Genomic DNA, 56,277 nt, shown 5'->3' with positions numbered 1-56,277 from the left:
GAGCGAGTTCTCGATCAGCGCGGCCAGGACCTGGGCGACCGCGCCCGGGGTGCCGACCGCGCTCAGCCCCTGCTTGCCGGAGCAGACGATGGCGCGGCCCTCGTTTCGGTAGGCGGGGCGCCACTCCTCGATCTGCTGCTTGACGACCTCGTCCAGGTCGAAGACGACCGCGGAGCCCGTCCGGGGGTCGCGGGCGTTGGTCAGCAGCCGCTCCACCACGTCGGTGAGCCGCTCGACCTGGGTGAGGGCGATGTGCGCCTCCTCCTTCACGGTCTCCGGGTCGTCGGTGAGCGAGATCTCCTCGATCCGCATGGACAGGGCGGTGAGCGGCGTACGGAGCTGGTGGGAGGCGTCGGCGGCGAGCCGGCGCTCCGCGGTGAGCATCCGGGCGATCCGCTCGGCGGAGGCGTCGAGGACGTCCGCGACGCGGTCCAGCTCGGGCACCCCGTACCGCCGGTGGCGCGGGCGGGGGTCGCCGGAGCCCAGGCGCTCGGCGGTCTCGGCGAGGTCGGTGAGGGGCGAGGCCAGCCGGTTGGCCTGGCGTACGGCGAGCAGGACGGCCGAGACGATGGCGAGCAGCGCCACCGCCCCGATGATCATCAGCGTGCGGCCGACCTCGCGGGTGACGGCGGAGCGGGACTCCTCGATGGTGACCTTCTCGCCGTGCTCGCCCGTCTCCGTCGCGGTGATCACGCTGCCGCTGGGGCGCTCGCCGACCTCGATGGGGGCGCGGCCGTCCATCTTCACCAGGGCGTACCGATCGTCGTCGACCTGCTCGGCGAGCACCCCGGGGTTGATCCGCTCGGCGCCCAGGAGCCGGCTCTCGATGACGCTGATCAGCCGCAGCGCCTCGGAGTCGACGCTCTCCTGGGCGCTGTTGCTGATGGTGCGGGTCTCGACGATGACGAGGGAGACGCCGAAGACGGCGATCACCACGAGCACGACGGCGAGGGTGGAGTTGATCAGTCGTCGGCGCATGCCTGCTTCTGTACGTCAGCTCGTGCGGATGGCGTGGAGCGCGATCGCCCCGGCGCGTGTGTGTGTCAGCTCTTCTCGAAGCGGAAGCCGACGCCCCGGACCGTGTGTGTGTCAGCTCTTCTCGAAGCGGAAGCCGACGCCCCGGACCGTGGCGATGTAGCGCGGGTTGGCGGCGTCGTCGCCGAGTTTCTTGCGGAGCCAGGAGATGTGCATGTCGAGGGTCTTGGTCGAGGACCACCAGGTGGTGTCCCAGACCTCGCGCATCAACTGGTCGCGGGTGACGACCCGGCCCGCGTCGCGCACGAGGACCCGGAGCAGGTCGAACTCCTTGGCGGTGAGCTGCAGTTCCTCGTCGCCCATCCAGGCGCGGTGCGACTCGACGTCGATGCGCACGCCGTGGGTGGCGGGCTGCGGGGCGGGCTCGGTGGCGCCGCGCCGCAGCAGGGCCCGGACCCGGGCGAGGAGTTCGGCGAGGCGGAAGGGCTTGGTGACGTAGTCGTCGGCGCCCGCGTCGAGCCCGACGACCGTGTCCACCTCGTCGGCGCGGGCGGTCAGCACCAGGACCGGCACGGTGTGACCCTCGGCACGGAGCCTGCGAGCGACTTCGAGGCCGTCCATCCCGGGCAGCCCCAGGTCGAGCACGACCAGGTCGATGCCGCCCTGGAGGCCGGCGTCGAGAGCGGTCGGACCGTCTTCCCGCACCTCGACCTCGTAACCCTCCCGCCGAAGGGCGCGGGCCAGCGGCTCCGAGATGGATGCGTCGTCCTCGGCGAGCAGTACACGGGTCATGCACTGATGGTAGTCCGCGCGACGGACGGGGAGGGAGGTGATCCAAGAGCCCTGCGGGTCTGCGCCCCGTTACCGGGGGGACCTTCGAATGTGTGACTGTGGTTGCACCTGGACCTGTGATCCATCTCTCAAGTCCTTCCATATCGGGCTCTGTCGTGTCGTATGGTGTCTCGACGCCTGATGCACTACTCAAGGACCTTTGGGCAGCTCTGAGCGCCAAGGGTCTCTTTTGTGTGCGGGGCCGGTACCCGCCGGCCCGGAAGTTTCAGTGAATGACCTGTGGGCCGGGCCCGGACGCCGATGAAGGCGTCCCGGGCGTGGATCCCGTCGCGGTGGGCGTACCCGCGTCGGTGCCGGCCTCCCCCCACCGGGCGCGTACCGCCTCCTTGAGGCGTCGCGTCCCGAGCACACAAGGATCGATCATGGCGTCCAGCCTGACGAAGGACCCGTCGAGCACCGCTGGTGGCGAGAAGACCTTCTTCGGCCACCCCCGGGGCCTGGCCACGCTCTTCATGACCGAGATGTGGGAGCGCTACAGCTTCTACGGCATGAAGGCACTGCTCCCGCTGTACCTGATCGCGCCCGGCGGCATGCACATGAACGCCACCACGGCCACGACGATCTACTCGGCCTACATGGCGATGGTCTACCTGCTCGCCATGCCCGGCGGCTGGATGGCCGACCGCTTCTGGGGGCCGCGCAAGACGGTCGCCGTCGGCGGCGCCGTCGTCATCCTCGGCCACATCACGCTCGCGGTGCCCAACTCGGCTACCTTCTTCGCGGGTCTGGCCCTCGTCGCGCTCGGCTCGGGGCTGCTGAAGGCCAACATCTCCACGATGGTCGGCCACCTCTACAAGGGCCCCGAGGACCCGCGCCGGGACGGCGGCTTCACGCTCTTCTACATCGGCATCAACGTCGGCGCCTTCCTCGCCCCGCTGTCCATCGGCACCGTCGGCGAGAACGTCAACTGGCACTTCGGCTTCGCGCTGGCCGCGGTCGGCATGGCCCTGGGCCTCGCCCAGTTCCTGCTCGGCACCCGCCACCTGAGCCCGGAGAGCGACGTCGTCGCCACCCCGGCCACGGAGCAGGAGAAGAGCTCCGCCCTGCGCAAGGGCCTGATCTGGCTGATCGTCGCGGTCGCCTTCTACGGCCTGCTCGGCGTCACCGGCAACTTCGTCGACTGGGGCGTCCTGCCGATCACCCTGGCCGGACTGATCATCCCGGTCGCCGTCCTGGTCCGCATGAAGCGCGACAAGGAGCTGACGGGCACCGAGCAGTCCAAGCTGTCGGGCTACATCTGGTTCTTCGTGGTCGCCGCCGTCTTCTGGATGATCTACGACCAGAACGGCTCGACCCTGTCGATCTTCGGCGAGCACTCCACGACGAACACCCTGCTCGGGTTCCACTTCCCGACGTCCTGGTACCAGTCGCTGAACCCGATCTTCGTCATGGCACTGGCCCCCGTGCTCGCCTCGGGGTGGCTGTGGCTGAACAAGCGCGGCAAGGAGCCGAGCACCGCCGTCAAGTTCGCCTCCAGCCTCGTGCTGATCGGTGTCTCCTTCGCCGTGTTCCTGATCCCGCTGATCGACACCGCCGCCAACGGCGGCAAGGTCAGCCCGATGTGGCTGGTGGCGATCTACTTCATCCAGACGGTCGCCGAGCTCTGCCTCTCCCCGGTCGGCCTGTCGGTCACCACGAAGATGGCCCCGGCGAAGTACAGCTCCCAGATGATGGGTGTCTGGTTCCTCGCCGTCACCGCCGGCGACTCCGTGACCGGCCTCCTCACCTCCAAGCAGATCGGCATCGACCTGGACAACACCGGGTCCGTCGCCTTCGAGGTGGTCCTGGCCGTCATCGCCGGTGTCGGCATCTGGATGTACCGCAAGAAGGTCTCCCAGCACATGGGCGACGTGCACTGACCGCACAGCCGCGCGAAGGGCCGCCGCACCGTGGGAACGGTGCGGCGGCCCTTTCCGTGTGCCGTACGGGTCCGGCTCAGCGTCCGGCGCGCAGCCGGCGCCACGGGGTGAACGTGAACACCGCGCCGCCCAGCAGGATCGCCGTGCCGGCGACCAGGCCGAGCGCGCGCAGGGCGCCGTGGTCGTCGGCCCCGGTGGCCGCGAGCCCGCCGCCCGACGCCGTGCCGCCGGCCGCCGCCGCTCCGCCCGAGCCGGTGGAGCCACCGCCGGACGCGCCGCCCTCCTGGGCGGTGGTGTCGAGGGTGAGCGATGCCTTCGGCGTGCCCGTGACCGTGCACGGGATGTTGATCTTCGCGCCGCCGAGGGTGACGTCGATCGTCAGGGCGCCGGGGGTGAGCGTGGACGAGCCGGACGCGCCGGGCTTGTAGGTGCCCGTCATGTCCGGCAGGTCGACCGGCTTGCCCGTCTCCAGGGGCTTGGCGTTGCCCGGCCCGGTGACGGTCACGGAGCCCTTGTCGGCGCCGCCGACGACGATCTGCATGGACGGCTTGAGCGCGCCGGCGGGCAGGGCGGCCGGGCTGTCCATCACGCCCTTGGCCGTCTTGACCGTCAGCCCGTAGCTGCCTCCGTTCTTCTTGGCGTTGATCGTCACCTTGGAGGCGATGGAGGCGGGTCCGGGCGACTTGCAGGCGAAGTCGACGGCGACCTCCTTGCCGGGGAAGTCGGTGGTACCGCCGCTGCCGCCGGAAGTCGTACCACCTGAAGCGGTACTACCTGAAGTTGTACCCCCGGATGTTGAACCGCCGGACGTTGTGCCGCCGGACGTTGGACCGCCGGCGTCACCACCGGCGGTCGTCCCGCCCGCTGTCGTCGTACCACCGGCGGTCGTACCACCGGCGGTCGTGCCACCGGCCGTCGTGCCACCGGCCGTCGTGCCGCCCGTGGTCGTGCCCGTGCCGCCGTCCGTGACCTTGATCGTCGCGCCCGGCCGGACCGTCTCCTTGGGGGTGCATTTGGTGTCGGTGGAGATCGGCTTGGAGACGTTGATGCTGTACGCGTCCGGCGTCAGCGTCAGCTCGCCCGCCTTCTCCAGCTTCAGCGAGCCCTTCATGTCCGGCAGGATCATCGGACTGTTCTTGGGGATCGCCGGGTTCTGCCGGGGCCCTTCCATCTTCAGGTCGCCGGTGGCGGCCCCGCCCAGCTTGACGGTGCCGGTCGGCTTGACGGTGTCCTTGTCGAGATCGAGGACGCCGGGATTGCTGGAGGCGGCCTGGACCGTCTTCCACACGACCTCGACGGTGTCCCCGACCTTGGCCTCGGCGGGCGCGGTCAGCTGGACCTGCGTGGTGCCCTGTACGGCCGGCAGTCCGGAGATGGCCGGGGGTACGCACTCCGTCTTGTACGAGATGTCGGCGGCCTGGGCCGGGCTCGCGGCCAGCAGCATGCCCGCCCCGCCGATCATCATCGCGACTCCCGCCGCGACCGTCCTGCGTTGCGTACTCACGTATGTCCCTTCGTCGTCGGGCTGTGCTCTGACGGTGCGGATCCGGGGGTGAACCAGGGCAGCGCGGCCGTGCCGGAGGCGCGCGCCCCGGGGACCGGTTCGGTGGGTACGGGCGCGCGCCGCAGCCTCGGGAGCCTCGCGGTCGCTCCGGCGAGCGGGGAGGCGCGCCGGCCCCTGCGGGACGCGGTCTGCGCGGAGCGCGGCCGTACCCGGTCGACGACCGCCATGCCGATACGGAAGAGGGCGGCGGGCACCACGAGGCAGAGCAGGATCCAGAAGAGCGTGACGCCCCACGGGCGGCCGACGCCCCACGGCTGCTCGGCGAGCACCTTCGTCCCGTACTTCAGGGAGACCCGGTAGTCGCCGTGGGCGCCCGCCGCCAGCTCGACGGGCAGTTCGATACGGGCCTTGCGGCCGGGCTCGACGGTCCCGCGCCACTGCCGTTCCTCCCACTGCGGGGCGTAGACGCCGTGCGCGGTGCCGACCCGGAATACGGGGTTCTCGACCGGCGCCGAGCCCATGTTGCCGACCGTGAACACGAGGCGGCGGGCGGGCGGGGCGCCGAACCAGGTGAGGAGGGAGCCGTCCCCCTCCAGGCGGGTGGCGGCCAGCACGGCGAGCCTGCCCTGTCCCGTCTGCTTCGGCAGCGCGGCGACGGGGTGCCCGGCGACCACGAACACCGCGTCGGCCAGGGCCTCCTCCCCGGTGACCGTGGCGACGTGCACCACGCAGGGGCACGGCACGGGCGGCTCGGAGACGGGCAGCTTGGTGCTGAAGGCGCCCTTCGTGTCGGTGGTGACCGCCCTGCCGTCCGCGTTGGCGCAGGAGTTGGTGCCGCCGATCACGCCGCGTGCGGGGCTGGACTGCCCGCAGACGAGCAGCATGAGCAGCGCTCCGGACCGCCAGCCGCTGCCCTTGACGGTGATCGAACCGCCCTTGCCGGCCTCCTTGTCCGAGAGCGTGACGGCCGGTTCCGGGGCGGTCGCGCTCCGGCCGTCGGCGTGGGCGCCGGGGGCGGACAGGAGCAGTAGGGGCAGGAGCGCGGCCAGTACGGCGGCGAGGACGTGTCCGTGGAGTGCCGCCGTGCGCTCCCGGAGCGTCGCGGGTCCGGTCCTTCCCGTCACGTCTGCGCTCCCGCCTTCACCAAGTGCCTCTCGTCGGTGTGCTTCCGGGAATCCGGGGGCGGACCCCCGGGCGGCGGACCCGCCCGCCGCCTGCGCCGGAGGCCGTACGCCGACGCGGCGGCGGCCAGGAGCAGCAGGGCCGCGCCGGTGACGGGCGCCCAGGGGACGAAGACCGCCCTGGCCGTCGCCTCGTCGTGGGCGCCGCCCGCCGCCGTGACGCGCAGCCGCAGCGTGGCGGAGTCCAGCGCGGGAGCGTCCGGCCAGGGTTCGGTGAGGTGGGCCCGCTGCCCGGGCAGCAGTTCCACGGGCAGGGCGCGGGCGCCGCGCCGCAGGTGGGCGAAGAGCCCGTCCGCGCTGACGGCCAGGCGCGGTGCGAGGACGGTGTTGCCCCGGTTGACCAGCGTGTAGCGGATGGCGTGCCCGACGACGCCGACGTCCTCCACGCTGAGCGCGGCGAGCCTCGGTCCGCCGACCCGCAGCCGGACCTGGACGCCCGCCGAACGGCCGCCGCTCTCGGCGACGACCGCGCCGGGGTGGTCGCCGGGCAGGGCGTCGGCGGGCACGGTGAAGGTGACGGGGATGTCGGCCCGGGTACGGGCGGGCACGGTCACCTCGGTGCGCGCCGTCCGCAGCCAGGTCCCGGTGCCGGTGGAGCCGTGCGTACCGCGTACCGCGAAGGAGCCGTCGCCGGTGTTGTACGCGTCGGCGCCGCGCAGCCGTACGGTGACCGGCTTCGTACCCGGGTTGGTGACCGAGAGCCGGTCCTTCAGGACGCTGCCGGGCAGGCCCTCCAGATAGAAGTACGGCCGGGCTCCGGCCGGCCCGGAGCCGCGCGCCGAGGGGCTCGCCGTCCACGCGGGGACGGCGGGCTTCTCGGCGGCTCCGGCCGCCGCCGGGGCGGCGAGCAGCGGCAGGGCTGCGAACAGCGGCAGCAGCGGCTGGGCTAGTGCGCGTCGGGCGGTGCGACCGGTCGGCGGCGGCATGGGCGGCTCCCTGGGGCGTGGCGGCGGGGGGTGGTTCGCGCGGGTGGGGTCAGCCCGCCGTGCGCTGTCCGCGCCGGGTCAGCCACAGGACTCCGGCCGCGCCCGTGAGCAGGACCGTGCCGCCGAAGGTGCCGAGCGCGAGGGCGGAGTCCATCGGTCCGGTCTTGGGCAGCGCGTCCTGGGTGGACGGCTCGGTCGAGCCGTCCTGGGTGGACGGCTCGGTCCCCGTACCGCCGCCGCCCGCGGCCGTGACGTCGAGGGAGAGGGAGGGGCCCGGGCTGTTCGCGGGGGTGCAGGTCGTCGTCGTACCGAGGGCCTTGATGGTGAGGACGCCCGCGGTGAAAGTGACCTTTCCGCTCTTCTTCGGCGTGTACGTCCCGCTCAGGTCGCTGATCTTGATGGGGCTGTCGGCGGGGATGGCTGCCGTGTTGGCGGGCCCGGTGACGGTGAGCTGCCCGGGGTCGGCGCCGCCCACCTTGATGACCGCGCTGGGGTTCATCGCGCCCTTGCCCAGTTCGACCGGGCTGGAGGAGACGCCCTTCTGGAAGGACATCGTCAGCTTGTAGCCGCTGCCGCTCTTCACGCTCTTGATGTCGATGGGCGAGACGGCGGCCTTGTCGCCGATCGGGGTCTTGCACTTGTAGTCGACGTCGACGACCGTCGCGTGGGCGGCGGGCGCGGCCAGCAGCACCGCCGCGCCCGCGAGACCGGACGCCAGCGCGAGAGCTGTTCGTTTCTGGTTCGGCACCTCGAATTCCCCTCAGGCCGGGTCGCCGCGCGCCGCCGCGAGGCGGCACGAATAACTGACGACACATCAGATCGGGCGCTCAAGGTACGCCGGGGGCCGTGTGGAGGGAAGACAAAGAGCGCGCCGATCCGGCGCGCTCTTGGAGGGGGTACGGACGGGGGTGCCGGTTATGCCGGGGCGGCCAGCTCCGCCCAGACGGTCTTACCGGGCTCGCCCGGCACGCGGACGACCCCCCAGTCCGTGCAGAGCCGCTGCACGATGAACATGCCGTGCCCGCCGGGCCGCCCCGCCCGGTGCGGCGTACGCGGCGCGGGCTGGCCCGCCCCGCCGTCGGCGACCTCCACCCGCAGCACCTTCGGGCTGTGGGCGATGCGGATCTCGTCGGGGCCGTCCGCGTGCAGGCACGCGTTGGTGACGAGCTCGGACACGACCAGCAGGACGTCCTCCGCGGCCGCGCGGCGGTCGGCGCTGGACGCGGGGAGCCAGCCCCAGTCCTGGAGCGCCTGGCGGGCGAAATCACGGGCCGTCGGCACAATGCCGGCGGCCTCCCGCAACGACAGCGTGCGCCACTGCCGCTCGGCACCCTCGGCCGGCCGGACGGGCTCGGCGGAGGAAACGCCCGCGCCCTCCGGCTCGCGGCCGAGGCCGCCCGGCGGATGCTGCCGGGTGGTGCTCATCAGCGCTTCACCTCACCGATTCACCATGTCGCCCTGGTACGGATACGACCCATTGAACAGATACGAAAACGAATACCGATACGGACACTCATACAGGAACCGCACAGGCACGGGTGGCCGGACCGCCCGGGCTCGCCGGAAGATCTCCTGCCCGGCCGAATCGCGACGACACCCGTTTCGGCTACGCGGACCGCGTAACTCCCGCCACGAACGGGGCCGCCCGGGATGCCGGAACGCCTCCCGATCAGGGGGCCAGGGCCTCGTCGAGGGAGGCGTGGACGGTGAAAACCGCCTCGGCCCCCGTGATCTCGAAGACCCGCGCCACCACTGGCTGCATTGCGGCCAAATGAACCCCTCCCCCGGCTTCCTCCGCCTTCAGGCGGGCACCGAGCAGCACGTTCAGCCCGGTGGAATCACAGAAGTCGAGTCGCGAGCAGTCGACCACCAGACGCACGCGGCCCTGTTCGACCGCACTCTCCAGGGGCTCGCGCAGCAGATCCGCCGTGTGGTGGTCGAGCTCACCCACGGGCGTCACCACCTCGCTGCGCCCCTCGGTCCGGACCTCGACCTGAAGCCGACCCCGGTTCGTACTACCGACCGTCCCGCGGTCCATGCCCGTCCCTCTTCACCGCTCGTCACTGTCCGCATCCCCCTACCTGCAGATGCGTGGCAGCTGTCACTGATGTTCTTGGAACACTACGCGTTCCATCCGCCACGCGGTAGCCGGAGACCTCAACAAACCGGACATACATGGTCAATTGGCGGTTGTACCGACCCATGGCGACCGGGTAAGGGTAGAGGGACACCCAAACCACGACCGGCTTCGGAGGCGCCGCTTCACCGCAGGAACACGTATGGGCATCGGCAGCCATATGCCGAGAACGATGGAGGAGACCATGTCACCCCGGCTCGACGTACCGCGTACCCACTACGCGCCGTCGGCATGTCCTCAGGGACTGACCGAATCAGACTCCCCTGCTGCGACCGTCCCGGACGGGACGCGCACCGACAGCACCAGCAGTACCCGCAGTGACCGCTTCACCCGCAGTACCGCGTACCCGCACAGTGCCCCGTACACGCACAACGCCTCGTACCCGCACAGTGCCGCGTTCGACATCGACGGACTCGAAGGACTTCCCGAGATCCCGCCCTACACCGAAGTGGGGGCGCTGGACGCCAGGGCCCTGTCGAAGACGCTCTTCGCGCGGCTCGAATCCCTCGAAGAGGGCACGCCCGAGTACTCCTACGTACGCGACACGCTCGTCGAGCTGAACCTGGCCCTGGTCAAGTTCGCCGCCTCCCGGTTCCGCTCCCGCAGCGAGCCGATGGAGGACATCGTCCAGGTCGGCACCATCGGCCTGATCAAGGCGATCGACCGTTTCGAGCTCAGCCGGGGCGTCGAGTTCCCGACCTTCGCGATGCCGACCATCGTCGGCGAGATCAAGCGTTTCTTCCGCGACACCAGCTGGTCCGTGCGCGTCCCGCGCCGCCTGCAGGAGCTGCGGCTCGACCTGGCCAAGGCGGGCGACGAGCTCGCCCAGCAGCTCGACCGGGCGCCCACCGTGGGCGAGCTCGCCGACCGCCTCGGCCTCAGCCGCGACGAGGTCGTCGAGGGCATGGCCGCGAGCAACGCGTACACCGCCAGCTCGCTGGACGCCAAGCCCGAGGAGGACGAGCACGAGGGCGCGCTGACCGACCGGATCGGCTACGAGGACCACGGGCTCGAAGGCATCGAGTACGTCGAGTCCCTGAAGCCGCTGATCGCCGCGCTGCCGGGCCGTGACCGGAAGATCCTCTCGCTCCGCTTCGTCGCCAACATGACGCAGTCGGAGATCGGCGAGGAGCTGGGCATCTCCCAGATGCACGTGTCGAGGCTGCTCTCGCGCACGCTGGTGAAGCTGCGCAGGGGTCTGACGCTGGACGAGTAGCGCGCACCTCGCCGCACGCCCTCCCGGCCGTGCGCGCGAGGCCCGCCGGAGAAAGGACCTGCCCCGCCGGGGCAGGTCCTTCCGCGTTTTTTTACGGGGCTCCCCCGGTGGCGGGCGTCAGCCGCCGTGCGAGGCGCTGTACGGCGCCACGACGCGCTCACCGGCGCGCCAGACCTCGTGGACCAGCGGCACGCCCGGCCGGTAGGCGAGGTGGACGTGGCTGGGCGCGTCCAGGAGCACCAGGTCGGCGCGGGCGCCGGGGGTGAGGCGGCCGACGTCGTCGCGGCGCAGGGCCGCGGCGCCGCCCGCGGTGGCGGACCAGAGGGCCTCGTCCGGGGTCATGCCCATGTCGCGCACGGCCAGCGCGATGCAGAACGGCACGGACGAGGTGAACGAGGAGCCCGGGTTGCAGTCCGTCGAGAGGGCGACGGTCGCGCCCGCGTCCAGGAGGCGGCGGGCGTCCGGCCAGGCGGCGCGGGTGGAGAACTCGGCGCCCGGGAGCAGTGTGGCGACGGTGGCGGAATGGGCCAGGGCGTCGACGTCCGCGTCGGTCAGGTGGGTGCAGTGGTCGGCGGACGCGGCGTCGAGCTCCACGGCGAGCTGGACGCCGGGGCCGTGGCCGAGCTGGTTGGCGTGCACCCGGGGGTGCAGGCCCCTGGCGCGGCCCGCGGTGAGGATCGCCCGCGCCTGGTCGCCGTCGAAGGCGCCGCGTTCGCAGAAGACGTCGATCCAGCGGGCGTGCGGGGCGCAGGCGTCGAGCATCGGGCCGGTGACCAGGTCGACGTAGCCGGCCGGGTCGTCGGCGTAGTCGGGGGAGACGATGTGGGCGCCGAGGAAGGTGACCTCGTCGGTGTGGCGGGCGGCGATGCGCAGGGCGCGGGCCTCGTCCTCGACGGTGAGGCCGTAGCCGGACTTGGTCTCGAACGTGGTGGTGCCCTGGCGCAGCGCCTCGGCGAGGTAGCGGGCGACGTTGGCCGACAGCTCCTCGTCGGTGGCGGCGCGGGTGGCGGCGACGGTGGTGCGGATGCCGCCCGCGCTGTAGGCCCGGCCGGACATCCGGGCGTTGAACTCCTGGGTGCGGTCGCCCGCGAAGACCAGGTGGGAGTGGGAGTCCACGAAGCCCGGGATCACGGCCCGGCCGCCCGCGTCGACGGCGTTGTCAGTGGCGGGTGCTTTGCTTGATCCACCGGTCCAGACGACGCGGTCGCCCTCGATGACGACGGCCGCGTCCTGGATCAGTCCGAGGGGGGATTCGTCACCGAGGGAGGGGTCGTTGGTGACCAGGGCGGAGATGTGGGTGATGGCGGTCGTCGTCATCGGGGGACTGCTCTCCTTGCGTGGGGGCCGCCGGGGGTCGTCCCCCGGGCCGCTGCTCAGTGGCGCAGGGCCGCGATGGCCCGGGCGAGCGCTTCGGGGACGTCGTCGATCAGCGTGTGCCGTCCGTCGCGCACGAGGTGGCGCCCCGCGACGACCGTGTGGCGGACATCAGCGGCGGAGGCGGCGAATACGGCTGTCTCGGCCGCCAGCCGCGGCACAGGGCCCGCTGTCCTGACGGAGTCCAGGGCGATGGTCACCAGGTCGGCGGGCGCGCCCGGTTCGAGGCTGCCCGCGTCGGGCCGGCCGAGTGCGGCGTGGCCGTCTGCGGACGCGGCGCGCAGCAGGGCGGCGGCGGTCCAGTGGCCGCGCCTGCGGGTGCGCAGGCGCTCGTTCAGCTCCATCGCCCGGGCTTCCTCGAAGAGGTCGATCACGGCGTGGCTGTCGCTGCCGAGCGAGAGCGGGGAGCCGGCGTGCTGGAGGGCGGCCGCGGGGCCGATGCCGTCGGCGAGGTCGCGTTCGGTGGTCGGGCACATGCAGGTGCCGGTGGCCGAGGAGCCGAGGAGCGCGATGTCCTCCTCGGTGAGGTGGGTGTTGTGGACACCGGTGGTGCGGGGTCCGAGGACGCCGTGGTCGGCGAGGAGCCGGGTGGGGGTGCAGCCGTGGGCGGCGAGGCAGGCGTCGTTCTCGGCGGTCTGCTCGGAGAGGTGGACGTGCAGGGGCGCCCGCCGGTCCTCGGCCCACTGGGCGACGGTGGCGAGTTCACCGGCCGGGACGGCCCGTACGGAGTGCACGGCGGCGCCGATGAGCGCGTGGTCGTCGCCCTTGAGGAGCGAGGCGCGCTCGGCCCATGCCTCGGCGGTCGTGTCGCTGAAGCGCAGCTGGTGGCGGTCGGGCTCGCGGTGCCGGGCGGGTCCGGAGCCGAAGCCGGCCGAGAGGTAGGCGGTGTCCAGCAGGGTGATCCGGATGCCGGCTTCGCGGGCGGCCGCGATCAGGGCCTCGCCCATGGCGTTCGGGTTGTCGTATGGGGTGCCGCCGGGCCCGTGGTGCAGATAGTGGAATTCGCCGACCGCGGTGATGCCGGCGAGTGCCATCTCCGCGTACACCGCGCGGGCCAGCGCGTAGTACGTGTCGGGTGTGAGCCGGGACGCGACCTGGTACATGGTCTCGCGCCAGGTCCAGAAGGTGCCGGAGCCCACCTGCACGGCGGAGCGCAGGGCGCGGTGGAAGGCGTGCGAGTGGGTGTTGGCCAGGCCCGGCAGGGTGAGCCCGCGCAGCGCGGTCGCGCCGGGCGGCGGCGCCTCCACGCCGGTCCGTACGCCGGTGAGCCGCCCGCCGGACACCTCCAGGAGGACGTCCGGCTCGACATGGGTGCCGAGCCAGGCGTGGGACAGCCAGTACGTCTCGGTGGCGGGCTTGCCCGTCCCCTCCGTCGTCAGCGGCACGCGAGACCTTCCAGTACGTCGGCGAGTGCGGTCACCCCGGCCGCGCAGTCGTCCTCGGCGGCGTGTTCGGCCGGCGAGTGCGAGATCCCGGTCGGGTTCCGTACGAACAGCATGGCGGTCGGGACCGAAGCGGACAAAATACCCGCGTCGTGTCCGGCTCCGGTGGAGAGCACGGGGACGGCGCGGCCGGTGCCCCGGGCGGAGCCCTTGAGCAGGGTGCCCAGCTCGTCGCGCAGGGCGTGCTGGAACTCCACGACGGGCGTGAACGACTCGCGGACCACGTCGAGGTCGATGCCGGCCCGGTCGGCGTGCTCGCGGGCGGCCTGTTCGACGGCGGCGACGACGGTGTCCAGGGTGCCCTGGTCGGCGGCGCGCGAGTCGAGCCAGCCGCGCACGAGGGAGGGGATGGCGTTGACGCCGTTGGGCTCGACGGCGACCTTGCCGAAGGTGGCGAGGGCGCCGGCGAGTTCCGCCTCCCGGCGTGCGGCGAGCACGGTCTCGGCGTACGTGAGCATCGGGTCGCGCCGGTCGGCGAGGCGCGTGGTGCCGGCGTGGTTGGCCTCGCCCCGGAAGTCGAACCGCCAGCGCCCGTGCGGCCAGATCGCGGAGGCGATGCCGACGGGGTCGCCGGTGAGGTCGAGGGCGCGACCCTGCTCGACGTGGAGTTCGACGAACGCGCCGATCCGGGCGAGCCGTTCGGGGTCGGGCCCGATGGCGTCGGGGTCGTGTCCGGCGGCGGCCATGGCCTGCGGGAGCGTGACCCCGTCCGCGTCGCGCAGCCGGTGCGCGGCCTCGACGGTCAGCTGCCCGGCGGTGAGCCGGGAGCCGACGCAGGCGAGGCCGAAGCGGGCGCCCTCCTCGTCACCGAAGTTGGTGATGGCCAGCGGCCGGGTGAACTCGGCTCCCCTGCGGCGGAGTTCGTCGAGCGCGGCGAAGGAGGAGACGACCCCGAGCGGCCCGTCGAAGGCGCCGCCGTCGGGCACGGAGTCGAGGTGCGAGCCGGTGACGACGGCGTCCCCCGCGAGGGGGTCGCCGAGCCAGGCCCACTGGTTCCCGTTCCGGTCGGTCTCCAGGACCAGCCCCCGGGCCTCGGCCTGCGCCCGGAACCACGCCCGGCACTCGGCGTCGGCCCCGGTCCAGGCGTACCGCCGGTACCCGCCGCTGTCCGGGTGCCGCCCGATGGGCGCGAGCTGCGCCCACATGGCCTGGAACGATGACGGTTGCCCCCCGCCGCCGCCCGCCCCGCCCGCCCCGTCCGGCCGCGCGGCCGTCACGCCCCGTCCTCCCCCATCGGCACCCGCACGCCCTTGTCCGAGGCCACCGACTCCGCGATGTCGTACCCCGCGTCCACGTGCCGGATCACCCCCATGCCCGGGTCGTTCGTGAGCACCCGCCGGATCTTCTCGCCGGCCAGCGGCGTGCCGTCGGCGACCGTGACCTGGCCGGCGTGGATGGAGCGGCCCATGCCGACGCCGCCGCCGTGGTGGAGGGAGACCCAGGAGGCGCCCGACGCCACGTTGACCATGGCGTTCAGCAGCGGCCAGTCGGCGATGGCGTCGGAGCCGTCGAGCATGGCCTCGGTCTCGCGGTACGGGGAGGCCACGGAGCCGCAGTCCAGGTGGTCGCGCCCGATCGCGAGCGGCGCGGCGAGTTCACCGCTCGCCACCATGTCGTTGAACCGCTCGCCGGCGCGGTCCCGCTCGCCGTAGCCGAGCCAGCAGATGCGGGCGGGCAGGCCCTGGAAGTGGACGCGCTCGCCGGCCATCTTGATCCAGCGGTGCAGGGACTCGTTCTCCGGGAAGAGTTCGAGCAGCGCCTTGTCCGTCTTGTGGATGTCGGACGCCTCGCCGGACAGCGCCGCCCAGCGGAACGGGCCCTTGCCCTCGCAGAACAGCGGCCGGATGTAGGCGGGGACGAAGCCGGGGAAGTCGAAGGCCCGCTCGTACCCGGCGAGCCGGGCCTCGCCTCGGATCGAGTTGCCGTAGTCGAAGACCTCCGCGCCGGCGTCCATGAAGCCGACCATCGCCTCGACGTGCCGGGCCATGGACTCGCGGGCCCGCTGGGTGAAGTCGGCGGGCTTCTCGGCGGCGTAGGAGGCCATGTCGTCGAAGTCGACGCCGGCCGGCAGGTAGGCCAGCGGGTCGTGCGCGCTGGTCTGGTCGGTGACGATGTCGATGGGGGCGCCCTCGGCGAGCATCCGGGGCAGCAGCTCCGCCGCGTTGCCGAGGAGGCCGATGGAGAGCGGCCGGCGGGCGTCCCGGGCCTCGACGGCGAGCTGGAGCGCGTGCTCCAGGGAGTCGGCGCGCACGTCGAGGTAGCGGTGCTCGATGCGGCGTTCGATGGCGCGCGGGTCGCAGTCGACGCAGATCGCGACGCCGTCGTTCATGGTGACGGCGAGCGGCTGGGCGCCGCCCATCCCGCCGAGCCCGGCGGTCAGGGTGATCGTCCCGGCCAGCGAACCGTCGAACTTCTTCGCGGCGACGGCGGCGAACGTCTCGTAGGTGCCCTGGAGGATGCCCTGCGTGCCGATGTAGATCCACGATCCGGCGGTCATCTGGCCGTACATGGTGAGCCCGAGCGCCTCCAGGCGGCGGAACTCCTCCCAGTTCGCCCAGTCGCCGACCAGGTTGGAGTTGGCGATCAGGACCCTCGGCGCCCACTCGTGCGTCTGCATGACGCCGACCGGCCGCCCGGACTGGACGAGCATCGTCTCGTCCTGCTTGAGCGTGCGCAGCGTACGGACCATCGCGTCGAACGAACGCCAGTCGCGGGCCGCCTTGCCCGTGCCGCCGTAGACGACGAGCTTGTCGGGGTGCTCGGCGACCTCGGGGTCGAGGTTGTTCTGCAGCATGCGCAGGGCGGCTTCCTGCTGCCATCCCAGGGCGCTCAGTTCCGTACCGCGCGGCGCCCGTACGTGGCGGGGTCCTGACATGGCGGTGCCTCCTCGCGACTGTGAATTTTCTATTCACATCTTGAGCGGGTGAATAGCTCCAGTCAACAGCCCCGGCCGGGAGGCGCCGGAGACCCCCGAGAGGCCCCCGGGAGGCGTCCGGGAGGCGTCCGGTCCGCTTCGTGGTGCGGCATTCTCCGGCAGCCACCTGCATGTACCGATGGAAAATGCCAGAACCCCCACCTGGATCGAGCACGTTGCGTAACCTCTGGGTCACAGCCGAACGCCGTGTCGGAGGGGAATCCGCGTGCCCGGAATCGACGAGTGCCTGCTCGACGTCATGAGACTGCCCGGTGCCAGGGGCGCCGCCGTCGTCGACTGGACGAGCGGTCTCGCCCTCGGCACCATCGGCGAATCGCCCAACGGCGACCACGAGGCCACCGCCGCGGAAACCGCCGAAGTGGCCCGGATGGCGGCCGAACAGCCCGCCTTCGCCGCCGGATCACCGGACGCGCCCGCCGCCGGGGAGACGGCCCCGCCCCCGGTCGAGGACGTCATCGTCACCACCCGCGCCGGGTACCACATCCTGCGCTTCGTGGAGACGGACTTCGACAGCAGCGTCTTCCTCCACCTGTGGCTGGACCGCGCGGAGGGCAACCTGGCACTGGCCCGCATACGGCTGGGCGAGATCGCCGAGCGGCTGGTCCTCGCATGACCGCCGCCCTCGCGGATGAGTCCGCCCCCGCCCCGGTGCTCTCGCCCATGCTCCAGCGCCTCGCCGCCGAGCGGGCCACCGGTGCCCTGATGCGCGACCGGGGCACGCTGTACCTCGCCGACGGCAAGGTGGTGCACGCCGAGTCCCCGGCGACGCCCGGCATCGACGTCCTGCTCACCCGGGGCGGTGCGCTGGGCCGCGAGGGCTGGTGGGACGCGGTCGCCGAGGCGGGGGCCGGCCAGCGGGTCGGGCGGCACCTCGTGGACAGCGGCCGGGTGCCGGGCGGCGCGCTGGAGCTGTGCCACCTGGGCGCCCTGTACGACGCCGCGTTCTTCGCCCTCGCGCCGACCCGGACCCCGGCCCGCTTCCGTTACGGGGTCGCGCACTGGATCGGCCCCGTGCGCCCCGTCCCCGTGGCCGCCGTGCAGCGCGAGACGCTCCGGCGCCGCGAGCTGCTGGACCGGATCTGGCCGGACGCGGCGGGGGACACGGCCCCGCTCACGCGGACCGGCCGCCCGGCCGACTCGCCCGTGCCGCCGCGCCAGCGCCGGGTGCTGGAACGCGTGGACGGGGTGCGTACCGCCACCGACATCGCGCAGGAGCTCGGCAGGTCCGCGTTCCACATCCTGGTCGACCTGCGGCGCCTCGCGGCGGCCGGGCTGGTCGAGCCGGTCCCGCCGGTGCCCGCCGCCTCCGCCGCGGACCGGATCGCCCTCCCCGAGGTCACGGCCGACCCCGACGTCGCCCTGCTGCGCCGGCTCCGAGACGCATTGGAGGCCCTGTGATACGCGCGCTCAGACAGCGTGCCGGAAGGAGACAGCTCATGGTGCCCGAAGCCGAAGCCCAGGACCTCCTGGCCGAGCTCCAGCGGTTACGGGCACGCGTCCCGCTCCTGTCCGGTGCCCTGGCGGCCAGCACCGACGGCCTGGTCCTGGCCCACGACACGCCGGGGGTGGAGGCCGAGGGGGTCGCCGCGCTGACCGCGGCCGCGCTCGGCGTCGCGATCCGGATGACCGATGCGACCGGCCGGGGCGGCTTCCGCGAACTGCTCGTGCGCGGCGAGACGGGCTACATCGCGACGTACGCCGCGGGCTCGCAGGCCGTCCTGACCCTGCTCGCCGAGGACCGGATCAACGTCGGCCGGCTCCATCTGGAGGGCCGCCGCGCCGGCTCCCGCATCGGCGCGCTGGTCGACGGCGCCCTGGAGCGCGCCCCGCAGCCGGCCCCCGTACCCCGCCCCCAGCAACAGCCCGGTGCCCTGCCGCACCGGCCGGTCTGACGAGCCCCACAGGCATCACCGACCCACGCCCGAAGGAAACGGAACCGGCCGCAACGGCCGGTCAGGGAAAGGAAGCACCACTCATGGCGAACACCGAAGCGTCACTGAAGGAAGCGATGTCGTCCATCGAGGGCACCACCGGTGTCGCCCTCGTCGACTACACGAGCGGCATGGCGCTGGGCACCCTCGGCGGCGGCAAGGACTTCAACCTGGAGGTCGCGGCCGCCGGCAACACCGACGTCGTACGCGCCAAGCTCCGAACGATGGAGCACCTCGGCATCCAGGACGAGATCGAGGACATCCTGATCACCCTGGGCACCCAGTACCACCTGATCCGGCTCCTCAAGACCCGCGGCAACACGGGCCTCTTCCTCTACCTGGTGCTGGACGCCGGCCGGGCGAACCTGGCGATGGCGCGGCACCAGCTGAAGAAGATCGAGGCGGACCTGGAGGTCTGAGGGCCGCCTCGACCCGGTGGGCGGGGCGGGGGCCCACCGGACAGGGGCGCTCCCGAGCCCGTCCGGCGATTGAGGACGCAACCCCCGCCCCGGACCGGGGCGACCGCCTCACTCCACGAACAGCCCCCGCGTCACCGCCCCCGCGTCGAACTCCTCCAGGCGGGCCTGTGCGTCGGGCAGTCCGTCGCACATGGCCTCCAGCAGCACGCGCCCCAGGAGCATCGGGGCGCAGGCCGTGTCGAAGGCGAGTCCGGTGCCGACGGCGGCCGGGATCAGCAGGTCGCTGTGGCGGGCCACGGGCGCGAACGCCGAGTCCGCGACCGACACCACGGCGATGCCCTGGCCGCGCGCGTACGCGAGGGCGTCCACGACCTCGCGGGGGTGGCGCGGCAGCGCGAAGCAGATCAGCGCGGTGGCACCGGCGCGGCGGGCCGCGTCGATCCGGTCGTGCAGCATGCTGCCGCCCTCGTCGAGCACCCGGACGTCGGGGTGCACCTTGGCGGCGAAGTACCCGAACCCCCGGGCCTGCGAGGACGCGGCGCGCAGCCCCAGCACGGGAAGCGGCCGGGAGGCGGCGAGCAGCCGGCCGGCCCGTTCGACGGGCCCGGGGTCGGCGAGGAGTTCGGCGAGGTGGCGCAGGTTCTCGATCTCGCCGAGCACCGCCTGCTGGTACTCGTTGTACGTCTCCTCGCCCGCCTCCGCCCCGGCCGGGGCGACCTCGCGCAGGTGCTTGCGCAGGGCGGGGTAGCCGTCGAAGCCGAGGGCGACGGCGAACCGGGTGACGGAGGGCTGGCTGACCCCGGCCAGTTCGGCGAGTTCGACGCTGGAGAGGAACGGGGCGTCACCGGCCCTGCGCACCATCGAGTGCGCGATGCGGCGCTGCGTGGGCGTGAGCCGGTGCCCCTCGAACAGCTCCTGCAACCGTGCGGCCGGGCTGCTCCCGCTCATCTGGTCCCCTCGGTAGATCCGCCGTGCCGAGGTCCGGCGCCGACGAATCCATTCAGCCAGCCAGGCTCCTGCATGTCCATATGCAGCCGCCCGCGCCGACTACCCGGGCAGGCCCGCCCGCACGGCGAGGACGGCCAGGGTCTCGCGCAGCCCGGTCCTGACGGTGGCCCTGTGGCTGGACCGGCGGCCCGGAACGCCCGCCCTGCGGGCCGAACACGGGGGATAGCCCCACTGACCCGGCCGACCCCGCTTCGTACCGTGGCAACCATGGACGCATCCGACACCGGGCTCGACAGAGAGCTCAAGGCGACTTTGCAGGCCCGTGGCGAACTGGGGGCCGACTACGACTCCGCGCTCGTGGAGTCGTTCCTCGAAAAGGTGGAGCAGCGGCTCGACGCCACGCTCGACCGCAGGGTCAGGCGCCATCTCGCCGAGGAGCGGACCGCCGTCGCCCGGGGCGCGCGGGCACCGGGGCAGCCCGTGGGGCACTTCGGCGAGCGCTTCGGGTTCGGGATCATCTCGCTGGTCCTGGCCGTCCCGCTGTCCGCGATCGGCGCCGCGAACGCGGGCATCGGCGGGCTCATCGTGGCCTGGCTCGGGATCGTCGGCGTCAACGTATTCCAGGCGGGCCATGGCCGGCGCCTGTTCCGCGGGCGCGAGGAGCGGCGGGCGGCCTCCGACTGGGAGGAGTGAGCGCGCGGCTCACGCCTGACGGGTCGGCAGGACGACGACCTGGCGCAGGTTGATGTGGCGGGCGCGGCTGGTGGTGTACGCGATGAGGTCGGCGACCTCGTCGGCGGACAGCCCGCCGAGCGCGTCGAACATGCCGTCCAGCTCACCGCTCAGCTCCGCGTTGTCGACGTGTCCGGCCAGCTCCGAATCCGTGAGCCCCGGCTCGATGTTGGTGACCCGGACGTCGCGCGGGCCGAGTTCGGTGCGCAGCGAGGCCGACAGGTAGGTGAGCGCGGCCTTGGTGGCGCCGTAGACCGCGTAGTTGGGGAACGTGATGTGCGCGCCGATCGAGGAGATGTTGACCAGGTCGGCGGTGCGGCCCTCGGCGGCCGCCGCCACCAGGTCCGCGGTGAAGGCCCGGATGACGCGCAGGGCGCCCGCCACGTTGGTGTCGAGCATCCGCTGCCACTCGTCGGCGCGCCCCGCGTCCACCGGGTTCGGCAGCATCACACCGGCCGCGTTGACCACCAGGTCCACCGGGCCGAACCCCGCGTGCACCCGGTCGGCGGCCGCGTCCACGGACGCCTGGTCGGTGACGTCGGCCGCCACGGCGATGGCCTGCCCGCCGTCCGCGGCGATCTTCGCGGCCAGCTCCTCCAGCCGCTCCGCGCGGCGGGCCAGCAGCGCCACCCGTACGCCCTGGGCGGCGAGCAGCCGGGCGGTCGCCGCGCCCATGCCGCTGGCGGCTCCGGTGACGACGGCGGTGCGGCCTGCGAGCGTCTCGTACGACATGGGGTGCTCCTTGGTGTGGTGTCCGGGGGCGCCTTCCCGCCGGGAACCACGCTGGGCCGGGCCGCGCCCGGTACCCAGGAATGTGTCCTTCCCGGGTCTGCCGGTAACCGGGCCGGGCGGGCGCCGTTCTCCCTACGATCGGGGCCGTGGACGGCGAACTCCGAGATTTCGCGCGCTCACGGCGTGTCCGCGTCCGGCCCGAGAGCCAGAGGGCGTGCGGGGCCTTCGCGCGTAGAACCCAGAGGGCGTGCGGGGCCTTCGCGCGTAGAACCCAGGGGGCGTGCGGGGCCTTCGCGCGTAGAACCCAGAGGGCGTGCGCGGCCTCCGCACGTAGAACCCAGGGGGCGTGCGCGGCCTTCGCGCGTAGGACGGTGTGTCGCGGGGACCGCCTCACCCCCGGTTGCCCGGGGGGCGGGACGACGGCGGTCCCCGCGAAGGACGCGGCCGGGTCAGGGCCGGTGCGCGTCCGGGCGACGGTGGAGGTCCGGGAGCCGCTCCGTAGTCCGTGTCGCCGTACCGGTGCCGGCGGGCCTTCCCGCCGACACCCACCAATGTGCCCGAGCCGTGTTAAGCCGGTGCTGCGCCCACGTGACGCACACGTACCGTTTTCGCGAAACGCGCGCTCACCCTCCTTACGGCTTCGTGCCGGCCGACTTGTCCTTCGCCAGGTACGCCAGCAGGTCCTGGCGGCTGACCACGCCCTTCGGTTTGCCCTCCACCAGCACGACCGCCGCGTCCGCGGCCCCCGTACCGCCGAGCACCGCCATCAGGTCCTCGACCGGCTCGCCGGAGCCGACCTGCGGCAGCGGCGGGGACATGTGCTTCTCCAGCGGGTCGGTGAGCGAGGCGCGCTGGGCGAACAGCGCGTTCAGCAGCTCCCGCTCGACCACCGAGCCGATGACCTCGGCGGCCATCACGTCCGGGTGGCCCGCGCCCGGCTTCACGATCGGCATCTGTGAGACGCCGTACTCGCGCAGGACGTCGATGGCCTCGCCGACCGTCTCCTCCGGGTGCATGTGGACGAGGGTGGGGATCGGCCCCTCCTTGTGGTCCAGGACGTCCGCGACCCGGGCCGAGGGTCCGTTGTCCTCCAAGAAGCCGTAGTCGGCCATCCACTCGTCGTTGAAGATCTTCGAGAGGTAGCCGCGGCCGCTGTCGGGCAGCAGGACGACGACCACGTCCTCGGGTCCGAGCCGCTTGGCGACCTCCAGCGCGCCCACGACGGCCATGCCGCAGGAGCCGCCGACGAGCAGCCCCTCCTCCTTGGCGAGGCGGCGGGTCATCTGGAAGGAGTCCTTGTCGGACACGGCGACGATCTCGTCGGTGACCTCGCGGTCGTACGCGGAGGGCCAGAAGTCCTCGCCGACGCCCTCGACCAGGTACGGCCGGCCGGAGCCGCCCGAGTAGACCGAGCCCTCCGGGTCCGCGCCGACGACCTTGACCGCGCCGCCGCTGACCTCCTTCAGATAGCGGCCGGTGCCGCTGATCGTGCCGCCGGTGCCGACGCCCGCGACGAAGTGGGTGATCCTGCCCTCCGTCTGGTCCCACAGCTCGGGACCGGTGGTCTCGTAGTGGGAACGGGGGTTGTTCGGGTTGGAGTACTGGTCGGGCTTCCAGGCCCCCGGCGTCTCACGGACCAGCCGGTCGGAGACGTTGTAGTACGAGTCGGGGTGCTCGGGGTCGACGGCCGTGGGGCAGACGACGACCTCGGCACCGTAGGCGCGCAGCACGTTGATCTTGTCCGTGGACACCTTGTCCGGGCAGACGAAGACGCACTTGTACCCCTTCTGCTGCGCGACGATCGCCAGGCCGACGCCCGTGTTGCCGCTCGTCGGCTCGACGATCGTGCCGCCGGGCTTCAGCTCGCCGCTCTGTTCGGCGGCCTCGATCATGCGCAGGGCGATCCGGTCCTTGACCGACCCGCCGGGGTTGAAGTATTCGACCTTGGCCAGGACCGTCGCCTGGATGCCGGCCGTGACGCTGCGCAGCCTCACCAGCGGGGTGTTGCCTACGAGACTGATCATCGAATCGTGGAATTGCACCGTGTACTCCGGGGTCTCCGAGATGGTCCGGCAAGCGTATGCGTACGGGCACGAGATCGGGTGAAGCGATTGAACGACGGCCGGTAGCGGGCAGGTAGCTCTGTGTACGGCTGTACGGCGGTACGTGGGACGAGGAGGTGGACCGGACTGTGTCGACGGCAAGGGTGGCACGGCGGATCGCGGCGGGCGCGGCCTACGGCGGTGGCAGCATCGGGCTGCTGGGGGCCGCGGCGGTGGGTGTCCTGCTGGCGGAGGTCCAGCTGGCGAAGCGGCTGGTGGGCGGCGGCGTCGCCCCGGTCCCGCCGAGCGCGGACGGGCGGTACGGGGTGGCGTTCGCGGGGCCGGCGGAGCCGTTGCGCTTCGGGTTGCTAGGGGACTCCACGGCGGCCGGGCAGGGGGTGCGCAGGGCCGGGCAGACCCCGGGGGCGCTGCTGGCGTCGGGGCTGGCGGCGGTGTCGGAGCGGCCGGTGGACCTGCGCAATGTCGCGCTGCCGGGTGCGCGGTCGGACGATCTGGAGCGGCAGGTCTCGCTGCTGCTCTCGGACCCGTCCCGGACGCCGGACGTGTGCGTGATCATGATCGGCGCGAACGATGTGACGCACCGGATGCCCGCCACCCAGTCGGTGCGCTGCCTGACCGCGGCGGTGCGCAGGCTGCGGACGGCCGGGGCCGAGGTCGTCGTCGGGACCTGTCCGGACCTGGGCACGATCGAGCCGGTCTACCAGCCGCTGCGCTGGCTGGCCCGGCGGGTGAGCCGGCAGCTGGCGGCGGCCCAGACGATCGGCGCGGTGGAACAGGGCGGGCGCACGGTGTCGCTGGGCGACCTGCTGGGCCCGGAGTTCGAGGCGAACCCGAGGGAGCTGTTCGGCCCGGACAACTACCACCCCTCGGCCGAGGGGTACGCGACGGCGTCCATGGCGGTGCTGCCGACGCTCTGCGCGGTGCTGGGCCTGTGGCCGGAGTCGGACCGGCTGGACGGCGCCCGGCGCGAGGACATGCTGCCGGTGGCCAAGGCGGCCTCCCAGGCGGCCAAGGAGGCCGGTACGGAGGTCACCGGGGCCCGGGCGCCCTGGGCACTGCTCAAGCACCGCAGGCGGCGGCGCCTGCCCGCGTCCACCGAGCCGCACCCGCATCCGCACCCGGAGGCCGACGGCTCCACGCGGCTGGAGCGCCGCCCCGGAACGGACACGGACAGCTCGCCGAGGCGTGCGTGAGCGGGCGGGGGCACGCGGGACGGAGAGGGTGGGGGTGCGGGACGGGTGGGGCAGGCGGGGTGCGTGAGACAGTTGACTGAGCGGTTGCTTAGAAAAGAGGCCCGCATCACATGCCGCCTCGGGTGACCTCGGCAGTACGTCCGGGTAACTTCCAGAGCAGTCGTGCCAGACAGCCTTCCAGCCCTCATGGAGCCGCGTGATGCCCGAAGCCGTGATCGTCTCTGCCGCCCGTTCGCCCATCGGCCGGGCCTTCAAGGGGTCGCTGAAGGACCTGCGCGCGGACGACCTGACCGCCACGATCATCCAGACCGCGCTGGCCAAGGTCCCCGAGCTGGACCCGAAGGACATCGACGACCTGATGCTCGGCTGCGGCCTGCCCGGCGGCGAGCAGGGCAACAACCTGGGCCGCATCATCGCCGTGCAGATGGGGATGGACCACCTTCCCGGCTGTACGGTCACCCGCTACTGCTCGTCCTCCCTGCAGACCAGCCGCATGGCCCTGCACGCCGTCAAGGCCGGCGAGGGCGACGTCTTCATCTCGGCCGGCGTCGAGATGGTCTCCCGCTTCTCCAAGGGCAACTCCGACAGCCTGCCGGACACGCACAACCCGCTCTTCGCCGAGGCCGAGGCCCGCACCGCGGCCCGTGCCGCGGAGTCCGGGGCGAGCTGGCACGACCCGCGCGAGGACGGCCTGGTCCCGGACGCGTACATCGCGATGGGCCAGACCGCGGAGAACCTCGCCCGCCTCAAGGGCATCACCCGCCAGGACATGGACGAGTTCGGCGTACGGTCGCAGAACCTCGCCGAGGAGGCCCTGAAGAACGGCTTCTGGGAGCGCGAGATCACCCCGGTGACCACGCCGGACGGCACGGTCGTCGCCAAGGACGACGGTCCGCGCGCGGGCGTCACGCTGGAGGGCGTCCAGGGCCTGAAGCCGGTCTTCCGCCCGGACGGCCTGGTCACGGCCGCCAACTGTTGCCCGCTCAACGACGGCGCCGCCGCGCTCGTGATCATGTCCGACACCAAGGCGCGCGAACTCGGCCTGACCCCGCTGGCCCGGATCGTCTCCACCGGTGTCTCCGGCCTCTCCCCCGAGATCATGGGCTACGGCCCCGTCGAGGCGAGCAAGCAGGCGCTGAAGCGGGCCGGGCTGACCATCGACGACATCGACCTGGCCGAGATCAACGAGGCGTTCGCCGCGCAGGTCATCCCCTCCTACCGGGACCTCGGCCTGCCGCTGGAGAAGGTCAACGTCAACGGCGGCGCCATCGCCGTAGGCCACCCCTTCGGCATGACCGGCGCGCGGATCACCGGCACGCTGATCAACAGCCTGCAGTTCCACGACAAGCAGTTCGGCCTGGAGACCATGTGCGTCGGCGGCGGCCAGGGCATGGCGATGGTCATCGAGCGCCTGAGCTGAACGGCCCCGGCCTTCCGGCCCCGCACGGCCCGGTGGCCGGTTCCGAGCCCCGACCGTGACCGAATCTCCCCCAGGATGTGATCTATCTCCTGGGGGAGAGTCATTTCCGCAGGTCACACCCACATCAGGGGGGTGCCCCGGGCCCAAAGACCTGTCCATTTCGTGACGTAATGCACTGACACAGGGTGCCGTTGGGGCACAAGCTGATGTAGGAAGTCGGGGGATCGATTGAAACCGGGAGTATGTCAGTGAGCGCCATGCCTCTTGCCCTGTTGCTGACCACCGCCGCCGCCACGGCCGTGGGTGCCGCCGCTCTGCACGCTGCTCACGGGCTGCGCAGGCAGGTTTCGGCCCTCCGGAAGGAGCTGGCCGAAGGCCACGCCCGTACCACCGCCGTACCCGCGCAGAGTCGTCACGACACCACCTCCGCCGAAGAAATCCGCGCGGCCGTCGCCGAGGCGCTGGCCGAGGAGCGGGAGCGGGAGCTCGCCGAGGCCCGTGCGTTCTGGGCCTCGCAGGAGGCGCGGGACGCCGCCGACGCACCCTCACTGCTGGGCGGCCTGGCCGGCCTCGGCGAGGACGCGCCGTTCTTCATGCCCCGCCAGAGCGACTTCGCCGGTCTCGAATCGATGGACCTCGACTCCGCCGAGGCGCTGGACGAGCTGACCGAGCTCGCCGGGATGACGGAGCTGACCGACATGGCCGAGCTGCCCGAGACGGCCGAGTTCGCCGAGGACTCCCCCGAGCTGGCCGCGGCCCGCCGCCGCCACCCCTCGCACCCCGACTTCGTGCCGGTGCAGACGCCCGTCGTCACCGACCACGAGCGCACGGTGAACCGCCTGGAGGAGCTGGCCGACAGCCGCACCGAGCTCTCCGACGTGCGCCCCGGCCCGCTCGGCACGCTCGACGTCTACGTCTTCGCCGACGGCACCACGCTCTGTATGACCCCCGGCCACCGTGAGACGGCCGAGCGCCTGGCCGAATCCCTGCGGGCCGGCGAGCACCCGGTGCTGCTGGGCGGTTCCGGTGTCTCCGGTGCGTACGCGCTGACGTTCTCGTGCGGCCGGGAGAACGTCTACATACTCGCCGACCGCGTCATAGCGAGCTTCTAGCGCTGCGACCGGTCGCCGGCTCCACCCCCCACTCCCCCGGGAGCGGCACTCTCCGGCCGCTCCGCCCCGTACCGCCGCCCGGCCCCCCGGGCGAAGGCCCACGCGGCCGCCCTGCCTGTCAGGCGAAGGCCCGCGCGGCCGCTTCCTCGACGTATCGCACGGCCTCGTCCAGCTCGGCGGACGGGGCCGTTTCCAGTGCCACGGCCAGGTCGCGCCCCGCCACCATGAGCTGGTCGCCGACCGCGAACATCCCGGCGTCCGGCATGACCCTCGGCTCCCGCCCGGGCGACTCGGCGCGCTGCGCCCGCGCCGACAGTTCCCGGGCCGTCGCCAGCCCCTCGGCGGCCGCTCCCCGCTGCAACCTGCTCTGCGGGGCGGCGCGCAGCCGGTCGGCGAGTCGTTCCACGGCGGTGATCAGGGGAGTCGTATCGAGCACCCGTCGACCCTACCCGCATACGCGAAGCGGCCCGCAGACTCCGGACGGAGTCTGCGGGCCGCTTCGACGGTCCCGGGGCGATCAGTCGTCGCCGCTGAGGATGGAGAGCAGGCGCAGCATCTCCAGGTAGATCCACACCAGGGTCATGGTGAGGCCGAAGGCGGCCAGCCAGGACTCCTCGCGCGGGGCGCCGTACGCGATGCCGTCCTCGACCTGCTTGAAGTCGAGGGCCAGGAAGCAGGCGCCGAGCACGATGCCGATGACACCGAAGAGGATGCCGAGGCCGCCGCTGCGGAAGCCGAGGCCGTCACCGCCGCCGAAGGCGGCGAAGAGCAGGTTGACCACCATCAGGAGCAGGAAGCCCATGGCGGCGGCCATCACGAAGCCGTAGAACCGGCGGGTCACGCGGATCCAGCGCATCTTGTACGCGAGGAGCACACCGGCGAAGACACACATGGTGCCCATCACCGCCTGCATCACGACGCCCGGTCCGATGTAGGTGCTGACCGCGCTGGAGATGACCCCGAGGAACACGCCCTCGAAGGCGGCGTACGCGAGGATCAGCGCGGGTACGGGCTTGCGCTTGAAGGACTGGACGAGCGACAGCACGAACGCGATGAGCGCGGCGCCGATGGCGATGCCGTACGACTTGTTGAGGTTGGCCTCGTCGACCGGCAGCAGCGCCCAGGCGAGCGCGGCACCGAGGACGACCGTGCCCAGCGTCATCGCCGTACGGGTGACGACGTCGTCGATCGTCATCGCACCGGCACGCGCCGGCGCCTGCGGGACGCCGTCCGCGGGTGCGTAGGGGTTCGTGGCGTACGGGTTCGGGGCGGTGCCCTGCGCGTACGGGTTGGCACCCGCTGCGGGGGCCCCGGCCTGCGGTGCCGCGTTGAAGCCCGCGTAACCGTTGTCGCGGCTGAAGCCCCGTCGCGAGAAGACCGGGTTGCTGCTCCTCATCTCACTCCTCCATGGCCACCCAGCGTGGCCTTCCCACAAGAGTAATGGGTAGGCAAAGCATTGAGCCTAGTGCCAGAGGAGGATCTTTCCCCGGGCACCGGGCGGGCGCGCGGTCACTCCGTGAGCCGGGCAGCCGCTTCTCGGGCCGCGCCCTCCACACGTTCCCGGTGATCACGCCACCATGCCGCGTCCCCGGGCACGATGTCCTCGCTCCCCCTCCGCAGCCCGGCCGCCCCGCCGACCAGCTCCCGGACGCCTACCGGGCCCCCGCGGCCTCCGCCAGACGCTCGAAGGTGCCCGTCAGCACGGCGCGCCGCTCGTCCTTGTACCCGTCGCCCGGCTCCAGCCCGTCGATGGTCCGCTCCCACACCGCCATGTAGGTCTCCTGCCACTGCCGGATCACCTCGGGCGCCGGCAGCGTGACGCCCACCCAGCCGCGCTCGCTCAGGAGGAGCAGCAGCTCCAGGTTGCAGGGGACGGCCACCCCGTCGTACTCGTCCGGCTCGATCCCCACCGGGTCACCGGCCATCGCCTCGGTCACCTCGCCGAGGAGCCGGTGCACCAGGGCGGAAAGATGGTCCGCCGCCGTATCGCTGTCGAAGTTCCCCGCGCCCCAGGTGCCCATGACCATTCCCCTCGCATCGCGTTGCCGTCATCGCTTCGGCCATCACAGCAGCCGGCACTGACATTGATGCTGGTACTCAGGTTCCGGTGGTCGTGGCTCGGGCACTGACTGACGTCCTGCTGGGCCGGCCGCCTGCGTCGTGACGCTGGTCCGGGCCTGACCTCATTGCGGCCGACGGACTGCCGGGGCCGCATACGCGATGGTGCCCGGAGCCGGACTCGAACCGGCACGCCCCCGAGGGGCAGCGAGGTTTAAGCTCGCCGTGTCTGCTTTCCACCATCCGGGCTTGGCGCGCGGCTCCGCGTTGGCACATGACCCTATCCGGGGGGCCCACCCCGATCCGCCGAACAGTGGCTCGATGTTGTCTTATTTATCGATCGCTTGAGACCCCGTCAGTGCACGTCGGAGGCACGGCCTCATGCCCGGGCGAGGTGGCGGGAGCCCTGGGGCGTTGGCCGAATTGACGGAAAGTCGCCGCACCGACACAGTCGTTTCGCCAGGGGCGCGCCACTGATCGCCAGGGGCGCGCCACCCCGTGGCCGATTTCAGGTCTCGATCCGGTCGTTGACGCACCGCAGAACGGGGCGCGTGCCGAGGGCGGTCGGGTCCTCCAGGGCCGCCCCGGTGATCCGGAACGCGGTGCTCTCGCCCGGGAGGAGCGTGACGAGCATGTGGTCGGCCTCGGCGTCCGGGTGGAGGCGGTCGGGGAAGAGGGACAGGTCGCGGAGCAGGGTGCCCGCCGTCACCTCGACGCGGTACGCGGGCGTCGGGCCCTCTTCCTGCGTGACCGTCACCTCGTAGCGCGCCGGCGGGAGCGCCAGGCGGGTGTCCTCCTCGTAGAAGTCCAGGGTCCTGGTGTCGTCCAGGCGGGCGGACAGGAGTTCGCGGGTGGGGTCGGCGGGGGTCGCGAGCGACGGGGGCAGGGGGACGCGGGTGGTGGCGCGGGGGGCCGTGGCCACCGGCAGGTGCTCCTCGGCCAGGACCGTGCCGTCCAGGGAGTGCCGGGCCAGGTGGAGGGTGCCGGTCCACGGGGTCGCGGTGTCGTTGACCAGGTGGGCGGAACCGTCGCGTACGGCGATCAGGCGGTCCGCGTAGACCGAACGCAGCGCGTGCCAGAGCGGTTTGCGGCGGCCGTCGCCGTCGACCGCCGCCCAGGAGACGACCGGCCAGCAGTCGTTGAGCTGCCAGACGATCGTGCCCATGCAGTACGGGGCGTGGGAGCGGAAGTGGCGGATGCCGAAGGCGAGGGCGCGGGCCTGGTTGAGCTGGGTGAGCCAGTGCCAGTCGTCGAAGTCGGCGCCCGGCTGCGGCAGATGGTCGCCCAGGCCGCGCAGCAGCTTGGCGTTGCCGTCGTCCGCCTTCTGGTGGTGGGCCAGGAGCGGGGCGTCGGGGGTGAGCGGGCCGCTGACCGCACGGCGCAGGGTGGCGTACGCGGGCGGGCCCTGGAAGCCGAACTCGGCGACGAAGCGCGGTACCCGGTCCGCGTAGGCGAGGTAGTCGGCGCGGTTCCAGACGTCCCAGATGTGGATGGTGCCGTGGTCCGGGTCCTGCGGGTGGACGTCCTCGGTGCCGGAGTACGGGGAGCCCGGCCAGTACGGGCGGGTCGGGTCGGTCTCGGCGACGATCGAGGGCAGCAGGTCGTGGTAGTAGCCGTGGCCCCACGTGCGGTCGCCCAGTTCCTTCTGCCAGCCCCAGTCGGCGTGGCCCTCCAGGTTCTCGTTGTTTCCGCACCACAGGATCAGTGAAGGGTGCGGGGCGAGGCGGGTGACGTTCTCGCGGGCCTCGGCCGCCACCTCGTCCCACAGGGGCTGCTCCTGCGGGTAGGCGGCGCAGGCGAACGGGAAGTCCTGCCAGACCAGCAGGCCCTTCTCGTCGCACAGTTCGTAGAAGTCGTCGCTCTCGTAGAGGCCGCCGCCCCAGACCCGGATGAGGTTGACGTGCGCGGCGACGGCCTGGTCGAGGCGTTCGGAGATCCGCTGCCGGGTGAGGCGGGCCGGGAAGCAGTCGTCGGGAATCCAGTTCACGCCGCGCACGAAGACCGGCTCGCCGTTCACCGATACGCGGAACGCCTCTCGTTCAAGGGCGACGGCGCGGAAGCCCGTTCGGAGGTGGCGGACGTCGTCGCCGACGCGGACCTTCACGTCGTACAGCGGCTGTCCGCCGTGGCTGTGCGGCCACCAGACCTCGGCCTGGGGGACGGAGAGGGTGACCGAGACGCGGTGCTCGTCCTCGGAGGCGATGAAGACGGCGCCCGCGCCGACCACCCCGACCTCGCCCGACAGCGGCGCGAGGCCGTCGTGTTCGACCTCCACTTCGGCGGTCAGGCGCGGCACCCCGTCCGCGTCCAGGTCCGGGAGGAGCTTCACGGACGCGATGCGCGGGCCGCTCCACGTCTCCAGGGCCACCGGGCGCCAGATGCCGGAGGTGACGAGCGTCGGGCCCCAGTCCCAGCCGAAGTTGCAGGCCATCTTGCGGATGAAGGCGTACGGCTCCGCGTACGCGCCGGGGCGGTCGCCGAGCCGGTCGCGCAGCTCCTCGGCGTAGGTGTACGGGGCGGTGAAGCGGACGTCGAGCGTGTTGGCGCCCTCGCGCAGCAGCGGGCGGACGGGGAAGCGGTAGGAGCGGTGCTGGTTGGCGGTGCGGCCCACCTCGGTGCCGTTGAGCAGGACCGTGGCGACGGTGTCGAGGCCGTCGAAGCACAGGGCGGCGTGGTCGTGGCCGTCGGGCGTCCAGTCGAAGGTGGTGCGGTACGTCCAGTCGGTGCGCCCGATCCAGCCGAGCCGGGTCTCGTTGTCGTCCAGGTACGGGTCGTCGATGAGCCCGGCGGCGAGCAGGTCGGTGTGGACGCAGCCGGGGACGGTGGCGGGGACGCCTCCTGTGGGGAGCCCGGGGGGTACGGGGCCGGCGGGGTGCAGCGTCCAGCCGTCGTGCAGGGGCAGGTGGCGAAGGGTCACGCGGGGGTCCTTCCGCAGTCGGGGAGCTGGGCGCAGGCGACGAAGTGGTCCGGCTCGGTCTCGTACAGGTCGGTGGTGGCCGATGGGCCCGCCTCGTGGAAGGCGCAGGACCGGACCGGCTCCGGCGGGTCCCACGGCTGGTTGAGGCGGGGCACGGCGGCCAGCAGGGTGCGGGTGTAGGGGTGGAGGGGGTTGCCGAAGACCTTCTGGGTGTCGCCGCGTTCCACGATCCGGCCCCGGCGCAGCACGACGGTCTTCTCGGCGAGGTACGTGCCGAGCGCGAGGTCGTGGGTGATGTAGAGGACGCCGAGGCCGCGTTCCTTGAGGCCGGCCAGGAGGTTGAGGACGTCGATGCGGGTGGAGGCGTCGAGCATGCTGGTGATCTCGTCGGCGACCAGGAAGCTCAGGTCGAGCAGGAGGGCGCGGGCGATGAGGAGGCGTTGCAGCTGGCCGCCGCTGAGCTGGTGCGGGTAGCGGCCGAGGACCTGGGCGGGGTCCAGGCGCACATCGCGTACGGCCTTCTCGACGCGGTCGGCCCACTCCTTGTCGCCGACGCCGGGGTGGTAGGCGCGGCGGACCAGGTCGAAGACGCGGTCGGCGCGGAAGACGGGGTTGTAGCAGGAGAAGGGGTCCTGGAAGACGCCCTGGACGCGGCGGTAGAAGTCCTTGCCGGGGCGCACCCGCTGCCCGTCCAGGGTGAGGGTGCCGGAGCTGACGCCGGTGAGGCCGAGGATCATCCGGCCGATGGTGGACTTGCCGCTGCCGCTCTCGCCGATGAGGGAGACGACCTCGCCGGGTGCGGCGGTGAAGGAGACCCGGTCGACGGCGGTGACGGAGCCGCCGCCGAACGCGCCGGCGCGGTAGGTCTTGGTGACGTGGTCGAGGGTCAGCATCAGGCCCTCCAGCATGCGACGGAGTGGCGGGGGGCGATCTCCACGACGGGGGGCTCCTCGGCGCACCGCTCGTCGGCGACCGGGCAGCGGTCGCGGAAGCGGCAGCCGGCCGGCGGGTTCAGGAGGGAGGGCGGGGCGCCGGCGATGCCCTTGAGGGGCTGGTCGGCGTACCGGGCGCCGACCGCGGGGAGCGAGCCGAGCAGGAGCTTGGTGTACGGGTGGCGGGGCGCGGTCGTCAGGACCTTCGTGGGCGCCTTCTCGGCGAGCTTGCCCGCGTACATGACCATGATGGAGTCGGCGATGTGCGAGGTGAGGCCGAGGTCGTGGGTCACGAAGATCATGCTGGTGACCAGGCCCTTGTCGCGCAGCCCGGTGAGCGCGCCGACGACGGCCCGCTGGGTGGAGACGTCGAGCGCGGAGGTCACCTCGTCGGCGATGAGGACGGACGGGTCGAGCAGGGTGGAGATCACCATGACGGTGCGCTGTTTCATGCCGCCGGACAGCTCGATCGGGTAGCGGTCCAGGACGTCGTGGTCCAGGCCCACCAGGTCGAGCCTGCGGCGGAGTTCGGCGGTGTCCACGGTGACGCCGCGCGAGGCGAGCAGTTCGCGGATCATGCGCCCGATGCGCCGGGTCGGGTTGAGGGCGCTCATGGAGTACTGCGGGACGAGCGAGATGCGGTGGAAGCGGAAGGCGTTCATCGCCCGGTCGTCGGCCACCGGCACGTCGTCGCCGTCGAGGGTGACGGTGCCGCCCGCGTGCCGCATCCGGCCGTCGAGGCGGATCAGCGACTTGCCGAGCGTGCTCTTGCCGCACCCGGACTCGCCGGCAAGGCCCAGGATCTCCCCGTCGGCGAGGTCGAAGGAGACGCCGTCCAGGGCCCGCACCTCGCCGCGCAGGGTGCGGTAGTGGACCCGGAGATCGGTCACGGTCAGGGTCATGGGGTCCGGCCTCCCAGGAAGCGGTCGGTCGCGAGGTTCATGGCTCATGCCTCCCGGAGTTTCGGGTTGAAGACCTCGTCGAGGCCGACGTTGGCGACGTACAGCGCGCCGACGATCGCGGTGATCCCGGCGCCCGGCGGGACGAACCACCACCACATGCCGAGCTGGAGCGCGCTCCACTGCTGGGCGCTCTGGAGCATCAGCCCGAGCGAGACGCCCTCGGTGGGGCCGAGCCCGATGAAGTCGAGCGAGGAGGCGATCAGGACGGAGCCGCCGAACAGCAGGATGAACATCATGAAGAGGTACGAGCTCATGTTGGGCGCGATCTCGCGGAAGATGATCCGCCAGGTGCCGCTGCCGCTGAGCCGGGCCAGGTCCACGAACTCGCGGGTGCGCAGCGAGAAGGTCTGCGCCCGGATCGCCCGCGCCGCCCACGGCCAGGACGTCAGCCCGATGAACAGGCCCTGTACGGGGACCGAGCGGACCCCGAGGTAGGCGTTGATGATCAGCAGGACGGCCAGGGCGGGCAGCACGAGGACCACGTTGGTGAGCATGTTGAGGATCTCGTCCACGGCTCCGCCGCGGTAGCCGGCCAGGAAGCCGACGAGCATGGCGATGACGGCGGCGATGGCCCCGCCGACGACGCCGACCAGGAAGGTGGCGCGCAGCCCGTGCACGAACTGGGCGTAGACGTCCTGCCCGAAGGTGGTGGTGCCCATCCAGTACGTGCCGTCGGGCGGGGCGGCCTGCGGGCCGACGTATTCGTTGGGGTCGGCGGTGTCGAGCAGCGGCGGCCCGACGAGGCCGACGAGCAGGAGCAGTACGACGACGGTGAATCCGATGAGGAGCTTGGGGTTGCGCACGGCGTAGTGCAGCGTCTCGCGGCCGGGGCGGGTGGCCGGCGCGGAGGGTGCGGCGGGTTCGGCGGCCGGTTCGGGCACGGTGCTCATGACTGGCCTCCTGCCATGCCGGTACGGGTACGGGGGTCCACGACGACGTACACGATGTCGATGAGGAAGTTGGCGATCAGGACGCCGATGACGGTGAACAGGAAGGCGCCCTGGAGAAGGAAGAAGTCCTGGTTCTGGATCGCTGCCAGGATCAGGGAGCCGAGCCCGGGGTAGGCGAAGACGATCTCGGTGACGAGGGCTCCGGCCACCAGGACACCGAGTTGGAGGGCGAGTCCGGTGATCTGGGGCAGGACGGCGTTGCGGAAGGCGTAGCGGCGGATGAGGCGCTGGGGTGCGCCGAGGGCCGAGAGGTAGGACGAGTAGTCGGACTCCAGCTCGTAGATGATCATGTTGCGCATGCCGATGGCCCAGCCGCCGAGTGCGACCAGGAACAGCGAGAGGAACGGCAGCACCCAGTGCTGGAGCAGGTCCACGGCGAAGTCCAGGGACCAGTTGGGCTGGATGTCGAGGCTGTAGCCGCCGGAGAGCGGGAACCAGCCCGCCTTGGAGCCCAGCGCCCAGGCGAGGATGACGGCGATCCACATGTAGGGCATGGCGGTGAGCAGGTAGCCGGCCGGGAGCACGGTGTTGTCGAGCACCTTGCGCCGGGCGGCCAGCGCCCCGGCCCAGTTGCCGACGAACCAGCTGAGCAGGACGGCCGGGATCATCAGCCCCAGGGTGTACGGGAGGGCGTCGAGCAGCACGTCGGCGACGGGCTTGGGGAACACCCATATGGACAGACCGAAGTCGCCCTGGAGCAGGGCGCTCCAGAAGTGCAGGTACTGCTGCCAGACGGGCTCGTCGAAGCCGAAGAGGTTGTTGTAGTAGGCGCGCATGGCCTCGACGGCCTCGGGCTGCGAGACCCGGGCGCGGGCCACCATGGCGGCGACCGGGTCGCCGGGCATGAAACGCGGGATCATCCAGTTGACGGTGACGGCGACGACGAAGGTCAGCGCGTAGATGAGAAGTTTGCGGGCGAAGTAGCGGCGCAAGGAGGCTCCCCGGAGAGAGCCCCGCCGTGCGGGCGGCGGTCAGGTCGGCACCGCACGGCGGGGCGGTCATGGGTACGGGCTGGGGCGGCGGGCGCCCCGGAGCGGGCCGGCGCGGGGGCCGGCCGCTCTCACAACTGCGGGGTCACTTGGCGGGCTCGAGCTGGGTGAGCGCTTCAAAGCCGCCCATCTCCAGCCAGTTGCGCCACATCGCGGGTGCGTACTTGGGCGCGCCTTCGGCGTCCGAGGGCCAGTTGGTCCAGGTGCCGGTGGTGGACTGGGCCCACAGGCCGTTGTACCAGAGGGGGATGACGGGCATCTCCTTGAGCTGGATGTCCTGGATCCTGGAGATGACCTTCTTCATGCCCTCGGTGTCGTCGGTCTTCACCGCGCCGAGTTCCTGGACGAGCTTCCAGGCGTCCTCGTTCTCGTAGCGGCCGAAGTTGACCGTGTTCTGCTGCTTCTGGACGGGCAGCTGGAACATGTATTCGTAGTACGTCCACGGGGTGCTGGAGAGCTGGCGCTCGTTGTTGACGACGAGGTCGAAGTCGCCCTTGCCGCGCTGTTCGTTGAGGGCGTTGGCGTCGGGGAACTCGGTGGTGATCCTGATCCCCGCGGCCTTGGCGGACGAGGCGATGACCTTGGCGGCCTCCATCCAGTCGGTCCAGCCGGTGGGCACGGCCAGCTTGAGGCTGATCTTCGAGCCGTCCTTGTTCTCCACCAGCCCGTCGCCGTCGGTGTCCTTGTACCCGGCGTCCGCGAGGAGCTGCTTGGCCTTGGCGGTGTCGAAGGTGAAGCCCTCGCTCGCGGCGAGGCCCTTGTCGATGAACTTGTCCCACTGCGGGAGCAGCCCGGTCGGGTCGGCCGCCTTGACCAGTCCCCCGTACACGCCCTTGACGATCTTCCCGGTGTCGACGGAGGCGGCGAGCGCCTTGCGGAAGGCGGCGTCGCCCATCGGCTTCTTCGTGGTGTTGGGCACCAGCCAGGCGGTGTTGGCGGAGAGCATGTAGGGCGGCTCGTCGTAGTACGAGACGACCTTCTCGCTCTTGACCAGGGAGGCGGCGCCGGGCAGGAAGTTGTTGCTCAGGTCCAGCTGACCCTGGCCGAGCTGGCCGATGACGACCTCGTTGCTGGGGTTGGAGACGTCCACGATGTAGCGGGGCGCGGGCTTCATGGACAGGGCCTTCACACCCCACCAGTCGTCGCGCCGCTGCCAGACGACCCGGTCCTGGGTGTGGCTCTTGAGCGTGTACGCGCCGGTGCCTACGGGCTTGTCGTTGACGCCGTCCAGGACCTCCTTCTCGGAGCGTTTGCCCCAGATGTGCTCGGGAACGACGGGCTGCCCGTAGAGGGTGAAGTCCCACTCCTGGTAGCGGGCCTCCTTGAAGGTGAAGCGGACGGTGGTGGCGTCCACCGCCTCGGCGCCGGACAGCCAGCTCCACAGGCTGTGGAAGGAGGAAGCCTCGATCTTGCCGATCTCGTAGGAGTAGGCGACGTCCTCGGCGGTGAGCGGCTTGCCGTCGGACCAGGTGATGCCGGGGCGCAGCTTCACCTCGTAGGTCTTCGCCCCGGTCCAGCTGCCCGATTCGGCGAGCCAGGGCGTCAGCTTGCCCTCGTTGGGGTCGAAGTGGAACAGGGTCTCGTAGACCAGGCCCTTGGTGCCGGTGGCGTGGTCCCAGTTGTGCAGCGGGTTGTAGTTGGCCGGCGGACCCCACTGGGTGCCGGTGGTGTAGAGCGTCTCGTTACGGGGAAGCGCACCGCTTTTGCCGCCGGAGCCGCCCGAACCGCCCGCCGAGGAGCCGCCCCCCGTGCACGCTGTGGCGGCGAGTGCGATCACGGCGAGCGTGGCCGCGATCCGTCCCCGGAATCCCGTGCCCATCGTCCCTCCTTCTCCCCGCCGTCCCTGCCGAGCGGAGTTACTGAACCGGGTAAGTGCCGTGAAGTTAAGGCCGCCGGGTAACGCTGTCAAGAGTGCGGGAGCGCTCCCATTCCTCTGATCCGGCACGGGAGTTGGACGATCGTTCCTCGGCCGAGGGGCGGCAAGCGGGCGGCTCGGCGTCTAGGATGCGGGTGCAACACGAACCGGTTAAGCGAGGTCGCATGCCCAAACACCGCCCCACGATCGCCGACATCGCGGCCCGCGCAGGGGTGTCCAAGGTCGCGGTGTCCTACGCGCTCAACGACCGGCCCGGCGTCTCCCCCGCGACCCGTTCCGCCATCAAGGCCATCGCGCAGGAGATCGGCTGGCGCCCCAACAGCGCGGCCCGCGCCCTCACCCGCGCCCGGGCCGACGCGGTCGGCCTGGCGCTGTGCCGGCCCGCCCGGCTGCTCGGCGTCGAACCCTTCTTCATGGAGCTGATCAGCGGCATCGAGTCCGAACTCTCGCCGCGCGGCTGCGCCCTGCTCCTCCAGGTCGTCACCGACCCGGCGCAGGAGCTGGAGGTCTACCGCCGCTGGTGGGGCGAGGGCCGGGTGGACGGCGTCTTCCTCACCGACCTGCGCGACCCCGACCCCCGCATCGAGGGCGTCGCCGAACTCGGCCTGCCCGCCGTGGCGATCGGCCACCCCTCGGCGGCCGGACCGCTGCCCGCCGTCTGGTCCGACGACGCGGCGGCCGTCCGCGACACCTTCACCTACCTCGCCGCCCTCGGCCACCGCTCGGTCGCCCGGGTCGCCGGCATGCCGGAGCTCAGCCACACAGCGCTGCGCGACCGGGCCCAGCGCGAGGTCTGCGCCGAACTCGGGCTCGGCGAGCCGGTCATCGTGCACACGGGCTACTCCGGCGAGGACGGGGCGCACGCCACCCGCCGGCTGATCAGCTCGCCCCGGCGGCCCACCGCCGTCGTCTACGACAACGACATCATGGCCGTCGCCGGCCTCTCGGTCGCCCAGGAGATGGGCCTCGACGTGCCCGGCGACCTCTCCCTCGTCGCCTGGGACGACTCCCAGCTCTCCCGGGTCGTCCGCCCCCCGCTGACCGCACTGAGCCGCGACATCCCGGCGTACGGGGGCCGCGCGGCCCGCACCCTGCTCTCCCTGGTCACGGACGGTACCGCCGAGGGCTACGAGGACGCGGCGGCCCGGCTGGAGCCGCGCGGGTCGACGGGGGCGCCGCGGGCGTAGCCTCCCGGGGCGTGCGGGCCCCGATGTCATACCCGAGGAGGATGCCGAAGGCCGGATGATGCGACTCGAGAGGGCCCCGGGAACGGGCACCGGGAGTGACGACCGGGGGCCGGGCGGCGGAGACGATGGAGCGGTACCCCTGACCCGGGGCTCCGCCGTGCGGCGGGGCCCCGGGCGGGCTGCCGTCCCGTACGCACCCACCCACCCACCCTGGAGTCTGCCGTGACCACCATGTCCACCGCTCACCGCGCCACCGCGGTGGCCGCCCGCGCCACGGAACTGTCGAAGGTCTACGGCGAGGGCGAGACCAAGGTGACCGCCCTCGACCGGGTCACCGTGGACTTCCCGCAGGGCGAGTTCACCGCGATCATGGGCCCGTCGGGCTCCGGCAAGTCCACGCTGATGCACTGCGTGGCCGGCCTCGACAGCTTCAGCGGCGGTTCGGTGCGCATCGGCGAGACGGAGCTCGGGGCGCTCAAGGACAAGCAGCTCACCCAGTTGCGCCGGGACAAGATCGGCTTCATCTTCCAGGCGTTCAACCTGCTGCCGACGCTGACCGCGCTGGAGAACATCACGCTCCCGATGGACATCGCGGGCCGCAAGCCCGACCAGGAGTGGCTGCGCAAGGTCATCGAGATGGTGGGCCTCTCCGACCGGCTGAAGCACCGCCCCACCGAGCTGTCCGGCGGCCAGCAGCAACGCGTCGCGGTGGCCCGCGCCCTGGCCTCGCAGCCCGAGATCATCTTCGGTGACGAGCCGACCGGCAACCTCGACTCCCGCTCCGGCGCCGAGGTCCTCGGCTTCCTGCGCAACTCCGTGCGCGAACTGGGCCAGACCGTGGTGATGGTGACCCACGACCCGGCCGCCGCCTCCTACGCGGACCGGGTCATCTTCCTGGCGGACGGGGCGATCGTCGACCAGATGATGCACCCCACCGCGGACGGGGTGCTGGACCGGATGAAGGCGTTCGACGCCAAGGGCCGCACCAGCTGAGCCGGCCCCTGCCCGCGCTCCGTACCGCTTCCTCCGGCCCCCTCCCTCCCAGGACTGACAGACATGTTCCGTACCGCCCTGCGCAACGTGCTCGCGCACAAGGCCAGACTGCTGATGACGATCCTCGCCGTGATGCTCGGCGTGGCCTTCGTCTCCGGCACCCTGGTCTTCACCGACACCCTCGGCAACGCCTTCCGCAACCAGTCGGCGAAGAGCTACGACGACATCGCCGTCGCCGTCACCACCTACGCCGACCGGCGCGACGAGAAGTCCCGCGCCGTCGACGCGGCCACCCTGAAGAAGATCCAGGCCCTGGACGGCGTGGCCACCGCCACCGGCCGGGTCGACGGCTTCGCCGGGGTCGCCGACCCCGACGGCAAGCTGATCGGCAACGGCTGGACCAACACCGGCTCCAACTTCGCCCCCGGCAAGGACGGCAAGGACGCCGCGTACACCTTCACCGACGGCTCGGGCCCCACCGGGGCCGGCAGCATCGCCCTCGACGAGGACACCGCGAAGAAGGGCGAGTACGAGGTCGGTGACACGGTGCGCGTCGCCACCAACGGGCCGGTGAAGGAGTACACCCTGTCCGGGGTCTTCACCACCGAGGACGGCGCGGTCAACGCGGGCGGCAGCCTGGTGCTCTTCGACACCCCCGTCGCGCAGAAGCTGTTCCTGCGCCCCGGCGAGTTCAGGGACGTCTCCGTCTCCGCGGAGCCCGGCACCTCCGACCAGCAGCTGCTGGCCGCCGTGAAGCCGCTGCTGCCCGAGGACGCCGAGGCCAAGACCGGCAAGGTGCGCGCGGACGAGGAGGCCAAGCAGGCCGAGGCCGCTCTGGGCAGCATCAACAAGGTCCTGCTCGGCTTCGCCGGTGTCGCCCTCTTCGTCGGCGTCTTCCTGATCGCCAACACCTTCACCATGCTGGTCGCCCAGCGCACCAAGGAGCTGGCCCTGATGCGGGCCGTCGGCGCCTCGCGCCGCCAGGTCAAGCGCTCGGTGCTCCTGGAGGCCGCCGTGGTCGGCCTCATCGCCTCCGTCGTCGGCTTCGCGCTGGGCCTCGGGCTCGCCGTCGGGCTGCGCTCGGCGATGAGCCTGTTCGGCGGCAAGATCCCGGCCGGTCCGCTGGTGGTCGGCCCGACCACCGTCGTCGCCGCCTTCACCGTCGGCGTCCTGATCACCGTGCTCGCCGCCTGGCTGCCCGCCCGCCGGGCCGCGAAGATCCCCCCGGTCGCCGCGATGAACAGTGCGCACGCGGTGGCCACGGTCAAGTCCCTGGTGGTGCGCAACACCATCGGCGGCATCATCACGCTGCTCGGCGCCGCGGCGATCCTGGGCGGCGCGGTCAAGGCCGGGTCGGAGGGGCAGCTGCTCATCGCGGGCGGCGCGTTCCTGGCGCTGATCGGGGTCATCGTCCTGATCCCGCTGCTGTCCCGCCCGGTGATCGCCCTGGTGCGCCCGCTGCTGCGGCGGCTGTTCGGGGTCTCCGGCAAGCTCGCCGCGCAGAACGCCGTCCGCAACCCCCGGCGCACCGGCGCCACCGCCTCGGCGCTCGCGATCGGCCTAACCCTGGTCACCGGCATCTCGGTGCTCGGCGTCACCCTCGGCCGGGCGGTCGACAAGGCGACGACGGACAACATCAAGGCCGACTACATGGTCTCGATGGCGAGCGGTGACGCGCTCGACGAGTCGGCGCTGACCGCCCTGGAGAAGGCCGACGGCGTCACCGCCGTCTCGCCCCAGCAGGCCGTCTGGCTCACGATCGGCGGCAAGGGCGTCTCGGCGTCCGGCGTCACCCCGGGCGACGTGCAGCAGGTGCTCACCGTCGACGCCGTCGCGGGCTCCGTGGACTCGCTGGGCAAGGGCGAGATCGCCGTCGCGGAGAAGACCGCGAAGTCGCACGGCTGGAAGCCCGGGGACACCGTCTCCGTCACGTACGAGGACGAGAAGAAGAGCGAGCTGAAGGTCGGCGCCCTCTACAAGGACAACGAGTTCCTGTCACCGGTCCTCATCCCCCGCGCGGCCGTGGCCCCGCACGAGGGCCGGGCGGACATCCGCGAGATCTGGGTGAAGACGGACGGCGGCGCGAGCGCGGCCCACGAGCAGGCGCTGGTGGACGCGCTGGGCGACAACCCCGGCATGAGCATCATGGACCAGCAGGACATCCGGGACATGTTCGGCGGCAGCGTCAACCTCGCGATGAACATCATGTACGGGCTGCTCGCCATGGCGCTGATCATCGCGGTGCTCGGGGTCGTCAACACCCTGGCGATGTCGGTGTTCGAGCGTCAGCAGGAGATCGGCATGCTGCGGGCGATCGGCCTGGACCGGCGCAAGGTGAAGCGGATGATCCGGCTGGAGGCCGTGGTGATCTCGCTCTTCGGCGCGGTCGTCGGCATCGGGCTCGGCATGTTCCTCGGCTGGGCGATCGGGCAGACCGTGGCCAAGTCGATCCCGCAGTACGTGCTGGTCGTGCCGTGGGGCCGGATCGCGGTGTTCCTGCTGCTGGCCGGTGTGGTGGGGGTGCTGGCCGCCCTGTGGCCGGCCCGCAGCGCCGCCAGGCTGAACATGCTGACGGCCATCAAGACCGAGTAGCCGCACCCGCGCGAGGAGGGGGCCGGTGTCCGCGACTGCTGACACCGGCCCCCTCCGTCGTACGGCTCAGCCGGTCGCGTCGGCCTTCCAGGCGCGGGCGCGCAGCGGCATCCGGGAGGAGCCGTCCTCCTGCGGGCGCACCGCCAGGATCTGGTTGACGCCGATCTTGTTGCGTTCGAAGGAGAGCGCGGAGGCGGCCATGTAGAGCCGCCAGACCCTGGCCCGGCCGGGCGAGACCATCTTCAGCGCGTGCTCCCAGCCCTGCTCCAGGTTGGCGACCCAGCGGCGCAGGGTCAGCGCGTAGTGCTCGCGCAGCGCCTCGACGTCCCGGGCCTCGAAGCCGGCCTCCTCCAAGATGGCCAGGGTCCGGCCGACGGGGGCCAGTTCACCGTCCGGGAAGACGTAGGCGTCGATGAACGCGTCGATCTCGTACGCGGACTCGTCCTTCTCCGGGCGGCGGCCGATCTGGTGGTTGAGGAGGCGTCCGCCGGGCTTGAGGAGGGCGTAGAGGTCGTCGGCGTACTCGCGGTAGCGCACCGAGCCGACGTGCTCGGCCATGCCGATGGAGGAGATGGCGTCGTACGGGCCGTCGCGGACGTCGCGGTAGTCCTGGACGCGGATCTCGACGCGGTCGGTGAGGCCCTCGTCGGCGATGCGCTTCCTGGCGTAGGCGGCCTGTTCGGTGGAGAGGGTCACGCCGGTGACGCGGGCGCCGTACTCGCGGGCGGCGTGGATGGCCATGGAGCCCCAGCCGCAGCCGACGTCCAGCAGGCGGTCGCCCTCCTTCAGCGCGAGCTTGCGGCAGACCAGGTCGAGCTTGTCGCGCTGGGCGCTCTCCAGGGTTCCGGCGTCCTCCCAGTAGGCGCAGGAGTAGACCATGGACGGTCCCAGAACCAGTTCGTAGAAGTCGTTGCCCACGTCGTAGTGGTGGCTGATGGCCTCCTTGTCGCGGCGCTTGGTGTGCAGGGGGCCGCTGCGGCGGCGCACCTCCTCGGGCGGCGGCGTGGGCGGCAGCCCCGGCCCGGCCAGCCGCAGCAGCTCCTTGCCTGCCGCCCGCAGCCTCGGGTCGCGCAGCGCCGGGGCGCCGCTCCTGACGTCGTCGCCGCGCTCCCAGATCAGACCGGCCATCAGGCCCAGGGCCTCGTACAGGTCGCCCTCGATGTCGAGTTCGCCGGCCACCCAGGCGCGGGCCAGGCCCAGTTCGCCCGGCTTCCACAGCAGCCGGCGCAGGGCCCGGCGGTTCCTGATGACGAGGACGGGGGCGCCGGGCGGTCCGGATTCGCTGCCGTCCCAGGCCCGGATGCGGACCGGTAGGGGTTCTCCCAGCAACTCCTGGGCGAGAGCGGTCAGCCGCAATGCGGCGTCTGCCATGGCGCACACCTCCGTGACGGTGTTTCCCAACGTGCCCAGACATGCCCATACATGTCTCGGACCACGCCCCGGTGCCCTGGGCACCACGGCGTGGTACACCCCCCACAACAGTTTCCGGCGGCCCGGCCATCCCGCTACCGGGCAACGGAACGGCAAAATACATGCAGTCCACATGCATCCGCCGGGGGTCCGGCCCCCGCGCCCCCGTACCCCGCACCGCCCCGTCGTACCCGGATACGCCGAAGGGGCCGTCCGCACCACGGATGGCGGACGGCCCCTTCGGGCGTCGTACTGCGGGCCCTACGGCCCTGCGCGGACTAGGAAGCCTTGGCCTTCTCGCCCACCGGCTTGGCGGCGGCCGGAGCGGGGGCCGGCTTGGCGGCCTCGTAGAACTCCTCGCGCGGCGTCTCCATGGCGCCGAGCGAGACGACCTCGCGCTTGAGGAACATCGCGAGCGTCCAGTCGGCGAAGATCCGGATCTTGCGGTTCCAGGTCGGCATCGCCAGGCCGTGGTAGCCACGGTGCATGTACCAGGCGAGGCGGCCCTTGAGCTTGATCTTCATCTTGCCCATGACGATCATCGCCACGCCCTTGTGCAGGCCCAGACCGGCGACCGCGCCCTTGTTGGCGTGGCTGTAGTCGGCCTGAGGGAAGCCGCGCATCCCGGAGATGACGTTGTCACCGAGGACCTTGGCCTGACGCAGCGCGTGCTGGGCGTTCGGCGGGCACCAGGCGTTCGGGTTGCCGGCCTTGCGGCCGACCATGTCCGGGACCTGGGCGTTGTCGCCCGCGGCCCAGATGTAGTCGGTGCCCTGCACCTGGAGCTTCTCGGAGGTGTCCACGTGACCGCGGGGGCCGAGCGGCAGGCCGAAGCGGGCCAGCGCCGGGTTCGGCTTCACGCCGGCCGTCCACACGATGGTGTTGGAGTCGACCTCCAGGCCGTTCTTGAGCACCACGTGGCCGTCGACGCAGGAGTCCATGGAGGTCGAGAGGAAGACCTCGACGCCACGGGACTCCAGGTGCTCCCGGCCCCAGGTGCCCAGCTTCGGGCCGACCTCGGGAAGGATCTTGTCGGCGGCGTCGACCAGGATGAAGCGCATGTCCTCGCGCTTCACGTTGGTGTAGTACTTCGCCGCGTCGCGGGCCATGTCCTCGACCTCGCCGATGGTCTCCGCACCGGCGAACCCGCCGCCCACGAAGACGAAGGTGAGGGCCCGGCGGCGGACGTCCTCGTCGGTCGTCGAGTCGGCCTTGTCCAGCTGTTCGAGGACGTGGTTGCGCAGCCCGATGGCCTCCTCGATGCCCTTCATGCCGATGCCCTGTTCGGCGAGGCCGGGGATCGGGAAGGTGCGGGAGACCGCGCCGAGCGCGATCACCAGGTAGTCGAAGGGCAGCTCGTAGGACTCGCCGACGAGCGGCGCGACCGTGGCGACCTTGCGGTCCTGGTCGATGGTGGTGACGCGGCCGGTGAGGACCTCGGCCTTGGGCAGGACGCGTCGCAGCGGGACGACGACATGCCGAGGCGAGATGCTGCCGGCAGCAGCTTCGGGGAGGAAGGGCTGGTAGGTCATGTACGACCGGGGGTCGACGACCGTGACGGTCGCCTCGCCGTAGCGCATCTTCTTGAGGATGCGCCGAGCTGCGTACAGGCCTACGTACCCACCGCCTACTACGAGGATCCTGGGACGCTCCGTGGTGCTCATGCCATCGAGTATCCACCCCCCACGGGGGGCATGCTCGTGAGCCCCTTCACAAGGTTCGGGCCACCCTCTGCTATAGTTCGCCGCCCGCGTGACCCAGGTCATGGCCCGGGCCGGGAACCCCGCGCTCCCGGTGAACGTTGTTCACCGCCTGTGAGCTGGCCCTTGGGCCCCGGGCCCGGAGACCGGCCCCTCCCGCCGCCCGGCACCGCGACGCCGCGGCGGCAGTCCCCCCGCGGGCCCCGAGTGACCCCGCTCACCCTCGCCCTCACCCTTCCGGAGCAGAAGTCCGGCACCGGGTGGCCAATCTCTTGTGAAGAAGTTCACGAAGTTGGCCGCGAGACGGCCCGGAAGCCGCCTCACCAGGCACATCCCGCCCACTCAAAGGTGCGGGCGGGATGACGAATGAGCGTCCTGTCCGGGCCCGCGCCCAGGCCGAGGCCCAGGCGATTCCGTCGAGCGTTGCTTCCGAGGGATCACTCGGCGGAGGCGCAATTCCAGGCGATTCCATCCAGAATGTCGTGTTCGCTCACCACGACCTCGCGGGCCCCGGTCCGCTCCATCACGGCCTGGAGGATCAGCGCACCGGACGCGATCACGTCGACCCGGCCCGGATGCATCGCGCCGATCGCGGCGCGCTCCGCGTGGGTCGAGGCCAGCAGCCGCGCGGTGATCTCCCGCACCTGCTCCAGGGAGACCCGCGAGTGGTGGATCGCCTCGGAGTCGTACTCCTCCAGGCCCAGCGCGATGGCGGCCACCGTGGTGACCGTCCCGGCGAGGCCGACGAGCGTGGCCGCCGAGGTGATCGGGACGCTCTCCCCGGCCAGGTCCAGGGCCGCCGTGACGTCCGCGCGGATCGCCTCGGCCCCCTCCGGCGAGGGCGGATCGCTGACGACACCGTCGCGCACGAGGTGGCGCTCGGTCATCCGGACGCAGCCGATGTCCACGGAGCGGGCGGCCCGCACCCGGTCGTCGCCGACGACGAACTCGGTGGAGCCGCCGCCGATGTCCACGACCAGGTACGGCTTCGCCAGGTCGTCGCGCCCGGCCAGCTCCTTGGTCGCCCCGTCGAACGAGAACGCGGCCTCCTGGTCGCCGCTGATCACCTCGGGCTCGACGCCCAGGATGTCCAGCACCCCGCGCACGAAGTCGTCCCGGTTCTCCGCGTCCCGGGAGGCGGAGGTGGCGACGAAGCGCACCTTCTCGGCGCCGTGCTCACGGATCACCGCCGCGTACTCCCGGCAGGCCGCGAACGTGCGCTCCAGCGCCTCCGGGGCGAGCCGCCCGGTCCGGTCGACGCCCTGCCCCAGCCGGACGATCTCCATCCGCCGGGCGAGCTCGACGAGCTCCCCCGTGGCCGGGTCGGCGTCCGCGACCAGCAGACGGATCGAATTGGTACCGCAGTCGATGGCGGCCACGCGCGTCATGTCTTCGCCTTCAGCCCTCGTCCGTACCCTGCTCGCCGCACGGCGACACGCACGGCCCCTTGCGCCACCACTCCGGAAGCATCGCGATCGCCTCGTCCCCCAGCGGGTTCACGCCCGGACCCGCCGCCAGCGAGTGCCCGACGAGCACGTGCAGGCACTTCACCCGGTCCGGCATGCCGCCCGCGCTCGGGAAGCCCTCCAGCACCTCGATGGCGTCCCGGCGCGCGATGTAGTCCTCGTGCGCCGCCCGGTAGGCCGCCGCCAGCTCCGGGTCCCGGCCCAGGCGCTCGGTCATCTCCTTCATGACCCCGTTCGCCTCCAGCGTGCCGATCGCGGACGCCGCACGCGGGCACGTCAGGTAGTACGTCGTCGGGAACGGCGTACCGTCCTCCAGCCGGGGCTGCGTCTCGACCACGTCCGGGTTGCCGCACGGACAGCGGTGCGCGATGGCCCGCAGCCCGCGCGGCGGGCGCCCCAGCTGCTGCTGGAAGGCGGCGATGTCCGCCTCGGTGGGGACGGTGGGCTCGGTCTGGGGAGGGGGCGTTTCCATGCCTGCCTAGCGTTCTGGATCGGACTGCTCGAACCGCGGTTCTGCAGAAATACGGGCGGGGACGGCCGTCAGCCGCGGTCGGCGCTGTCCACGCCGTCCCAGAGGTTGGAGTGCCACGGCCGGCCGGACTCGGCCGGCTTCCCGTTGCGCTCCTTGACCGCGTCGGGGTCGACCACGGTGTAGCCGGTCTCCCCGGGAAGAAGGTAGTGCAGGTGCTCGCGGGCCAGCCGCCTGACGTACGCGTCGTCCTGGAGCCGCGCCTTCTCGTCGCGCAGCTCCTCGGTACGCGCCTCGGCCTCCCGCGCCAGCCGCTGCTGGTCGGCGATCTCCTCGCGCTGCGACACGTACTGCCGCATCGGGTACGCGAGGGCGACGATCAGCGAGCAGACGATCAGGGCCAGGAAGGCGGCCCGGCCGGTGAGCCGGGAGCGGCGGGCCTGCCGGCGGTTCTGCGACCGGTAGACGCGGGCGGCGGTCTGCTCGCCGAGCAGCCGCAGCCGGGTTGCGGTGGAGAACCGGTCCCGGTCCTTCGCGGCCATGTCTCCGCCTCCCCATTACGCACGTCCGTCCCCGCACACGGTACGGGACCGAGTGCGGGGACGGACGGAGGCGGGGGCCCTGGGGCCCGCCGGGCTGTCAGCCCTTGCCGTATTCGTCAGTTCGCGGAGCGAAACCGCGGGAACGCCGAGCGGCCCGCGTACACCGCGGCGTCGTCGAGGATCTCCTCGATGCGCAGCAGCTGGTTGTACTTGGCGACGCGGTCCGAACGGGCCGGGGCGCCGGTCTTGATCTGACCGCAGTTCACGGCGACCGCGAGGTCGGCGATGGTGACGTCCTCGGTCTCGCCGGAGCGGTGGGACATCATGCACTTGAAGCCGTTGCGCTGGGCCAGCTCGACGGCGTCCAGGGTCTCGGTCAGCGAACCGATCTGGTTGACCTTGACGAGCAGGGCGTTGGCGGAGCCCTCCTCGATGCCGCGGGCCAGGCGCTCCGGGTTGGTGACGAAGAGGTCGTCGCCGACGATCTGCACCTTGGCGCCGAGCTTGTCGGTGATGACCTTCCAGCCGGCCCAGTCGTCCTCGTACAGCGGGTCCTCGATGGAGACCAGCGGGTACGCGGAGACCAGCTCCTCGTAGTACTCGGTCATCTCGGCGGCCGAGCGGGTCTTGCCCTCGAACTCGTACGAGCCGTCCTTGTAGAACTCGGACGCGGCGACGTCGAGCGCGAGCGCGATGTCCTTGCCCGGGGCGTAGCCGGCCTCCTTGATGGCCTCGATGATGAGGTCGAGGGCGGCGCGGTTGGACTCCAGGTTCGGCGCGAAGCCGCCCTCGTCGCCGAGGCCGGTGGACAGGCCCTTGGTCTTCAGGACCTTCTTCAGCGTGTGGTAGACCTCGGCGCCCCAGCGCAGCGCCTCGGAGAACGACTCGGCGCCGATGGGCGCGATCATGAACTCCTGGATGTCCACGTTGGAGTCGGCGTGCGACCCGCCGTTGAGGATGTTCATCATCGGGACGGGCAGCAGGTGCGCGTTCGGGCCACCGAGGTAGCGGAACAGCGGCAGGTCGGATGCCTCGGAGGCGGCGTGCGCGACGGCGAGGGAGACGCCGAGGATGGCGTTCGCGCCGAGCGAGCCCTTGTTCTCCGTGGCGTCCAGGTCGAACATCGCCTGGTCGATGAGGCGCTGCTCGGTGGCGTCGTAGCCGACGAGCTCCGGGCCGATCTGCTCGATCACGGCGAGGACGGCCTTCTCGACGCCCTTGCCCTGGTAGCGGTTGGGGTCGCCGTCGCGAAGCTCAATGGCCTCGAACGCACCGGTGGAGGCGCCGGACGGAACAGCAGCACGACCGGTGCTGCCGTCGTCGAGGCCAACCTCGACCTCGACCGTGGGGTTGCCCCGGGAGTCGAGGATTTCCCGGGCTACGACGACGTCGATGGACGGCACGAGGGGCATCTCCTTCTGGGATATGACACTGGTTGTGCAGGGTCACTCTGGCCTTGCGACAAGAGCCTAACCGGCCCGGCCGTCTCCGTCGGCCGACCGCCCGTCCCCTGGGACGAAAAAGGACCCAAGGGCGGGCACGGCAGGGCAAAGCGCCAGGTGATTACTGGTCAGTAACTACAACTGTTGAACGATCGCGCCCGGCCGCCCGCCGCGGGACCACCGCGGAAAGCGCCGTGCCCCGGCCCGGCACGCACGGGGGGAAGGTGCGCGCCGGGCCGGGGCGGCATGGGCGATCAGCGAGGAGGGATCGCGACTACTTCGTCAGGTGGAGCTGCTGACCCGGGTAGATGAGGTCGGCGTCCTCGACGATGTCCTTGTTCAGCTTGAACAGCTGCTCCCAGCCGCCCTTGACCTTGTGGTCGGCGGCGATCTTGCTCAGGGAGTCGCCGGCGACGACCTTGTACTCGCCGTCACCCTTCTCGACCTTCTCGCCGGTCGGGGTGGTGACCGTCTTCTTCGCGGCCTTCTTCGGGGCGTCCGAGCGGTCCGAGCGGTTGGTGGCCGGAGCCTCGGTGCGCTCGGCCTTCTTCGGCTCGGCCTTCTGGACCGGCGCGGACTGCTGCTTGGGAGCGGTCTCGGTCTTGGCGGCACCGGAGCCGGTGTCGACGCCCGGGTCGACGCCGTCGTTGCTCAGGTTGCCGGCACCGGCGCAGGACCAGGCGCCCGGACCCTGCATGGCGAGGAGCTTCTCGGCGGTGGCGATCTGCTGGGCCTTGGTGGCCAGGTCGGCACGGGGCGCGTACTGGGTACCGCCGGCGGCGGCCCAGCTGGACTGGGAGAACTGCAGGCCGCCGTAGTAGCCGTTGCCGGTGTTGATGGACCAGTTGCCGCCGGACTCGCACTGCGCGACGGCGTCCCACGTGGCGACGGACGCGGCGGAGGCACCGGTCGCGCCCATCAGCGGCACGGCGACGGCGGCACCGGTGACACCGGCGAGGGTGGCGATCCGGACGAGCTTGGACGGGCGGCGGTGCTTGTTGCCCTTGCTGTTGAGCAGCATCGAGACTTCTCCTCACCGACGCCTGCGAGGTGAGCTGTCGGGTTCGGGCCAAGTGAGTTGCCCGGTCGCACGTCCTAGCGCACGACTTCACCCCAAGCCGGTCCTGATGCGTCTTGCGACGATCGGGCCCGGCGCTTACCTGGGTCCCCCGCTCCTGCCTACGGCGCTTTACGCGTCTGTTCCCTTCGACCGACGGCAGGATTCGGCGTGACGGTCGACGGGGCCCGCGGTGCGAGCGGTTCCGACCGTAAACACACGCAACCCTCATATTCAAAGATGGACATACCGGATAATCATCCCGTACGAGCATCCGATGAGCCCTCATTTGTGCAGGTCGGAACGGATGTGGAGGGACCTCCCGGACAAGATGCGTGAGTTCACGCAAAGAGACCCATGTCTCACTTGATCAAAAGTGGGACATAGGTCTCTTAAGCCACCCAAAATTCGGGGCGTTCTCAGCTGCTCACCGGGCCGCGCTCACTCGGCGTCAAGTGCGAGATCGAGGTTCTGGCCGGGGAGGATGAGGTCCGGGTCGGGACCCACCTCGGCCTTGTTCGCCTCGTACAGCCCGGTCCAGCCGCCGGGCAGCTCCTGCGCCTCGGCGATCGCCCACAGGTTGTCGCCCGGCCGGACGGTGTACGTGCCGTCAGCTTCCCGCGCACCGGCGTCGCGTGCCTCACCGTCACCCCGCGAGGCGTGCCGCCCCGTGTCACGGCCGCTGTCCGCCTCGGCGGCGTCGTCGGCGGCCGGGGCGCCCCGGTGCTTGCCGCCCGTCTCCCGCGTGCCGTCCGAGGCGCCGCCGGACGGGTCGGTGGAGGCGGAGGAGCCCGAGGGGCCGGCGGACGGCGCGCCGGACGGATCGGCCGACGAGGAGGCCGAGGGGGAGGCGGACGTGTCCGCGGCGCCCTTGCCGGCCTTCCGGTCCGCGCTCCTGCCCGCACTCTCGTCCGCGCTCTTGTCGGCGGCCTTTCCGGTGGCCCCGCCACTCGCGTCACCCGTGGCCCGGGCCGAGGGCGCGCCGGACGCCTTCGAGGACGCGTCGTCGGCCGGGTCGGTGCCCAGACCCGCGTCCAGGCCCGCGTCCGCGCTCCGGGACGGGCTGTCGGAGGGCGTGCTGCCCGGGTCGGCGCCGGCCGCCCCCGCGTCCTTCGTGAGCCCGGAGACCACCGCACAGCTGGGCCACGCCTTCGGCCCCTTGTCGGCCAGCACCTTCTCGGCCACGGCGATCTGCTGCGAGCGGCTGGCGAGGTCCGCGCGCTCGGCGTAGGACTCACCTCCGTACGCCTTCCAGAGCTCCGGCGTGAACTGGAGCCCACCGTAGGAGCCGTTGCCGAGGTCGGCGCTCCACATGCCGCCGCTCTCGCACTCGGCCACCCGGTCCCAGGTCGAGGCGTCCGCCGCGTGCGCGCCCGCCGCGCCGAGCAGCGGGATGGCGATGGCCGAGCCGGTGACGCCTGCGGCGACGACGATGGCGGGTGCCTGACGAGGGCGACGGTGTCTGCCGTTCGCGGAGCCCATGGGAGATGCCTTCCGTGTGACTGACAAGCGACTGGTGAGTCGAACGGTGAACCTAGCGGGACTCGAACGCGAGTCACAAGTCGATGCAGCAGAGATCACGCGAAAGTCACAGAGTTGACAGAGTGTCACCTTCGCCGACCCGCGCACCGGGCGTGAACCGCACCGGCAGCGTGCGCAATCCGCGCATGATGAGCCCGCCACGCCAGCGCAAATCGGCAGGTTCCCCCGCAAGTCGCAGGTCCGGAAGGCGCGTCAGCAGCGTGGCGAGCGCGGCCTGCCCCTCCAGCCGGGCGAGCGGCGCTCCCGGACAGTAATGAATGCCGTGACCGTAGCCGAGGTGCTGATTGTCGCGCCGTGACAGGTCCAGCGTGTCCGGTCCGTCGAACCGCGCGGGGTCCCGGTCGGCCGCCGCGAGCACCACGAGCACCGGGTCGCCCTCGCCGACGCGCTGCCCGCCGATGGTCAGCGGCTCCGTGGCGAACCGCCAGGTCGCCAGCTCCACCGGGCCGTCGTAACGCAGCAGTTCCTCCACCCCGGTGGCCAGCAGGCCGCTCTCCCCCGCCGTCAGGGAGCGCTGCAGCCGCTCCCGCTCGGCCGGGTGGCCGAGCAGGGTGTGCACGCCGTTGCCGATCAGATTCACTGTGGTCTCGAAGCCGGCGAACAGGAGGATGAAGGCCATCGCAGCGGCCTCGTTCTCGGTCAGGTGCTCGCCGTGGTCGCTCGCCCGGATCAGCCCGGAGATCAGGTCGTCGCCGGGGTTCTCGCGCTTGCGGTGGATCAGTTCGAGGAGATAGGCCCGCATCTTCTTCACCGACCGGGCCACCCCGCCGCGCGGTCCGCCGCCGTGGCGGATCATCATGCCCGCCCAGTCCCGGAAGTCGTCCTGGTCCTCGCGCGGAACGCCGAGCAGGTCGCAGATCGCGTAGATGGGGAGCGGGAAGGCGAACTCGTGGATGAGGTCCGCCTCGCCCTTCTCGACGAACCCGTCGATGAGCCGGTCGGTCAGCTCCTGCACCCGGGGCGCGAACTGCGCGATGCGCCGGGGGGTGAACGCCTTGGACACCAGGCGGCGCAGCCGGGTGTGGTCGGGCGGATCGATGTTGAGCAGATGCGTCATCAGCTCGGCCTTGCGCTCGCCCGGGATGCCGGTCTTGCCCTTGGCGTGCGCGGGCTCGGCATGGTGCGCCGGGTTCTTGGACAGCCGGGCGTCGGCGAGGGCCTCCCGCGCGTCCGCGTACCGCGTCACCAGCCAGGCATCGACCCCGCTGGGCAGCGTGGTGCGGTGCACGGGGCTGTGCTCGCGCAGCCAGGCGTAGGCGGGGTACGGGTCGGTGGCGAACTCCCACGTGAAGAGCTCGGGCGCGGGTGGCACGGCGCCGGGGGACGTGTGGGCGGGGCATCCGGCGGGTACGGACGCGGCTTCGACGGGGCGGTCGGCCGGGCGGTCGGCCGGGCGGTCCGCGGGGCGGTCCGCGGGGCGGTCCGCGGGGCGGTCGGCCGGGCGGTCCGCGGAGCGGCCGACCGGGCGGTCCGCGGAGCGGTCGGCCGGGGCGTCGGCTGGGCGGTCGGCCGGGGTGTCGGCGGGGCTGTCGTTCACTCCCCGACGTTATCCGGTGCCCTCCGCCGTCCTGATGGCGTCCCGGTACGCGCGGCCCGCGGCGCGCAGGGCGGCCTCCGGGTCGGTGCCCTCCTCCTGGGCGCGGACGGCGAGGGCGAGGAGCCGGTAGCCGATGTCGTCGCCCTCGGGGAGCGGCACGTCGAGTCCGGCGGTACGGGCCCGGCTCGCGAGCTTCGCGGCGAGGGCGAGGCCGGGCTGGCCGAGCGGTACCCCGTCGGTGACCGACGCACGCTGCTTCTCGATCGCCTTGGTGCGCAGCCAGTGCGCGTGGACGTCCTCCGGGGTCTCGGCGGTCTCGTCGCCGAAGACGTGCGGGTGGCGGTGGATCAGCTTCTCGATCAGGGTGGCGGCGACGTCGTCCAGGGAGAACGGCTCCTCCTCGTCCTCCTCGGCGATGCGCGCGTGGAAGACGACCTGGAGCAGGACGTCGCCCAGCTCCTCGCGCAGTTCCTCGCGGTCGCCGTCCTCGATAGCCTCGACCAGCTCGTACGCCTCCTCGATGGCGTACTTGGCGAGGCCCTTGTGGGTCTTCTGCGAGGTCCACGGGCACTCGGCGCGGATGCGGTCCATGATCTGGACCAGGTCGAGGAGGCGGGCGCCCGGCAGGTCGTACGAACCGGGCAGCAGCTCCAGGTCCGGCATCCGCACCCGCCCGGAGCCGGCCAGCCGGGCCAGGCCCTCGGTGAGCGGCTGGTCGCCCTCGCCGCCGGTGACGATCACCACGGTCCGGCCGCCCGCGCAGGCGTCGACCAGCTCCTGCGCGTCGGGCACGCCGGGGGTGACGGGGATGCCGGCCTCGCGCAGATACGGCAGCTGCGGCTGGCCCGGCTCCCCGCAGAGCACCCGGTCGGCGGCGTGCAGCGCCTGCCAGGCGGGCCAGGACAGCAGTCCGGGCGCGACCCGGTGGCTGGCGGTGAGCAGGACGATGCGGCCGGGGTCTTCAGCGTTCACAGAGCCGAATCTACCCCGGCCGTCGCAGGGGTCTCAGGCCCCGGCCTCGGCGGCCGCCTGGGCGGGCTTGGTGACCTGGGAGATCCAGGGGGCCTTGTAGTCGGCCAGCTGGATCTGCTTGTTGTCCCAGGTGCCGTAGCGGGGGTTGACGTCGACCTTCAGCGCCTTGGACGCGTTGGTCAGGGCGTCGCCGATGGCCTTGGTGCCCTCGGGCGTGGACGGGTCGGCGCCGAGCGCCTGGCCGAGCTTGGTGATCTGGATCTGCTCGCGCAGGAAGGCGTCGATCTGGCCCGGGGCGAGCCAGCGCTCCTGGAGGACGGCCTGCTGCAGGCCCTTCTCGCCCTGGTACTGCGCGACGGCCGACTGGCGCATCTGCTGGATCTCCGCGCGGGTCACGGTGACGCCCGCGTCCGCCGCGGCCCGGTCGAGGACCCGGTCCAGGATCAGTCCGTGCAGCTTGGCGCGGGCGAGCTGGCCGGACTGGTCGGTGAGCTGGGCGGACTGCGGGGACGAGCCCTGCGCCTCGCGTACGTCCGCCACCTGGGCCTGCACGGTGGACACCGTGATCCGGTCCCCGCCGACGACGGCCGCGGCGCCGGGGTGGGCCTGGCTGCCGCAGGCGGTGAGGAGCGGCGCTGCGGCGAGCAGCGCGGCGGAGACGGTGAGCGCGGTGCGACGGCGGCGGTGCAAAGGAGCCTCCCGAGGAGATTGTGCGGCGGTGCACAAGGCCTTGCGGTGATCGATGTTAGGCAGTGGAGCTGGTCCGGGCCACTGATTCGACCAACGATTCGGGAGGAGTTGGGGATGTGGGGTGCCGGTGGGCGGCTCAGCCGACCCGCTCGGCCGGTTTCGGCGGGGTGTCCGGCCGCAGCATGATCGTGCGGGACAGCAGGAACGTGACGGGGATGGCGGCGGCCGCCGCGACGGGCGGGGCGTACCGGCTGCTGAATCCAGCCACGTCGACCAGCAGGTAGACCCCGCCGGTGGTGATGACGAAGTTGGCGGCGTTGGTGAGCGGGAAGAGCAGGAACTTCCGCCAGGTGGGCCGGGTGCGGTAGGTGACGTACGAGGTGAGGAAGAAGGAGCCGGTCATGCTGAGCGCGAAGGCGAGGGCGTGCGCGGCCAGGTAGGGCAGTACGTGCAGGAGCAGCAGGTAGCAGCCGTAGTACGTGGCGGTGTTCACCGCTCCGACGAGGACGAAACGTATGAGTTGTGCGGGGAGCGTCATCGGCGTACGAACTCCTGGGGCTCCTGCGGTGCGGTGGTGCGGGCGCGGGTGTTGGTGGCCTTGACCAGGAAGTGCGGGCGGCGCTTGACCTCGTAGTAGATGCGGCCGACGTATTCGCCGACGACCCCGGCCAGCACCATCTGGACCCCGGCGAGTGCGGTGACGACGACGAGCAGGGTGACGTATCCGGGGGTGTCGACGCCTCGTACGAGGGCGACGCCGACGATCCAGGCGGCGTAGGCGAGGGCGAGGGAGGTCAGGAGCAGGCCGAGGTAGAGGGCGGCGCGCAGGGGCTTGTTGTTGAAGGAGAGCAGCCCGTCCAGGCCGTAGTTCAGGAGCTTGCCGAAGGTCCAGGCGGAGCGGCCCTGTTCGCGTACGGCGTTGACGCTCCTATAGTTGTCAACTCGCTGTGGGGAGGGTCCGTGGTGCGGGTCGGATCAGGTGGTAGACCTCGCGGATGACGTAGCGTTTGAGGCATCGGATGATCTCGCGTTTCGTCTTGCCC

At 71.9% G+C, this 56,277-nt stretch carries 49 protein-coding genes, 1 tRNA gene, 1 pseudogene and 1 riboswitch (1 of these 52 only partly in view); of the genes and pseudogenes, 13 read left to right on the top strand and 38 right to left on the bottom strand.

Annotated elements, in window-relative coordinates; translation table 11 throughout:
* Both E6R18_RS18460 and E6R18_RS18455 read right to left on the bottom strand, forming a co-directional pair.
* A protein-coding gene (locus E6R18_RS18460; RefSeq protein ID WP_136317995.1) for an ATP-binding protein crosses the window boundary here: on the bottom strand, positions 1-978 show its 5' portion. It extends 288 nt beyond the left edge of the window; only the first 978 of its 1,266 coding nucleotides appear in the window; the start codon lies at positions 976-978; its stop codon lies off the left edge, out of view.
* Between the two features lie 111 nt (positions 979-1,089).
* The gene (locus tag E6R18_RS18455; protein ID WP_018524728.1) at positions 1,090-1,767 is read right to left on the bottom strand and encodes a response regulator transcription factor; all 678 of its coding nucleotides are present in this window, start codon (positions 1,765-1,767) and stop codon (positions 1,090-1,092) included.
* A 422-nt stretch (positions 1,768-2,189) separates the two neighbouring features.
* Between E6R18_RS18455 and E6R18_RS18450 the strand changes: the two genes are divergently transcribed.
* Complete coding sequence (locus E6R18_RS18450; RefSeq protein WP_136317994.1) at positions 2,190-3,686, top strand: oligopeptide:H+ symporter; 1,497 nt, start codon at positions 2,190-2,192, stop codon at positions 3,684-3,686.
* Positions 3,687-3,762: 76 nt separating this feature from the next.
* Here E6R18_RS18450 and E6R18_RS18445 read toward each other — a convergent pair whose 3' ends face one another.
* The 6 genes from E6R18_RS18445 to E6R18_RS18420 form a co-directional block, all read right to left on the bottom strand.
* A complete protein-coding gene (locus E6R18_RS18445) occupies positions 3,763-5,151 on the bottom strand; it encodes a hypothetical protein (RefSeq protein ID WP_136318040.1) in 1,389 nt (462 codons plus the stop codon).
* A 35-nt stretch (positions 5,152-5,186) separates the two neighbouring features.
* A complete protein-coding gene (locus E6R18_RS18440; protein WP_240799784.1) occupies positions 5,187-6,218 on the bottom strand; it encodes a hypothetical protein in 1,032 nt (343 codons plus the stop codon).
* Between the two features lie 92 nt (positions 6,219-6,310).
* On the bottom strand, positions 6,311-7,297 hold the full coding sequence (locus tag E6R18_RS18435; protein WP_136317992.1) for a hypothetical protein: 987 nt from the start codon (positions 7,295-7,297) through the stop codon (positions 6,311-6,313).
* A gap of 49 nt (positions 7,298-7,346) precedes the next feature.
* Complete coding sequence (locus E6R18_RS18430) at positions 7,347-8,045, bottom strand: LPXTG cell wall anchor domain-containing protein (RefSeq protein ID WP_136317991.1); 699 nt, start codon at positions 8,043-8,045, stop codon at positions 7,347-7,349.
* A 167-nt stretch (positions 8,046-8,212) separates the two neighbouring features.
* Complete coding sequence (locus tag E6R18_RS18425) at positions 8,213-8,722, bottom strand: ATP-binding protein (RefSeq protein WP_136317990.1); 510 nt, start codon at positions 8,720-8,722, stop codon at positions 8,213-8,215.
* 244 nt (positions 8,723-8,966) lie between these two features.
* A complete protein-coding gene (locus tag E6R18_RS18420) occupies positions 8,967-9,335 on the bottom strand; it encodes an STAS domain-containing protein (RefSeq protein ID WP_136317989.1) in 369 nt (122 codons plus the stop codon).
* 283 nt (positions 9,336-9,618) lie between these two features.
* Between E6R18_RS18420 and E6R18_RS18415 the strand changes: the two genes are divergently transcribed.
* A complete protein-coding gene (locus E6R18_RS18415; protein ID WP_136318039.1) occupies positions 9,619-10,650 on the top strand; it encodes an RNA polymerase sigma factor SigF in 1,032 nt (343 codons plus the stop codon).
* A gap of 117 nt (positions 10,651-10,767) precedes the next feature.
* Here the strand turns inward: E6R18_RS18415 and hutI are convergent, their stop codons facing one another.
* The 4 genes from hutI to hutU form a co-directional block, all read right to left on the bottom strand.
* A complete protein-coding gene (gene hutI / locus E6R18_RS18410; RefSeq protein ID WP_136317988.1) occupies positions 10,768-11,967 on the bottom strand; it encodes an imidazolonepropionase in 1,200 nt (399 codons plus the stop codon).
* Positions 11,968-12,023: 56 nt separating this feature from the next.
* Entirely contained in the window at positions 12,024-13,409 is a 1,386-nt protein-coding gene (locus E6R18_RS18405) for a formimidoylglutamate deiminase (RefSeq protein WP_136317987.1), read from the bottom strand.
* Positions 13,400-14,611 (bottom strand): allantoate amidohydrolase, encoded by a 1,212-nt coding sequence (locus E6R18_RS18400; protein ID WP_136318038.1) that lies wholly within the window; start codon positions 14,609-14,611, stop codon positions 13,400-13,402. The genes E6R18_RS18405 and E6R18_RS18400 overlap by 10 nt, the downstream gene beginning before the upstream one ends.
* A 68-nt stretch (positions 14,612-14,679) precedes the next feature.
* Positions 14,680-16,341, bottom strand: a complete 1,662-nt coding sequence (hutU, locus tag E6R18_RS18395) for a urocanate hydratase (RefSeq protein ID WP_136317986.1) — start codon at positions 16,339-16,341, stop codon at positions 14,680-14,682.
* A 265-nt stretch (positions 16,342-16,606) separates the two neighbouring features.
* Here hutU and E6R18_RS18390 point away from each other — a divergent pair, with 265 nt between their 5' ends.
* The 4 genes from E6R18_RS18390 (at position 16,607) to E6R18_RS18375 (ending at position 18,751) form a co-directional block, all read left to right on the top strand.
* Complete coding sequence (locus E6R18_RS18390) at positions 16,607-17,014, top strand: hypothetical protein (protein ID WP_136317985.1); 408 nt, start codon at positions 16,607-16,609, stop codon at positions 17,012-17,014.
* Positions 17,011-17,799 carry a transcriptional regulator gene (locus E6R18_RS18385; protein WP_136317984.1) on the top strand — a complete coding sequence of 263 codons (789 nt, stop codon included), beginning with the start codon at positions 17,011-17,013 and terminating at the stop codon, positions 17,797-17,799. Before E6R18_RS18390 ends, E6R18_RS18385 begins: the two co-directional genes overlap by 4 nt.
* A gap of 38 nt (positions 17,800-17,837) precedes the next feature.
* On the top strand, positions 17,838-18,293 hold the full coding sequence (locus E6R18_RS18380; protein ID WP_136317983.1) for a roadblock/LC7 domain-containing protein: 456 nt from the start codon (positions 17,838-17,840) through the stop codon (positions 18,291-18,293).
* A gap of 83 nt (positions 18,294-18,376) precedes the next feature.
* Positions 18,377-18,751 (top strand): hypothetical protein, encoded by a 375-nt coding sequence (locus E6R18_RS18375; RefSeq protein WP_136204473.1) that lies wholly within the window; start codon positions 18,377-18,379, stop codon positions 18,749-18,751.
* A gap of 108 nt (positions 18,752-18,859) precedes the next feature.
* On the opposite strand, the gene E6R18_RS18370 is transcribed toward E6R18_RS18375, so the two are convergent.
* On the bottom strand, positions 18,860-19,699 hold the full coding sequence (locus E6R18_RS18370) for a MurR/RpiR family transcriptional regulator (protein WP_136317982.1): 840 nt from the start codon (positions 19,697-19,699) through the stop codon (positions 18,860-18,862).
* A 267-nt stretch (positions 19,700-19,966) separates the two neighbouring features.
* Here E6R18_RS18370 and E6R18_RS18365 point away from each other — a divergent pair, with 267 nt between their 5' ends.
* The gene (locus tag E6R18_RS18365; protein WP_136317981.1) at positions 19,967-20,392 is read left to right on the top strand and encodes a hypothetical protein; all 426 of its coding nucleotides are present in this window, start codon (positions 19,967-19,969) and stop codon (positions 20,390-20,392) included.
* A 9-nt stretch (positions 20,393-20,401) separates the two neighbouring features.
* On the opposite strand, the gene E6R18_RS18360 is transcribed toward E6R18_RS18365, so the two are convergent.
* Both E6R18_RS18360 and E6R18_RS18350 read right to left on the bottom strand, forming a co-directional pair.
* The gene (locus E6R18_RS18360; RefSeq protein WP_136317980.1) at positions 20,402-21,163 is read right to left on the bottom strand and encodes an SDR family oxidoreductase; all 762 of its coding nucleotides are present in this window, start codon (positions 21,161-21,163) and stop codon (positions 20,402-20,404) included.
* 632 nt (positions 21,164-21,795) lie between these two features.
* The gene (locus E6R18_RS18350) at positions 21,796-23,205 is read right to left on the bottom strand and encodes a cystathionine beta-synthase (RefSeq protein ID WP_136317978.1); all 1,410 of its coding nucleotides are present in this window, start codon (positions 23,203-23,205) and stop codon (positions 21,796-21,798) included.
* A 164-nt stretch (positions 23,206-23,369) separates the two neighbouring features.
* Between E6R18_RS18350 and E6R18_RS18345 the strand changes: the two genes are divergently transcribed.
* The 3 genes from E6R18_RS18345 to E6R18_RS18335 all read left to right on the top strand — a co-directional run bounded on the left by E6R18_RS18345 (position 23,370) and on the right by E6R18_RS18335 (position 26,951).
* Entirely contained in the window at positions 23,370-24,419 is a 1,050-nt protein-coding gene (locus tag E6R18_RS18345; protein ID WP_136318037.1) for an SGNH/GDSL hydrolase family protein, read from the top strand.
* Between the two features lie 199 nt (positions 24,420-24,618).
* Entirely contained in the window at positions 24,619-25,839 is a 1,221-nt protein-coding gene (locus tag E6R18_RS18340; protein WP_136317977.1) for an acetyl-CoA C-acetyltransferase, read from the top strand.
* Between the two features lie 242 nt (positions 25,840-26,081).
* Positions 26,082-26,951: a hypothetical protein gene (locus E6R18_RS18335; RefSeq protein ID WP_240799779.1), complete on the top strand. Its 870-nt coding sequence runs from the start codon at positions 26,082-26,084 to the stop codon at positions 26,949-26,951.
* 118 nt (positions 26,952-27,069) lie between these two features.
* Here the strand turns inward: E6R18_RS18335 and E6R18_RS18330 are convergent, their stop codons facing one another.
* From E6R18_RS18330 to E6R18_RS18280, 10 genes are all read right to left on the bottom strand, one after another.
* Positions 27,070-27,387 carry a hypothetical protein gene (locus tag E6R18_RS18330; RefSeq protein ID WP_136317976.1) on the bottom strand — a complete coding sequence of 106 codons (318 nt, stop codon included), beginning with the start codon at positions 27,385-27,387 and terminating at the stop codon, positions 27,070-27,072.
* Positions 27,388-27,468: 81 nt separating this feature from the next.
* Positions 27,469-28,347 (bottom strand): Bax inhibitor-1/YccA family protein, encoded by an 879-nt coding sequence (locus E6R18_RS18325; RefSeq protein WP_136317975.1) that lies wholly within the window; start codon positions 28,345-28,347, stop codon positions 27,469-27,471.
* A gap of 256 nt (positions 28,348-28,603) precedes the next feature.
* On the bottom strand, positions 28,604-28,972 hold the full coding sequence (locus E6R18_RS18315; protein ID WP_136317973.1) for a DUF4259 domain-containing protein: 369 nt from the start codon (positions 28,970-28,972) through the stop codon (positions 28,604-28,606).
* A gap of 200 nt (positions 28,973-29,172) precedes the next feature.
* Positions 29,173-29,258 (bottom strand) — tRNA-Leu (locus E6R18_RS18310).
* Between the two features lie 259 nt (positions 29,259-29,517).
* Positions 29,518-31,926, bottom strand: coding sequence for a glycoside hydrolase family 2 TIM barrel-domain containing protein (locus E6R18_RS18305; RefSeq protein ID WP_136317972.1), 2,409 nt, complete (start codon positions 31,924-31,926; stop codon positions 29,518-29,520).
* On the bottom strand, positions 31,923-32,834 hold the full coding sequence (locus tag E6R18_RS18300; protein WP_240799778.1) for an ATP-binding cassette domain-containing protein: 912 nt from the start codon (positions 32,832-32,834) through the stop codon (positions 31,923-31,925). The genes E6R18_RS18305 and E6R18_RS18300 overlap by 4 nt, the downstream gene beginning before the upstream one ends.
* The gene (locus E6R18_RS18295) at positions 32,819-33,760 is read right to left on the bottom strand and encodes an ABC transporter ATP-binding protein (RefSeq protein ID WP_136317971.1); all 942 of its coding nucleotides are present in this window, start codon (positions 33,758-33,760) and stop codon (positions 32,819-32,821) included. The genes E6R18_RS18300 and E6R18_RS18295 overlap by 16 nt, the downstream gene beginning before the upstream one ends.
* 44 nt (positions 33,761-33,804) lie before the next feature.
* Positions 33,805-34,710 (bottom strand): ABC transporter permease, encoded by a 906-nt coding sequence (locus E6R18_RS18290; RefSeq protein WP_136317970.1) that lies wholly within the window; start codon positions 34,708-34,710, stop codon positions 33,805-33,807.
* On the bottom strand, positions 34,707-35,702 hold the full coding sequence (locus E6R18_RS18285) for an ABC transporter permease (protein ID WP_136317969.1): 996 nt from the start codon (positions 35,700-35,702) through the stop codon (positions 34,707-34,709). Before E6R18_RS18285 ends, E6R18_RS18290 begins: the two co-directional genes overlap by 4 nt.
* A 142-nt stretch (positions 35,703-35,844) precedes the next feature.
* Complete coding sequence (locus tag E6R18_RS18280; RefSeq protein ID WP_136317968.1) at positions 35,845-37,578, bottom strand: ABC transporter substrate-binding protein; 1,734 nt, start codon at positions 37,576-37,578, stop codon at positions 35,845-35,847.
* Between the two features lie 221 nt (positions 37,579-37,799).
* Between E6R18_RS18280 and E6R18_RS18275 the strand changes: the two genes are divergently transcribed.
* The 3 genes from E6R18_RS18275 (at position 37,800) to E6R18_RS18265 (ending at position 42,407) form a co-directional block, all read left to right on the top strand.
* Positions 37,800-38,822 carry a LacI family DNA-binding transcriptional regulator gene (locus E6R18_RS18275; RefSeq protein WP_136317967.1) on the top strand — a complete coding sequence of 341 codons (1,023 nt, stop codon included), beginning with the start codon at positions 37,800-37,802 and terminating at the stop codon, positions 38,820-38,822.
* A 222-nt stretch (positions 38,823-39,044) separates the two neighbouring features.
* The gene (locus E6R18_RS18270; RefSeq protein WP_136317966.1) at positions 39,045-39,815 is read left to right on the top strand and encodes an ABC transporter ATP-binding protein; all 771 of its coding nucleotides are present in this window, start codon (positions 39,045-39,047) and stop codon (positions 39,813-39,815) included.
* A gap of 63 nt (positions 39,816-39,878) precedes the next feature.
* Entirely contained in the window at positions 39,879-42,407 is a 2,529-nt protein-coding gene (locus E6R18_RS18265; RefSeq protein ID WP_136317965.1) for an FtsX-like permease family protein, read from the top strand.
* A gap of 66 nt (positions 42,408-42,473) precedes the next feature.
* Here the strand turns inward: E6R18_RS18265 and E6R18_RS18260 are convergent, their stop codons facing one another.
* The 13 genes and pseudogenes from E6R18_RS18260 to E6R18_RS18195 all read right to left on the bottom strand — a co-directional run.
* Positions 42,474-43,778 (bottom strand): cyclopropane-fatty-acyl-phospholipid synthase family protein, encoded by a 1,305-nt coding sequence (locus E6R18_RS18260; RefSeq protein ID WP_136317964.1) that lies wholly within the window; start codon positions 43,776-43,778, stop codon positions 42,474-42,476.
* 317 nt (positions 43,779-44,095) lie between these two features.
* A complete protein-coding gene (locus E6R18_RS18255; RefSeq protein WP_136317963.1) occupies positions 44,096-45,481 on the bottom strand; it encodes an NAD(P)/FAD-dependent oxidoreductase in 1,386 nt (461 codons plus the stop codon).
* A 473-nt stretch (positions 45,482-45,954) separates the two neighbouring features.
* Positions 45,955-46,905 (bottom strand): Ppx/GppA phosphatase family protein, encoded by a 951-nt coding sequence (locus E6R18_RS18250; protein WP_136317962.1) that lies wholly within the window; start codon positions 46,903-46,905, stop codon positions 45,955-45,957.
* A 10-nt stretch (positions 46,906-46,915) separates the two neighbouring features.
* A complete protein-coding gene (locus E6R18_RS18245; protein ID WP_136317961.1) occupies positions 46,916-47,455 on the bottom strand; it encodes a DUF501 domain-containing protein in 540 nt (179 codons plus the stop codon).
* A 68-nt stretch (positions 47,456-47,523) separates the two neighbouring features.
* The gene (locus tag E6R18_RS18240; protein ID WP_136317960.1) at positions 47,524-47,994 is read right to left on the bottom strand and encodes a septum formation initiator family protein; all 471 of its coding nucleotides are present in this window, start codon (positions 47,992-47,994) and stop codon (positions 47,524-47,526) included.
* A 116-nt stretch (positions 47,995-48,110) separates the two neighbouring features.
* Positions 48,111-49,406, bottom strand: a complete 1,296-nt coding sequence (gene eno, locus E6R18_RS18235) for a phosphopyruvate hydratase (RefSeq protein WP_136317959.1) — start codon at positions 49,404-49,406, stop codon at positions 48,111-48,113.
* Positions 49,407-49,710: 304 nt separating this feature from the next.
* Positions 49,711-50,457, bottom strand: coding sequence for a transglycosylase family protein (locus E6R18_RS18230; RefSeq protein WP_136317958.1), 747 nt, complete (start codon positions 50,455-50,457; stop codon positions 49,711-49,713).
* Between the two features lie 4 nt (positions 50,458-50,461).
* Positions 50,462-50,633: riboswitch (cyclic di-AMP (ydaO/yuaA leader) on the bottom strand.
* A 301-nt stretch (positions 50,634-50,934) separates the two neighbouring features.
* Entirely contained in the window at positions 50,935-51,975 is a 1,041-nt protein-coding gene (locus tag E6R18_RS18225; protein WP_136317957.1) for a transglycosylase family protein, read from the bottom strand.
* Between the two features lie 106 nt (positions 51,976-52,081).
* A complete protein-coding gene (locus E6R18_RS18220) occupies positions 52,082-53,347 on the bottom strand; it encodes a cytochrome P450 (protein WP_136317956.1) in 1,266 nt (421 codons plus the stop codon).
* Positions 53,348-53,581: 234 nt separating this feature from the next.
* Positions 53,582-54,544 (bottom strand): nucleoside triphosphate pyrophosphohydrolase, encoded by a 963-nt coding sequence (locus E6R18_RS18210; protein WP_136317954.1) that lies wholly within the window; start codon positions 54,542-54,544, stop codon positions 53,582-53,584.
* Positions 54,545-54,577: 33 nt separating this feature from the next.
* Positions 54,578-55,234, bottom strand: a complete 657-nt coding sequence (locus E6R18_RS18205; RefSeq protein WP_136317953.1) for a SurA N-terminal domain-containing protein — start codon at positions 55,232-55,234, stop codon at positions 54,578-54,580.
* Between the two features lie 136 nt (positions 55,235-55,370).
* A complete protein-coding gene (locus tag E6R18_RS18200; RefSeq protein WP_136317952.1) occupies positions 55,371-55,772 on the bottom strand; it encodes a GtrA family protein in 402 nt (133 codons plus the stop codon).
* Positions 55,769-56,155: pseudogene (locus tag E6R18_RS18195) on the bottom strand (glycosyltransferase); the annotation flags it as partial. The pseudogene E6R18_RS18195 and the gene E6R18_RS18200, both read right to left, overlap by 4 nt.
* Positions 56,156-56,277 lie beyond the last annotated feature (122 nt).

The sequence above is a fragment of the Streptomyces sp. A1277 genome, from assembly GCF_004795015.1.
In the GTDB taxonomy this organism is placed as follows: Bacteria; Actinomycetota; Actinomycetes; order Streptomycetales; family Streptomycetaceae; genus Streptomyces.
Note: the sequence above shows the minus strand (reverse complement) of the source record. Positions and strands in the feature narration are given on the sequence as shown.

What these genes read in the sequence shown, in the direction of transcription:
- E6R18_RS18265 (WP_136317965.1), top strand. Translation starts at nt 39,879, where the DNA reads ATGTTCCGTACCGCCCTGCGCAACGTGCTCGCGCACAAGGCCAGACTG.
- E6R18_RS18365 (WP_136317981.1), top strand. Translation starts at nt 19,967, where the DNA reads ATGGACGCATCCGACACCGGGCTCGACAGAGAGCTCAAGGCGACTTTG.
- E6R18_RS18335 (WP_240799779.1), top strand. Translation starts at nt 26,082, where the DNA reads ATGTCAGTGAGCGCCATGCCTCTTGCCCTGTTGCTGACCACCGCCGCC.
- E6R18_RS18375 (WP_136204473.1), top strand. Translation starts at nt 18,377, where the DNA reads ATGGCGAACACCGAAGCGTCACTGAAGGAAGCGATGTCGTCCATCGAG.
- E6R18_RS18255 (WP_136317963.1), bottom strand. Translation starts at nt 45,481, where the DNA reads ATGAGCACCACGGAGCGTCCCAGGATCCTCGTAGTAGGCGGTGGGTAC.
- E6R18_RS18200 (WP_136317952.1), bottom strand. Translation starts at nt 55,772, where the DNA reads ATGACGCTCCCCGCACAACTCATACGTTTCGTCCTCGTCGGAGCGGTG.
- E6R18_RS18225 (WP_136317957.1), bottom strand. Translation starts at nt 51,975, where the DNA reads ATGGGCTCCGCGAACGGCAGACACCGTCGCCCTCGTCAGGCACCCGCC.
- E6R18_RS18315 (WP_136317973.1), bottom strand. Translation starts at nt 28,972, where the DNA reads ATGGGCACCTGGGGCGCGGGGAACTTCGACAGCGATACGGCGGCGGAC.
- E6R18_RS18295 (WP_136317971.1), bottom strand. Translation starts at nt 33,760, where the DNA reads ATGACCCTGACCGTGACCGATCTCCGGGTCCACTACCGCACCCTGCGC.
- E6R18_RS18325 (WP_136317975.1), bottom strand. Translation starts at nt 28,347, where the DNA reads ATGAGGAGCAGCAACCCGGTCTTCTCGCGACGGGGCTTCAGCCGCGAC.
- E6R18_RS18280 (WP_136317968.1), bottom strand. Translation starts at nt 37,578, where the DNA reads ATGGGCACGGGATTCCGGGGACGGATCGCGGCCACGCTCGCCGTGATC.
- E6R18_RS18275 (WP_136317967.1), top strand. Translation starts at nt 37,800, where the DNA reads ATGCCCAAACACCGCCCCACGATCGCCGACATCGCGGCCCGCGCAGGG.
- E6R18_RS18425 (WP_136317990.1), bottom strand. Translation starts at nt 8,722, where the DNA reads ATGAGCACCACCCGGCAGCATCCGCCGGGCGGCCTCGGCCGCGAGCCG.
- E6R18_RS18230 (WP_136317958.1), bottom strand. Translation starts at nt 50,457, where the DNA reads ATGCTGCTCAACAGCAAGGGCAACAAGCACCGCCGCCCGTCCAAGCTC.
- E6R18_RS18435 (WP_136317992.1), bottom strand. Translation starts at nt 7,297, where the DNA reads ATGCCGCCGCCGACCGGTCGCACCGCCCGACGCGCACTAGCCCAGCCG.
- E6R18_RS18415 (WP_136318039.1), top strand. Translation starts at nt 9,619, where the DNA reads ATGTCACCCCGGCTCGACGTACCGCGTACCCACTACGCGCCGTCGGCA.
- hutU (WP_136317986.1), bottom strand. Translation starts at nt 16,341, where the DNA reads ATGTCAGGACCCCGCCACGTACGGGCGCCGCGCGGTACGGAACTGAGC.
- E6R18_RS18300 (WP_240799778.1), bottom strand. Translation starts at nt 32,834, where the DNA reads ATGCTGGAGGGCCTGATGCTGACCCTCGACCACGTCACCAAGACCTAC.
- E6R18_RS18370 (WP_136317982.1), bottom strand. Translation starts at nt 19,699, where the DNA reads ATGAGCGGGAGCAGCCCGGCCGCACGGTTGCAGGAGCTGTTCGAGGGG.
- E6R18_RS18290 (WP_136317970.1), bottom strand. Translation starts at nt 34,710, where the DNA reads ATGAGCACCGTGCCCGAACCGGCCGCCGAACCCGCCGCACCCTCCGCG.
- E6R18_RS18455 (WP_018524728.1), bottom strand. Translation starts at nt 1,767, where the DNA reads ATGACCCGTGTACTGCTCGCCGAGGACGACGCATCCATCTCGGAGCCG.
- E6R18_RS18385 (WP_136317984.1), top strand. Translation starts at nt 17,011, where the DNA reads ATGACCGCCGCCCTCGCGGATGAGTCCGCCCCCGCCCCGGTGCTCTCG.
- E6R18_RS18400 (WP_136318038.1), bottom strand. Translation starts at nt 14,611, where the DNA reads ATGTGGGCGCAGCTCGCGCCCATCGGGCGGCACCCGGACAGCGGCGGG.
- E6R18_RS18380 (WP_136317983.1), top strand. Translation starts at nt 17,838, where the DNA reads ATGGTGCCCGAAGCCGAAGCCCAGGACCTCCTGGCCGAGCTCCAGCGG.
- E6R18_RS18250 (WP_136317962.1), bottom strand. Translation starts at nt 46,905, where the DNA reads ATGACGCGCGTGGCCGCCATCGACTGCGGTACCAATTCGATCCGTCTG.
- E6R18_RS18420 (WP_136317989.1), bottom strand. Translation starts at nt 9,335, where the DNA reads ATGGACCGCGGGACGGTCGGTAGTACGAACCGGGGTCGGCTTCAGGTC.
- E6R18_RS18260 (WP_136317964.1), bottom strand. Translation starts at nt 43,778, where the DNA reads ATGGCAGACGCCGCATTGCGGCTGACCGCTCTCGCCCAGGAGTTGCTG.
- E6R18_RS18360 (WP_136317980.1), bottom strand. Translation starts at nt 21,163, where the DNA reads ATGTCGTACGAGACGCTCGCAGGCCGCACCGCCGTCGTCACCGGAGCC.
- E6R18_RS18445 (WP_136318040.1), bottom strand. Translation starts at nt 5,151, where the DNA reads ATGATGATCGGCGGGGCGGGCATGCTGCTGGCCGCGAGCCCGGCCCAG.
- eno (WP_136317959.1), bottom strand. Translation starts at nt 49,406, where the DNA reads ATGCCCCTCGTGCCGTCCATCGACGTCGTCGTAGCCCGGGAAATCCTC.
- hutI (WP_136317988.1), bottom strand. Translation starts at nt 11,967, where the DNA reads ATGACGACGACCGCCATCACCCACATCTCCGCCCTGGTCACCAACGAC.
- E6R18_RS18340 (WP_136317977.1), top strand. Translation starts at nt 24,619, where the DNA reads ATGCCCGAAGCCGTGATCGTCTCTGCCGCCCGTTCGCCCATCGGCCGG.
- E6R18_RS18245 (WP_136317961.1), bottom strand. Translation starts at nt 47,455, where the DNA reads ATGGAAACGCCCCCTCCCCAGACCGAGCCCACCGTCCCCACCGAGGCG.
- E6R18_RS18240 (WP_136317960.1), bottom strand. Translation starts at nt 47,994, where the DNA reads ATGGCCGCGAAGGACCGGGACCGGTTCTCCACCGCAACCCGGCTGCGG.
- E6R18_RS18450 (WP_136317994.1), top strand. Translation starts at nt 2,190, where the DNA reads ATGGCGTCCAGCCTGACGAAGGACCCGTCGAGCACCGCTGGTGGCGAG.